54 protein-coding genes and 1 pseudogene (1 of these 55 only partly in view) are annotated in these 56,170 nt (G+C 59.8%); 27 read left to right on the forward strand and 28 right to left on the reverse strand.

Features of this window, described 5'->3' with window-relative positions:
- The 3 genes in view from ODQ19_RS18750 to ODQ19_RS18760 are tightly spaced (at most 54 nt apart) and all read right to left on the reverse strand, a layout consistent with a single transcriptional unit that may run on beyond the window.
- A protein-coding gene (locus tag ODQ19_RS18750; protein WP_330210893.1) for a Gldg family protein crosses the window boundary here: on the reverse strand, positions 1-1,174 show its 5' portion. 611 nt of this gene lie to the left of the window's left edge; only the first 1,174 of its 1,785 coding nucleotides appear in the window; its start codon is at positions 1,172-1,174; its stop codon lies off the left edge, out of view.
- Between the two features lie 54 nt (positions 1,175-1,228).
- Positions 1,229-1,963: an ABC transporter permease subunit gene (locus ODQ19_RS18755; protein ID WP_330210894.1), complete on the reverse strand. Its 735-nt coding sequence runs from the start codon at positions 1,961-1,963 to the stop codon at positions 1,229-1,231.
- Positions 1,960-2,883 carry an ABC transporter ATP-binding protein gene (locus ODQ19_RS18760; protein ID WP_330210895.1) on the reverse strand — a complete coding sequence of 308 codons (924 nt, stop codon included), beginning with the start codon at positions 2,881-2,883 and terminating at the stop codon, positions 1,960-1,962. The genes ODQ19_RS18755 and ODQ19_RS18760 overlap by 4 nt, the downstream gene beginning before the upstream one ends.
- Before the next feature lie 240 nt (positions 2,884-3,123).
- Here ODQ19_RS18760 and ODQ19_RS18765 point away from each other — a divergent pair, with 240 nt between their 5' ends.
- The gene (locus ODQ19_RS18765; protein ID WP_330210896.1) at positions 3,124-4,071 is read left to right on the forward strand and encodes a hypothetical protein; all 948 of its coding nucleotides are present in this window, start codon (positions 3,124-3,126) and stop codon (positions 4,069-4,071) included.
- Positions 4,072-4,320: 249 nt separating this feature from the next.
- Entirely contained in the window at positions 4,321-4,545 is a 225-nt protein-coding gene (locus ODQ19_RS18770) for a hypothetical protein (RefSeq protein ID WP_330210897.1), read from the forward strand.
- A gap of 387 nt (positions 4,546-4,932) precedes the next feature.
- On the opposite strand, the pseudogene ODQ19_RS18775 reads toward ODQ19_RS18770, so the two are convergent.
- From ODQ19_RS18775 to ODQ19_RS18795, 5 genes and pseudogenes are all read right to left on the reverse strand, one after another.
- Positions 4,933-5,256: pseudogene (locus ODQ19_RS18775) on the reverse strand (phage holin family protein); the annotation flags it as partial.
- 529 nt (positions 5,257-5,785) lie between these two features.
- On the reverse strand, positions 5,786-6,145 hold the full coding sequence (locus ODQ19_RS18780; protein ID WP_103366964.1) for a PA0613 family protein: 360 nt from the start codon (positions 6,143-6,145) through the stop codon (positions 5,786-5,788).
- Entirely contained in the window at positions 6,138-8,357 is a 2,220-nt protein-coding gene (locus tag ODQ19_RS18785; RefSeq protein WP_330210898.1) for a VapE domain-containing protein, read from the reverse strand. Before ODQ19_RS18785 ends, ODQ19_RS18780 begins: the two co-directional genes overlap by 8 nt.
- Positions 8,347-8,571 (reverse strand): TraR/DksA family transcriptional regulator, encoded by a 225-nt coding sequence (locus ODQ19_RS18790; protein WP_008080171.1) that lies wholly within the window; start codon positions 8,569-8,571, stop codon positions 8,347-8,349. The genes ODQ19_RS18785 and ODQ19_RS18790 overlap by 11 nt, the downstream gene beginning before the upstream one ends.
- Positions 8,564-9,082: a phage regulatory CII family protein gene (locus tag ODQ19_RS18795; RefSeq protein WP_009049401.1), complete on the reverse strand. Its 519-nt coding sequence runs from the start codon at positions 9,080-9,082 to the stop codon at positions 8,564-8,566. Before ODQ19_RS18795 ends, ODQ19_RS18790 begins: the two co-directional genes overlap by 8 nt.
- 662 nt (positions 9,083-9,744) lie before the next feature.
- Between ODQ19_RS18795 and ODQ19_RS18800 the strand changes: the two genes are divergently transcribed.
- The 8 genes from ODQ19_RS18800 to ODQ19_RS18835 all read left to right on the forward strand — a co-directional run bounded on the left by ODQ19_RS18800 (position 9,745) and on the right by ODQ19_RS18835 (position 17,344).
- The gene (locus ODQ19_RS18800; RefSeq protein ID WP_108224734.1) at positions 9,745-10,527 is read left to right on the forward strand and encodes a S24 family peptidase; all 783 of its coding nucleotides are present in this window, start codon (positions 9,745-9,747) and stop codon (positions 10,525-10,527) included.
- Between the two features lie 254 nt (positions 10,528-10,781).
- Complete coding sequence (locus tag ODQ19_RS18805) at positions 10,782-11,372, forward strand: hypothetical protein (RefSeq protein WP_204894537.1); 591 nt, start codon at positions 10,782-10,784, stop codon at positions 11,370-11,372.
- Between the two features lie 9 nt (positions 11,373-11,381).
- A complete protein-coding gene (locus ODQ19_RS18810; protein WP_008086765.1) occupies positions 11,382-11,663 on the forward strand; it encodes a phage antirepressor KilAC domain-containing protein in 282 nt (93 codons plus the stop codon).
- 158 nt (positions 11,664-11,821) lie between these two features.
- On the forward strand, positions 11,822-12,178 hold the full coding sequence (locus tag ODQ19_RS18815) for a pyocin activator PrtN family protein (RefSeq protein WP_330210899.1): 357 nt from the start codon (positions 11,822-11,824) through the stop codon (positions 12,176-12,178).
- A 20-nt stretch (positions 12,179-12,198) separates the two neighbouring features.
- Positions 12,199-12,666: a hypothetical protein gene (locus ODQ19_RS18820; protein ID WP_330210900.1), complete on the forward strand. Its 468-nt coding sequence runs from the start codon at positions 12,199-12,201 to the stop codon at positions 12,664-12,666.
- 284 nt (positions 12,667-12,950) lie between these two features.
- Positions 12,951-14,144, forward strand: a complete 1,194-nt coding sequence (locus ODQ19_RS18825) for a tyrosine-type recombinase/integrase (RefSeq protein ID WP_330210901.1) — start codon at positions 12,951-12,953, stop codon at positions 14,142-14,144.
- A gap of 20 nt (positions 14,145-14,164) precedes the next feature.
- Positions 14,165-15,751: an ABC-F family ATPase gene (locus ODQ19_RS18830; RefSeq protein WP_330210902.1), complete on the forward strand. Its 1,587-nt coding sequence runs from the start codon at positions 14,165-14,167 to the stop codon at positions 15,749-15,751.
- 420 nt (positions 15,752-16,171) lie between these two features.
- Positions 16,172-17,344 (forward strand): MFS transporter, encoded by a 1,173-nt coding sequence (locus tag ODQ19_RS18835; RefSeq protein ID WP_330210903.1) that lies wholly within the window; start codon positions 16,172-16,174, stop codon positions 17,342-17,344.
- Here ODQ19_RS18835 and ODQ19_RS18840 read toward each other — a convergent pair.
- Positions 17,338-18,375 (reverse strand): alpha/beta hydrolase family protein, encoded by a 1,038-nt coding sequence (locus tag ODQ19_RS18840; protein WP_330210904.1) that lies wholly within the window; start codon positions 18,373-18,375, stop codon positions 17,338-17,340. The two genes, ODQ19_RS18835 and ODQ19_RS18840, sit on opposite strands and share 7 nt — an antisense overlap.
- A gap of 191 nt (positions 18,376-18,566) precedes the next feature.
- Positions 18,567-19,178: an FMN-dependent NADH-azoreductase gene (locus ODQ19_RS18845; protein WP_116668706.1), complete on the reverse strand. Its 612-nt coding sequence runs from the start codon at positions 19,176-19,178 to the stop codon at positions 18,567-18,569.
- 125 nt (positions 19,179-19,303) lie between these two features.
- On the opposite strand from ODQ19_RS18845, the gene ODQ19_RS18850 reads away from it, so the two are divergent.
- Both ODQ19_RS18850 and ODQ19_RS18855 read left to right on the forward strand, forming a co-directional pair.
- Positions 19,304-20,212: a LysR substrate-binding domain-containing protein gene (locus tag ODQ19_RS18850; protein ID WP_105226753.1), complete on the forward strand. Its 909-nt coding sequence runs from the start codon at positions 19,304-19,306 to the stop codon at positions 20,210-20,212.
- Positions 20,209-20,565, forward strand: a complete 357-nt coding sequence (locus ODQ19_RS18855; protein WP_034127343.1) for an MmcQ/YjbR family DNA-binding protein — start codon at positions 20,209-20,211, stop codon at positions 20,563-20,565. Before ODQ19_RS18850 ends, ODQ19_RS18855 begins: the two co-directional genes overlap by 4 nt.
- Here the strand turns inward: ODQ19_RS18855 and ODQ19_RS18860 are convergent.
- Both ODQ19_RS18860 and ODQ19_RS18865 read right to left on the reverse strand, forming a co-directional pair.
- Positions 20,554-20,937, reverse strand: a complete 384-nt coding sequence (locus tag ODQ19_RS18860) for a DUF1294 domain-containing protein (RefSeq protein WP_032892008.1) — start codon at positions 20,935-20,937, stop codon at positions 20,554-20,556. The two genes, ODQ19_RS18855 and ODQ19_RS18860, sit on opposite strands and share 12 nt — an antisense overlap.
- Positions 20,934-21,764: an undecaprenyl-diphosphate phosphatase gene (locus tag ODQ19_RS18865; RefSeq protein WP_034127341.1), complete on the reverse strand. Its 831-nt coding sequence runs from the start codon at positions 21,762-21,764 to the stop codon at positions 20,934-20,936. Before ODQ19_RS18865 ends, ODQ19_RS18860 begins: the two co-directional genes overlap by 4 nt.
- A 226-nt stretch (positions 21,765-21,990) precedes the next feature.
- On the opposite strand from ODQ19_RS18865, the gene ODQ19_RS18870 reads away from it, so the two are divergent.
- The gene (locus ODQ19_RS18870; protein WP_003191044.1) at positions 21,991-23,625 is read left to right on the forward strand and encodes a methyl-accepting chemotaxis protein; all 1,635 of its coding nucleotides are present in this window, start codon (positions 21,991-21,993) and stop codon (positions 23,623-23,625) included.
- Between the two features lie 47 nt (positions 23,626-23,672).
- Here the strand turns inward: ODQ19_RS18870 and dctM are convergent, their stop codons facing one another.
- From dctM to ODQ19_RS18910, 8 genes are all read right to left on the reverse strand, one after another.
- Positions 23,673-24,953, reverse strand: a complete 1,281-nt coding sequence (gene dctM, locus ODQ19_RS18875) for a C4-dicarboxylate TRAP transporter large permease protein DctM (RefSeq protein ID WP_057012696.1) — start codon at positions 24,951-24,953, stop codon at positions 23,673-23,675.
- Positions 24,953-25,585: a TRAP transporter small permease gene (locus ODQ19_RS18880; protein WP_019820154.1), complete on the reverse strand. Its 633-nt coding sequence runs from the start codon at positions 25,583-25,585 to the stop codon at positions 24,953-24,955. The genes dctM and ODQ19_RS18880 overlap by 1 nt, the downstream gene beginning before the upstream one ends.
- Before the next feature lie 174 nt (positions 25,586-25,759).
- Positions 25,760-26,743 (reverse strand): TRAP transporter substrate-binding protein, encoded by a 984-nt coding sequence (locus tag ODQ19_RS18885; protein WP_330210905.1) that lies wholly within the window; start codon positions 26,741-26,743, stop codon positions 25,760-25,762.
- 164 nt (positions 26,744-26,907) lie between these two features.
- Complete coding sequence (locus ODQ19_RS18890; RefSeq protein WP_330210906.1) at positions 26,908-27,723, reverse strand: HpcH/HpaI aldolase/citrate lyase family protein; 816 nt, start codon at positions 27,721-27,723, stop codon at positions 26,908-26,910.
- 14 nt (positions 27,724-27,737) lie between these two features.
- A complete protein-coding gene (locus ODQ19_RS18895) occupies positions 27,738-28,931 on the reverse strand; it encodes a CaiB/BaiF CoA transferase family protein (RefSeq protein WP_330210907.1) in 1,194 nt (397 codons plus the stop codon).
- 10 nt (positions 28,932-28,941) lie between these two features.
- On the reverse strand, positions 28,942-30,291 hold the full coding sequence (locus ODQ19_RS18900; protein ID WP_330210908.1) for an MmgE/PrpD family protein: 1,350 nt from the start codon (positions 30,289-30,291) through the stop codon (positions 28,942-28,944).
- 10 nt (positions 30,292-30,301) lie between these two features.
- Positions 30,302-31,465, reverse strand: a complete 1,164-nt coding sequence (locus ODQ19_RS18905) for an acyl-CoA dehydrogenase family protein (protein WP_330210909.1) — start codon at positions 31,463-31,465, stop codon at positions 30,302-30,304.
- 28 nt (positions 31,466-31,493) lie between these two features.
- Positions 31,494-32,312 (reverse strand): FAS1-like dehydratase domain-containing protein, encoded by an 819-nt coding sequence (locus tag ODQ19_RS18910; RefSeq protein ID WP_330210910.1) that lies wholly within the window; start codon positions 32,310-32,312, stop codon positions 31,494-31,496.
- A 284-nt stretch (positions 32,313-32,596) separates the two neighbouring features.
- Here ODQ19_RS18910 and ODQ19_RS18915 point away from each other — a divergent pair, with 284 nt between their 5' ends.
- The 3 genes from ODQ19_RS18915 (at position 32,597) to ODQ19_RS18925 (ending at position 36,336) form a co-directional block, all read left to right on the forward strand.
- The gene (locus ODQ19_RS18915) at positions 32,597-33,478 is read left to right on the forward strand and encodes a LysR family transcriptional regulator (RefSeq protein WP_003191032.1); all 882 of its coding nucleotides are present in this window, start codon (positions 32,597-32,599) and stop codon (positions 33,476-33,478) included.
- A gap of 223 nt (positions 33,479-33,701) precedes the next feature.
- Positions 33,702-35,525, forward strand: coding sequence for a serine hydrolase domain-containing protein (locus ODQ19_RS18920; RefSeq protein ID WP_330210911.1), 1,824 nt, complete (start codon positions 33,702-33,704; stop codon positions 35,523-35,525).
- A 16-nt stretch (positions 35,526-35,541) separates the two neighbouring features.
- Positions 35,542-36,336: a MipA/OmpV family protein gene (locus tag ODQ19_RS18925; RefSeq protein WP_330210912.1), complete on the forward strand. Its 795-nt coding sequence runs from the start codon at positions 35,542-35,544 to the stop codon at positions 36,334-36,336.
- A gap of 140 nt (positions 36,337-36,476) precedes the next feature.
- On the opposite strand, the gene ODQ19_RS18930 is transcribed toward ODQ19_RS18925, so the two are convergent.
- Both ODQ19_RS18930 and ODQ19_RS18935 read right to left on the reverse strand, forming a co-directional pair.
- Positions 36,477-37,754: an ATP-binding protein gene (locus ODQ19_RS18930; protein ID WP_330210913.1), complete on the reverse strand. Its 1,278-nt coding sequence runs from the start codon at positions 37,752-37,754 to the stop codon at positions 36,477-36,479.
- Complete coding sequence (locus tag ODQ19_RS18935; protein WP_330210914.1) at positions 37,755-38,462, reverse strand: winged helix-turn-helix domain-containing protein; 708 nt, start codon at positions 38,460-38,462, stop codon at positions 37,755-37,757.
- Between the two features lie 157 nt (positions 38,463-38,619).
- Between ODQ19_RS18935 and ODQ19_RS18940 the strand changes: the two genes are divergently transcribed.
- A complete protein-coding gene (locus tag ODQ19_RS18940; RefSeq protein WP_330210915.1) occupies positions 38,620-39,819 on the forward strand; it encodes an MFS transporter in 1,200 nt (399 codons plus the stop codon).
- Here ODQ19_RS18940 and ODQ19_RS18945 read toward each other — a convergent pair.
- Positions 39,775-40,377 carry a tRNA-(ms[2]io[6]A)-hydroxylase gene (locus tag ODQ19_RS18945; protein ID WP_330210916.1) on the reverse strand — a complete coding sequence of 201 codons (603 nt, stop codon included), beginning with the start codon at positions 40,375-40,377 and terminating at the stop codon, positions 39,775-39,777. The two genes, ODQ19_RS18940 and ODQ19_RS18945, sit on opposite strands and share 45 nt — an antisense overlap.
- A gap of 149 nt (positions 40,378-40,526) precedes the next feature.
- Between ODQ19_RS18945 and ODQ19_RS18950 the strand changes: the two genes are divergently transcribed.
- Complete coding sequence (locus tag ODQ19_RS18950; RefSeq protein ID WP_034126007.1) at positions 40,527-41,390, forward strand: universal stress protein; 864 nt, start codon at positions 40,527-40,529, stop codon at positions 41,388-41,390.
- 131 nt (positions 41,391-41,521) lie between these two features.
- Here ODQ19_RS18950 and ODQ19_RS18955 read toward each other — a convergent pair whose 3' ends face one another.
- Entirely contained in the window at positions 41,522-41,989 is a 468-nt protein-coding gene (locus ODQ19_RS18955) for a DUF1289 domain-containing protein (RefSeq protein WP_330210917.1), read from the reverse strand.
- Between the two features lie 395 nt (positions 41,990-42,384).
- Here ODQ19_RS18955 and acnB point away from each other — a divergent pair, with 395 nt between their 5' ends.
- Positions 42,385-44,994, forward strand: coding sequence for a bifunctional aconitate hydratase 2/2-methylisocitrate dehydratase (acnB, locus tag ODQ19_RS18960; protein WP_003190828.1), 2,610 nt, complete (start codon positions 42,385-42,387; stop codon positions 44,992-44,994).
- 218 nt (positions 44,995-45,212) lie between these two features.
- On the opposite strand, the gene ODQ19_RS18965 is transcribed toward acnB, so the two are convergent.
- On the reverse strand, positions 45,213-46,490 hold the full coding sequence (locus tag ODQ19_RS18965) for a serine/threonine transporter (RefSeq protein ID WP_056784632.1): 1,278 nt from the start codon (positions 46,488-46,490) through the stop codon (positions 45,213-45,215).
- A gap of 417 nt (positions 46,491-46,907) precedes the next feature.
- Here ODQ19_RS18965 and ODQ19_RS18970 point away from each other — a divergent pair, with 417 nt between their 5' ends.
- Both ODQ19_RS18970 and ODQ19_RS18975 read left to right on the forward strand, forming a co-directional pair.
- Complete coding sequence (locus tag ODQ19_RS18970; RefSeq protein ID WP_330210918.1) at positions 46,908-47,411, forward strand: DUF4822 domain-containing protein; 504 nt, start codon at positions 46,908-46,910, stop codon at positions 47,409-47,411.
- Between the two features lie 89 nt (positions 47,412-47,500).
- Complete coding sequence (locus ODQ19_RS18975; protein ID WP_330210919.1) at positions 47,501-47,914, forward strand: hypothetical protein; 414 nt, start codon at positions 47,501-47,503, stop codon at positions 47,912-47,914.
- Between the two features lie 12 nt (positions 47,915-47,926).
- Here the strand turns inward: ODQ19_RS18975 and ODQ19_RS18980 are convergent, their stop codons facing one another.
- Together ODQ19_RS18980 and ODQ19_RS18985 are read right to left on the reverse strand one after the other, a co-directional pair.
- Positions 47,927-48,259: a hypothetical protein gene (locus tag ODQ19_RS18980; protein ID WP_116666677.1), complete on the reverse strand. Its 333-nt coding sequence runs from the start codon at positions 48,257-48,259 to the stop codon at positions 47,927-47,929.
- Entirely contained in the window at positions 48,256-48,504 is a 249-nt protein-coding gene (locus ODQ19_RS18985) for a hypothetical protein (protein ID WP_052439800.1), read from the reverse strand. Before ODQ19_RS18985 ends, ODQ19_RS18980 begins: the two co-directional genes overlap by 4 nt.
- A gap of 268 nt (positions 48,505-48,772) precedes the next feature.
- Here ODQ19_RS18985 and ODQ19_RS18990 point away from each other — a divergent pair, with 268 nt between their 5' ends.
- The 5 genes from ODQ19_RS18990 to ODQ19_RS19010 all read left to right on the forward strand — a co-directional run bounded on the left by ODQ19_RS18990 (position 48,773) and on the right by ODQ19_RS19010 (position 53,702).
- Positions 48,773-49,726, forward strand: a complete 954-nt coding sequence (locus tag ODQ19_RS18990) for a 2-hydroxyacid dehydrogenase (protein ID WP_330210920.1) — start codon at positions 48,773-48,775, stop codon at positions 49,724-49,726.
- Positions 49,727-49,855: 129 nt separating this feature from the next.
- Complete coding sequence (locus ODQ19_RS18995) at positions 49,856-50,923, forward strand: phosphotransferase family protein (RefSeq protein ID WP_330210921.1); 1,068 nt, start codon at positions 49,856-49,858, stop codon at positions 50,921-50,923.
- A 21-nt stretch (positions 50,924-50,944) separates the two neighbouring features.
- A complete protein-coding gene (locus ODQ19_RS19000) occupies positions 50,945-51,712 on the forward strand; it encodes an SDR family oxidoreductase (RefSeq protein ID WP_330210922.1) in 768 nt (255 codons plus the stop codon).
- 70 nt (positions 51,713-51,782) lie between these two features.
- Positions 51,783-53,216, forward strand: a complete 1,434-nt coding sequence (pdxR, locus tag ODQ19_RS19005; RefSeq protein WP_330210923.1) for a MocR-like pyridoxine biosynthesis transcription factor PdxR — start codon at positions 51,783-51,785, stop codon at positions 53,214-53,216.
- A gap of 84 nt (positions 53,217-53,300) precedes the next feature.
- Positions 53,301-53,702: a cupin domain-containing protein gene (locus tag ODQ19_RS19010; RefSeq protein ID WP_330210924.1), complete on the forward strand. Its 402-nt coding sequence runs from the start codon at positions 53,301-53,303 to the stop codon at positions 53,700-53,702.
- Positions 53,703-53,852: 150 nt separating this feature from the next.
- On the opposite strand, the gene ODQ19_RS19015 is transcribed toward ODQ19_RS19010, so the two are convergent.
- Positions 53,853-54,482 carry a DNA-3-methyladenine glycosylase I gene (locus tag ODQ19_RS19015; protein ID WP_330210925.1) on the reverse strand — a complete coding sequence of 210 codons (630 nt, stop codon included), beginning with the start codon at positions 54,480-54,482 and terminating at the stop codon, positions 53,853-53,855.
- A 215-nt stretch (positions 54,483-54,697) separates the two neighbouring features.
- Here ODQ19_RS19015 and ODQ19_RS19020 point away from each other — a divergent pair, with 215 nt between their 5' ends.
- A complete protein-coding gene (locus tag ODQ19_RS19020; protein ID WP_178088108.1) occupies positions 54,698-56,023 on the forward strand; it encodes a C4-dicarboxylate transporter DctA in 1,326 nt (441 codons plus the stop codon).
- Positions 56,024-56,170: the final 147 nt, after the last annotated feature.

A 56,170-nucleotide genomic window follows, 5' to 3' on the forward strand; every position in this document is an offset into this window, starting at 1 on the left:
ACCGGGCCGCGAGGGTGAAGCGCTCGCCTGACGGTTTCATTTCCCGCGCTAGTTCGCCCGAATCTTTCATTTGGTCAAAGCGCGCCGTGCTGAACGGCATCGAATACTCGGAGCCACGCAACAAAGGGCTGAATGTAGTGCGCGCACCTTCCAGTGGCTCAAGAATTCCTGCCGTGGTCATGTTGATGCTTTGCAGGCCGGCCGTCGTAACGTCTTGTTGATTCATCGCCGATGCAGGCAATGCGAGTGCCGTCGGTTGCCACACCGGATCGGTGCCGTCCTTGAGATTGACGAACTGCCCGTAGTGACCATCGCCCAGCACCTTGCCAGGCACCTGGCGCACCCCCCAAGCCCGTAACAATGGCGCCAGATCAGACGATTTGTCTTTGCTGGGAATGCCGAAGTACTGCTCACCGTGATCCTGCTCGCTATATGGGTCTACAAACAGCAGCAATCGGCCGCCCCGCAGCACGAATTGATCGATCGCCAATTGGCTGTTGTGGGTGAGTCGCTTGGGGTGCACCAACATGAGTACAGTGAGATCTGCAGGAATTTGCTCAATCTCGCCGCTCAACTCCTGCACATCGAAGGCCTTTCGGATCTCATCGAGCACGAACCAGGGCGGTAAAGTGCGTCGACTCTGCTCATCGAAGCCACCTGCCAAAGGAAGCGAGGACAACAAGCCGATGGGCGCCCTCTCCGGCTTGTCCAGTGCCTGTAACAAGCGACTGATTTCGTACTCCAGGAACGCCTGCTCATCCAGAGAAAACAATGGAATGCGTTGTGTATGCTGGTGTTCATCGACCGCCGCCAATCCGAAGAACACCTGCCCTCCGACTGCCCCCAATGGAATCGCATCCAATCCAAATTCACGTGCGCGATCTTCCTCGATGGAGAATGCCTGCGGATCTATCAGATGCAGTTTCAGCTTGCCATGGCTCTGACGCTCATATTCCCTGAGCAGCGCCTCGACGCGTCGGGCATAGCTGCGCAAAACAGGCAGCTCTTTGGCCGCCTCGCTGGAAAAAAACAGATAGAGATCCGTCGGACCGGCAAGCTGCTCGATAATCTGCCGGCTACCCTGGCTCAAGGTGAACAGTTGCTGCTCGGTCAGATCCAGCCGTGGCTCGTCCAGAGAGGTACCGACACCGGGACTGCCGGTCAGAATCGTCAAGGCTGCTCCGCTCAGGCACAGCGTGACGTAACGTACACGTCTCAAGTCCATGGCTTACGAAGCCTTCTTCAGATCGACGACCAACGCCGTCGCGGCCAGCCAAGCGACGATCTGACCGAAGAAATAAATCAGGTCTCGAGGAGCTATGACACCTTGGCTGATCGAGCCGAACCGTGCGAGGAAACTCATAGATGCGCTCACATCAAGCCACGCCATCGGCGCCCATTGTTTGAGCAGGTCCAGCACTGGAGCTGAACCGCTGGCAATGAACAACAAGCCAACCATGGCCGCCATCAAGTAAGCGACAACCTGACTCCTGCTGAGTGCAGACATACAGCCGCTGATCGCCAGGTAAACGCCGGCCAGTAACCAACTTCCCAGATAACCGCACAAAATAGCGCCATTGTCCGGCTCGCCCAGGTAATTGACTGTGAGCACTATTGGAACAGTCAGCAGCAACATCAGTGCGGCAATCAACCAGGCCGCGAGATATTTGCCGACCACCACTTCGAAACGGGTCAACGGCAAAGTCATCAAAATTTCAATGGTGCCGGACTTTCGCTCTTCAGCCCATTGGCGCATCGCCAAGGCTGGCATCAGCAGTAGATATATCCATGGGTGGTAGGCAAAAAACGGCGCCAGGTCCGCCTGGTTTCGCTCAAAAAACCCACCGGGATAAAATGTGCATACGCCACACAGCACCAGGAACGTCATCATCAACAGGTACGCGGTTGGCGTGGCGAAGTAGCTGCAGAACTCGCGCTGAATAATCGGCGGCAACATTCTCATGCGGCGCGCTCCCGTGTCAGGGTTCGAAACACTTCCTCAAGTCCTCCCCGCTCCACTTCCTGGCGCCGCACTTGCCAACCTTTGCTAAAGACCAAGGCATTGATCGCCGGAAGAATCACTGCGCCGTCCCGGGCTAGCACCTTCACGCTATGCACTTCGGGACCAGCCTCGATACCGGCGACTCCCGGCAGTACCGCCAGCGCCAGCAAGTCCAGTGGATGGTGACCGAACAGTGTCACGGCCTGATGATAACGGGAGCGGCTCTGCAGTTGCTCCAGCGTGTTGTCCGCCAATAAATGACCGCCGTCGATGACCAGAGCACGACTGCACAAGGAAGTGACCTCTTCCAGTATGTGCGTCGAAATCACTACAATTTTGTCCTTGGCGAGTTCAGAAATGAGCCCGCGCACATGGCGCTTTTGATTCGGATCAAGGCCGTCGGTGGGTTCATCGAGAATCAGCACTTTAGGGTCATGCAACATGGCTTGCGCCAGTCCAATCCGACGTTTGAAGCCCTTGGACAAAGTATCAATGCGGTCCGTGACCACGTAACCCAGCTCGAACCGATCGAGCATCTGCGCTACCCGCTGCTTCCTTTCGGCGCCACGATAACCGCGTACTTTGGCAATAAACCCAAGAAAACCCTGCACGCTCATATCGCCATAACAGGCATTACCTTCGGGCAAATAACCCACCAGACGCTGGGCCTGGCGAGTATGTCGGCTGATATCGAATCCGCACACGGTGACAGTTCCCGACGTCGGTTTTATCAGGCCTGTGAGCATGCGCAGGGTAGTAGATTTACCCGCACCGTTGGTGCCAAGTACCCCCAGCACTTCCCCCGTGGCAACTCGGAACGACAAATTGTTTACAGCAACATTCCCTGAGAAATGTTTTGTCAGCTTCGAAATATCAATCATGGCTTCCGGTTCGCTGGACGATTTTCCGCTTCGCGTTTGCAGAGACGGTCGTTGAGACCGGAACATAAACCGCTGATTGATTGATTTGAACCGGGGCAAGCGAATACCAGATCAGTCTGTGGGTCGCGATGAATTATCCGAGGCTGTTGGCGCTTTGTCCTACATAGGACAGCACCCTCACTCGCTATTCTTTGCGGTCTGTCATTCCAGATTTTCGTCCAATCCCGGAGCCGCGAAACCATGAAGTTTAGAACAATCACCGTTACGAATTCCGATGGTGAACCGCTTAACGCTGTCTTGTTGTGCGGCTTTTCGGCGACTGGGGCTGACAGGAAGTATGTGGTTTACAGCCTCAATGAAAAGCTTGGCGGCGGTCTGGCACGGATCTATGTAGCCTCATTGCGTGATGACCAGAACGACTTGCTCATGGCCTGCGTGTCCCCGATCGACTTCAAGATGGCGGCACAAACCCTCAAAAGCATTATTAGCGACGCCTTGGCTTCGGCATCCGGGATGAGAGATGGGAGCTATCAAATTCTTGATCTACTAGATGCCCGCATTATTCCGGGAGATGTACACACCCATCGTTCATTGAAGGTTAACGAAGCATGGGTGGAAAAGTTGCTGAATTTTCAACCGTCGGCAGGACCCTTTATACAAAAAACCATGGAAACTTCGACACCGGATATACATATCGAACTGGAGTGCACCGACTACTACTCGAAACTGACCCTCCTGAACCAATATGAAGACAACAATCGTCAGGCTCCCTCTCCGCCCTTGAACAAGAGCTCCCGAAATGACCTCGCTGCTTCTCCGACATCCGTTATGACCAACGTAGCGCCAACTATCTCCCTGGAAGCATCCGAGGAAACCGATCCAATGACCCAAAATACCGTATCGCGTATTGAACAAAGCTTGCAGACACTCATGACGAACCTAAGTAACCATAAAGAGGCACTGCAGAGCAAACACGAGGAGATCTATGGTGCTCGGCTTGAGCAGGAGCGTCTTGACCGCGACTTGACTATCCGCGAAGCCATGTTAGATCAACGGGAGGAAGAGTTGAGCAAAAGCGCTGCCTCACTGATTATTGCCGAGGCGCAGCTAAGTGAGTTGATCCACCTAATCAACGATGCCTCTCCCGTTACTGCCCTGTCCCCAGCATCATCAAATTCGGATTCATAGTTATTTGGGATATGCCTGCACTCGGAGAAAGCCTGACTAAAACACTCACTGTGCGGTAAGTTCGAACTGGGAATACTGTTACACCAGGCCAGGTTAATACCGGAGTAACAGTCACTAAAACACAACACCGTGAGTCGAGATTGCCTATTTCAAATTCAGAGCAATATTATTGGCCTCCCCTCGCCATGCCATGCCCCTGAGAATCGTGAGCAACCAAGTATCAAGACTCCCCCAACGAAGGCCAACTCGATGGATCCTTTACATGACATCCAAATTTTGCAGCTTAGACTAATCGAATCGGCTTCGGTGAGTGAAAGCTGTGCTACTGACCTGTTAGGCATCTTACGCAAACTGACTATCACCGAGGCCAAGGATGTCGTCGACATCATTGGCCTGCTGCAAAACGAGGCAGAAAGACTGCGTGAGCTTTCAAAAGCCTTGACTGCTCGCGGATATGCGATGCTTGACTGCTAAAGCAATGCGCATCAGTTTTGATCAGCATCACAAGATGCTACATAGGCAGCGGAGCCCAGCTTTTCGGCGGTTTTCACTAAGTCCTTTCAATATTTCAATGACTGAAATTTCAGTAAGCTGGCGGGCCTGCCACTAACGCGATCCCGCGGGTTTCCGACCCCGTACCCTTCGAAAGTCCACAGGGTCCCCGGCGGTTTTCTGCCCGGTCCGGTCAATCGACTCGGCATCCGAGTGCCATGCCCTACCCCCATCCCTTTGGAAAGACGGACATCCCTGCAAAGGTTTCAGCTAGAGAGATTCCGCGAGTTCGATAACCCGTGTAGGGGGCGGCCCTTGGGGAGGACCCGTAAAATCGGAGCGCCACCCGGCCTGCCCAGCACATGCCTTCGGTTCGGCCTCATTCAGGTCCAGCCGCTTGGCCACCCAGCGTTCGTACAACCCGATGGCGACATCCGCACCGGCCATTGCAGTTAGGCAACCCAAGGCGCCCGCCGTCCAGATCGACAGGCCTGCGCCGAACAGCAACATCATCGCTGACACGCCGCAGACGATGCAGGCACCGGACCGAAGTGCGAGACGCCGCAGTAACGCCCAGCCTCGCGCCCCGTCCTTGTCGGCGCGCCACATCTCGCCAGACACACCACCAACCAGGGATAAGGCAATCACCAACCAGATCGGCATCTCTGCCAGTGCCTGTTGCTCGTTCGTCATTGCCCTGCCCCTTAAACAAAAAGACCCGGCGCAATGGCCGGGTCAGGTGGTGGGTGGCCTGCCGCGCTTTGCGGTCGCACCCATCGAAGATGGCCCCTTTTTACAGGTCGATTCTGGTGGCAGCAAGACCGTTTTAATGCCATCCGGTGAATGTGTAGCTTACGTCCGGTGAACGGCTGGCGAATGTCGGTGAATATCTTTCCCGGCTGTCTTTTACTTTTCTGGCGTCCCATGCGTCCCACCTTCTCAAAACAAGGTGGGACGTCTGAAAGCTCCGCAGATTGGGGCTTTGCCCCACCGTCCTACTTTTATCTTTCTTTTCTCGTGTATAGAGAGAATATTTAAAAACACGCGTGCGCGTGAACACGCGCATTGATCCCCGCTACGCATACACGGGCGGGAGGCATGAAAAAGGTGGGACGGTGGGACATCCCAACAACGATGGGGCCTGCGCCCGTCCCACCACCGCAAAAAGCGGTGGGACGGAGGCAGGCCAGTGGGACGGCGTGAGCCAGAGTAATGCCCACGATCAAGCCGCTTCCCCCAGGAGGAAGTGCTCGACCACGATGTGAGCGTCATGCAAGCGCTGGTAGTAGAGGTTGCGTGTGCAGCCGCTCTCGGCCAGACGCGCAGTCAAAGGCGCATCAGGCTGGAAGTAATGCACCTGGACCACCGACATCAACTCAGGATCGAGGCGTTTCTTGACGATGCGCTCGATGTCCAGGGAGGCCTCCAGCGGCACCCTGCTCCCGCGCCTTCCGCGCACAAGCTGACCACCGCTCTCCATCATCATCGCGACCATGTTGCCGCCCGAGTAACCGGCAGCCACTTCATCGCTGTGCAGCTCCTGCGCCCATTGCTTGAGGGCCATATCGATTGCCTTAATCATCGAAGCACGGCTCCTCGAACTCAGATTGTTCCAGCGCAGGCGCCCTGCCCCAACCCTCCGGCTTTTTGTACGCCCACGGCCGCTGGCCGCTCTTGCTCAGGGCGCCCAAACGAAACCGTCGCCACCCCAGTCGATGCAGAATCGCACCCACACGCATCTGCTCGGGTTTGCCCCAATGACCGGGATCGAGCTTGAGCGCCTGACTCATCACCTCACTACCGGTGGTGGTCTCGCCGATCTGCGACTCTTCAAGCCAGGTCAGGATTGGCGTTTCCCATTCGTCCACCACAAAGCGTTCGTCCTGTTCCTCGCTGAACATCGGCGCTTCCTCTCGCGTTCCCCACCAGAGGTCGCCAGCCTCGAAGCAGAACATCGCTTCGGCCCACAACTGGTCGCGGATCTCGCGCAGCAACGCCACATCGACCTTGGTACAGGCCACCGGCCAATAACGACGGTTGCCGGTGGCGTCCTTGAGGTACTCGTTCTGGTTGGTGGTACCGACGAAGACACACTGGCGTGGCACGTCCAACGTTCTGCGGCCATAGCTTTCGCGGTACGTGTCGGTGGACGCCGAGAAGAACTGCTTGGCCTTGGTGCTCTCGGCCTTGTTGAAGCTGTCCAGCTCGCCCAGCTCGACGATCCACTTGCCGCGAATCGCCTGGAAGCCGTCCTTGTCGCCAAGGGCAAACGGCGTGTCCATGAACCACTCACCGCCAAGCACGCTCATCGCGGTCGACTTACCGGCGCCTTGTACGCCTTCGAGGATCATGACCGAGTCAGCCTTGCAGCCGGGCTTCATCACTCGCGCCACAGCCGAAATCATCCAGCGTTTGCCGACCTTGGACGTGTAGTCGGTTGCCTTCACGCCCATGACGTCCGTCAGCCACCGCTCGAGGCGCGGCACGCGATCCCATTCGAGTTTTTTCAGGTACTCACGCACCGGGTGAAACGCGTGGTCGTGGGCCACGACGCTGACCGCTTCGATCACGTGCGAGGACTTCACACGCAGGTTGTACTGCTGTGCGAGCCACTTCATGACGCGCACGTCGTCGATGTCGGCCCACTCCCCGGTGCCACCGCCATAAGGCGCCGCACGCAGCTTGACGATCTTCGAGCTGAAAGCGCAGTAGCTGATCACCCCGGCCCAGCGCTCGTCGTGAGCGAGGATCAGTTCGACGTTCTGCATGTGCGCGATCAAGGCGCCGCTTTCACTGCGGGCCAGTTGATCTTTCCAGCCACCGGCAGCGGGTGGGCGGACCACAGCGAGCACTTGTCGGCGAACCGCGTCGAGGCCTTCGGCGACGTGCAGATCGTTGAAGTCGGTCCACTTCTCGTGACGCTCGACAGAGAAGATCGGCGCAACGACCTGGGCACCGACGATCAACGCGGCGTTGCTCGCCTTCTCCTCACCTGGATTCCAGGCATCGCCGTTGGGCTTGGTGGTCTTCCAGTCATCGTCGCGGCAGATGATCAGCGGGCAGCCGGCGAAGCGTTCGCGCATGACCTTGCACACGGCCAGCAAGTTACCGGCATCGAAGGCTACGGCCACGGCCAGCGATGTCGCCATGTGCAGGCTGGCGCCGGTGGCGTAACCCTCACACACCAGCACCGGTTCACCCGGTACCGGGTGCGGACCGAGCAGGTGAAAGGTGCCCTCCTTCGCCATCCCGTATGGCCAGTAGGATTTGTCACGGCCGGTATCTTCCTGCTTGTCCGGGAAGATCACCTGCAGGCCCATGATCTGATCACGGGCATTGTTCATCGGGACCAGCACCGCACCGGTACGCGGCGCGTAACGCACCTTGATACCAACGATCTGCTTGCGGTCTAGGTAGTCGCTACGGCCTGTGGTCGGCATGCGCTCGAATAAACCCTGCGCCCTTTTCGCGGCCCGCCGCGCAGCGTTACTTGCGATTTCGGCGGCGCGGCGCTTGGCTTCTTCCTGGCGAGCGCGCATCACTTCGCGCTCTTCCGGCGACATGCGCCCGGCCTTGACCTTGATCTTCTGCGTCTCGCCCGAACGCCAGTCACCGAAAGCGCCGAAGATCAGCGTGTCGCCCTTCTCCGTGCGCTGCTCGTGGACCACGTACCAGCCGTTCTTTTCCTTGCCCTTGTCCTGCGAAGTCTTGCAGCGGGTCAGCTTGCCGAACACCAGCGGTTGCGCCGGCTCCAGACCGTAATCGGCGAATTGCCCCAACACTTCATCGAGCATGCTGAATCCCCCGCTCAGAGAGGGACTGGCAGCTGATGCATTGCGAGCAACCCGGTTGAGCCAGGCGGCGTGCTTCCGGGATCGGATCGTCACAGGCTTCACAGAACAGCAAGGAATGGGCAGCGCTTTCGGCTTTGGCAGCGCTGCGCGCCGCCATGGCCTGATCGATGCGTTCCTGCACCAGGTCGTTAGCGAAATCGGCGATGTCAGCCACGGTCAGCACCTCGCGTCGTCTGGTTGACGTAGGTGGCGCGGTTGAACAAACCCAGCAGACCTTGAATACCCCGGAACACCTGCAGGCGAATCGCCGCCAGTTCCTGATCAGTCACCACACCGTCGCCGATGCTCTTGGCCCAGGTCTCGGCCAAGTCGGCGACCTGACGGAAGTATTCGGCGATCCCCGTGGTCAGGGTCTCGGGCATGTCGTTGGTGTAGGTGTCGGCCAGCTCCTGCCAGATCGTGTCACCGACCAGCGCATGCACCGCATCGAGAATGCGGCGATCCTTGGTCAGTTCGAGGATCTCGCCGAACTCCTGAATATTGATGGAGTGGCTCGGATGGGTCGGCGACAATTTGTGCTGCAGCGTGGTCGGGTTACGGCCAGTGGTGGCTGCAATGGCAGCAGCGCCGCCCGGGTAATCGCGAGCGGCGTGGTACAGCGCTAAATCGAGCGGCAGGATTTCCCGCTGCGCCCGTTCCAGAGAACTCAGAGCGATACGGCTCATGGCATTAATCCTAAAAGTTGCCAGTGCCGCGCGACAGAAGTTGGTGATACATTTGCCGCGTGGTCTGGAGAGGCCCAAACGCCGGCTAGGTTCGTAAGACCAACACCGGCACCGTGCCGGGGCGAACAATCCGTTGTTCACCCCTGGCGCAACAGCTGCCAGCTCTGTGGTAAGAACGGCAGCAACACCAAGGCTTCCGAGCCTTGGAAACGCGATGAAGGTCGGCGGCATGTGGTGTGCTCGCCTTCTGACATCGCGACCCGATAGCATTGTGGTGATGCTATCGGGAGAAACTGGGCGACCCTTGGGTCGCCTTTTTTCTATGCAGCTTATATTTCAACGTCGGATTCGGCTGGGAATATCTCGGGTAAATCCGGCCTAAGCTGATGAGGTAGCAGCGCTCCAGAAAGTGCTTTCGATAGATGTCGAACCTGTGCGACTGGAATACCTCGCCGACGCCAATTAAAGAATCTCTGAGGGCTGATTTTGCACTCTCGCGAAAGCTGGGAAGGGCTTTTGCCGGAGGCCTCAGCAACCTGCAGTACTAAATCGAATATCTGAGCAGGTGTACTCATGACGTTATCCATACCAAACAAATTGAACGGCAAGACCAGGCATTACGTTTGTTATCATCTGAATGCAAGCGCTGTAACATTCTGTTTATGAGTAAACAAACGCAAAACCTCAAAGGCCAACGCTTCCGTGAAGCGCTCGAAGACTCCGGATTGACGGGGGCCCAGCTCGCTCGAATTCTCGATCTCGAGAACGACCAGAACATCACGAACTGGAAAGCTAGGGGCGTCCCCGCGTACATGGTCGGCGAAGTTGCGCTGACACTTGTCGTGGAGCGCGAGTGGCTAGAAGGGAAAGATGTACCAATGCGGACCAAGAGCACTGAGCGAAACCCATTACGCCCGGCTGCTAACGATTCGCCGCTTTACGTGCTGGAGCCAATGGCTCCTTGGGACTCAGAAACACCAATAGACAATGACGAGGTGGAGCTAAGGTTGTACAAGGAAGTGGAGTTATCCTCTGGACCTGGAAAGGTTGCGCGTACAGAGGTTCAGGAGATCGCTGGACCCAAGCTTCGTTTTTCACGAGCTACGATGAGGACTTGCGGAGTAGATCCCTCAAACGCTGTATTTGCCACCAACAGCGGGAACAGTAATCACCCACTGATTCTTTCGGGAGCGACAGTCGGCATTGATACGGGAATGACGCGAATCGTCGATGGCGAAATGTACGCAATCGACCACGACGGGCATTTTCGGATTAAGTTTCTTCAACGTACTGCCAACGGCATCAAGATGAGGAGCTTCAATTCACAGGAATACGCTGACGAAGACTATGACTTCGATCAGATCATGGCTCAACGGGTGGTAATTCTTGGCCGCATATTTTGGTGGTCATCAATACGTCCATTGAAAGGCCCCTCTCTGATCTGACACCAAACAAAATGTGTTGACCAAAAACCAAACAGATTGTTTACCTGCCTCACTCTCCAACCACAGTGAGGCATCACCATGCGCGCCACCGCATCCCTACATGTCCATCCTGCATGCGTCAGCAATCGCAAACTGATCGAACAGCTGCAGCTCGCCACGGGCTGTCTGGTCGTCATTCATAACAGCAAACCAAAGCTTGTCGCCAAGTCTTGCCAGCCCTCTCCTATCGATCCGAACGGTGGAGGGCACGCAGCATGATCAAGTACAAGATCGACAACCGCACGCTGCAGTTGCTTAACGCCCAGGTCAACCTAACCGAGACCTTCAACCACGTCCTGCGCACAGCACCGAAGCGTGAATGCCTGGCATTCCGTCTCAAGGCTGAGCGCGGCGCAGTGGTAAGCACTTTTGTCGTGGAGCTGGGCAGCGAACGCCACACGCTGACCCTGCCAAACGACAAGAAGATGCACCTCAAACTGGCAGACTTTATTGAAGAGATTGCCAACGGTCCGTTCGACGCGAGCAACTCCAGCGATCTGGTGCATCTCCCACATGCCGATCGTCAATACGGTCGCTTTGAAGCCCAGGACAAGCAGCGCTTGTTCGAACTGGTGCACACCGGCGGCGTGCTGAGCCTCGACATGGGTTTTGAACTTCCGCTGCATGTGGCGCTGCATCGTACTCATACACGCCGCGGCGTCACCGCGATCTTGAGCATCGGCAACAAGAGTCCGCATACGCGCTGCTTCACCTTGTATGACTCCGATGCCGAGATCTACGCAAAGGTCATTGAGTCCATTAATCACCTTGCTGCAGCGGCCACTCCAGCTGCGCACGCAGCATAGGAGAGAGATATGGAACGCACCCTCGCCCAAGCAGCCACACAACTCGGCCTCACTCGTCCCAAACTGATCGCTCTCATGCGGGAAAAAGGTTTGCTCAAGGGAAACCTGCCAGCGAACCCGAAGCGCGACAAAGCGTACCTGCGTGTCAAGGACAGCCCCTGGTATGACGAAAAATGCGGAATGCAGTACAGCCAGTCGACCCGCGTCATGCAAGCCGGCATCCGCTGGCTGGCCGAGCAGTTGGACATCGATCTTCCTGCCATCCCGGCAGATCGCCGTGACGTGGCCTAGGGAGTACGCCCGCCAGATCGTTGCCATGCGCACACGCGAGGAGCGCAACGCCGCGCTCCTCGAAGTGCCCGAACATCTGCGCGAGCTGACCAGACGCCACTGCCTGAACGCCTGGAACCACCCGGCACGACAACAACGCAAGGAGGCTCGACAAGTCCATGAGTAACGCTGCACAGAACCCGCTTCGCCTTCATCCGGCGCCTGAATCGGCCACCGTCGAACTGCTCTATCGAATCTTCGGTGACGTCCTGATCCCGCTAGAAAAAGTCCGCGAGCAGTACTTTCGCAATCTCAACGAGCAGTCGTTCGTGACGGAGATCAACAGCGGCCGGATCCAGCTTCCCATAACCACGCTGGATACCAGCCGCAAGGCGCTGAAGTACGCGCACATCCGCCATGTTGCCTCGCTGATCGACATCCGCGCCTACAAGGCTGATGAAGACATGCAACGCCAGCAGGACGGCCAACGCCAAACGGCCCCCACACCACTGACGGCTGTCACCACCAGCCGATGACAATCCTAGGAGCACACCACATGATGACCACAATACAAATCGGTGCACTGATCATCCTGATAGCTCTGGCCGCCGTGCTGCTCTGGGGCGGTTACATCATAGGCCGCAGCGATGGCCTGGAGACCGGCCTGCGCGAGGGTGAAGACATCCAACGCGCCGCAAGCGCCAAAACCATCCGCGAGCTTCGGGCCTCCCTGCAGTTCATCCGGGCCGATCACACTCGCTTGGCACAAACCTGCAAACGACTTGAAGCACCCCCCCTCTTTGGCCCGGCCGAGCACCAGACGCTGGTTGCCATCGGCGAGTTGCTGCGGATCGCCGCCGAAACTTTTAGCGCCTTTCGTACCGGCAAGAAGCTCGAGCGTGATGCCCGATCACTGCGCGAACAGGCACTTGCAATGGCTGCGCAGCTGCAAACAGGAATCCAGGGCAGCTTAGTAAGACAACCACTCGGCACCGCCAACCAATTTACTGTGGAGGCTACGTGATGTGGTTACTTTTCCCTCAGACGCAACGGACGGAACGTCCGGCCCCGAGCTCATTGGAAGAAGCATCTAACTCACACCGAAGGGAGGGTTAAGGAAATGACTAATAGCAGTTTGGAATCCGTACCTCACCCTGACGTAGATAAGGTGTCGGAGGAAGTTATGGCCCATTTCCTAGGCATTTCGTCTAGGGCTCTTGCGACGCGCCGCGCACGCAAACAGATACCTGAAGGGGTCTGGAACAAGCAGGGACATCGCATTATGTATAGCAAAAGAAGGTACGAGGAATGGCAAGAAGCACAATGGATTTGCCCAGTGGAGTGGAACTCTTCCGCAAATCCCTCAGGATTCGTTTTACTTGGAACGGGGTCCGCAGATGCGAAACGCTCCCCTACCCCGCGACGCAGAAAGGCATTAAAGCTGCATCCCAACTACGCGATCAAGTAAAAAGCCTGATCAAGCTCGGTCTCCTGGATGATACCAAGTACGCCGAGCTGTTCCCCGGCTCGGCCGTTCTGCTGAACAGCATTCCAACCTTTCACGAATACGCGCAGCTTTGGCTTGATGGTCGAGTCATCACAACCGGCACGCGCAACAACTACAAAGGTGCACTGAATCTGTACTGGATTCCGCCACTGGCATTGATCCGCATAGATCAAATCACCACCACACTCCTTCGCCGCATCATTGCGGCCACGGAGTGGACATCGCCAGGTGTTCGGCGTAACGCCCTGGTCAAACTGTCGACGATTCTGGAAGCAGCAGTAGCTGAAGAATTGATCAAGAAGAACCCGGCCGCGACGATAGACCGACCCAAGCGATCGCGAAAGGAGATCAGCCCGTTCTCCTTGGATGAAGCGAACCGCATCATTGCCCACCTGTACCAGACAACGCACTGGCCCAGCGGGATCTATGCCGCATTCTTTGAGTTCGCATTCTTCACGGGGCTTCGGCTGTCGGAGGTCGCGGCGTTGCGCTGGGATGCTGTCGACCTGGTGAAACGCCAGGTACATGTCTGCCGCACCGTAGCGCTTGGCCTCGTCGAGGAGCGAACCAAGACCAACAAGGTCCGCTTTGTTCTGCTGAATGAACGAGCGCTGCACGCGCTCGAGTTCGCCCGTCAATACGCAGAGCGTCGTGCAAACGGCATCGGCAAGATCAAAACAACGCCCTACGTGTTCCCGCCTTCGAAGAACAGCGAGTACATCAAACAGACGTCGGACCTGCACAAACAGTGGAGGCCAGCGCTGAAGGCTTTAGCGCTGCCTCATCGGCCGCCGTACAACTGCCGTCATACTTATGCGACAATATGCTTAATGTCCAACATGAACCCCGCATTCATCGCTCAGCAGCTCGGCCACAGCGTCCAAATGTTGCTGACGACGTATGCGCGTTGGCTCAACTCAAGCTCAGACTGGGGGGAGCTGGAAAAGCTCCAGATTGGTATCAAATCGGTATCAGGCAAAAAAGACCAGCTCTAACCCATTGATAGGTAAGGTAATTGATCTCCACAGCTAACATCACCATGCAGTTCGGCGCCAAGCCGCTCTTCGAGAACGTCTCGGTCAAGTTCGGCGCCGGCAACCGCTATGGTTTGATCGGTGCCAACGGTTGCGGCAAGTCGACCTTCATGAAAATCCTCGGTGGCGACCTCGACCCGTCCGGCGGCCAGGTCATGCTCGAGCCGAATGTGCGCCTGGGTAAACTGCGCCAGGACCAGTTCGCCTATGAAGAATTCACCGTGCTCGACACCGTGATCATGGGCCACGAGGAGCTGTGGAAGGTCAAGGCCGAGCGCGACCGTATCTACTCGCTGCCGGAAATGAGTGAAGAAGACGGCATGGCCGTGGCCGAGCTGGAAACCGAGTTCGCCGAAATGGATGGCTACACCGCCGAATCCCGCGCCGGTGAGCTGCTGCTGGGCCTGGGTATTCCCCTGGAACAGCATTTCGGCCCGATGAGTGAAGTGTCCCCAGGCTGGAAGCTGCGCGTATTGCTGGCCCAGGCGCTGTTCTCGGATCCTGAAGTGCTGTTGCTCGACGAACCGACCAACCACTTGGACATCAACACCATCCGCTGGCTGGAAAACATCCTCACCCAGCGCTCCAGCCTGATGATCATCATCTCTCACGACCGTCACTTCCTGAACAGCGTGTGCACCCACATGGCTGACCTGGACTACGGCGAGCTGCGCCTGTTCCCCGGCAACTACGACGAGTACATGACCGTGGCGACCCAGTCCCGCGAGCAATTGCTGTCGGACAACGCCAAGAAGAAAGCGCAGATCTCCGAACTGCAATCCTTCGTCAGCCGCTTCTCGGCCAACGCCTCCAAAGCCAAGCAGGCCACCTCCCGTGCCAAGGCGATCGACAAGATCCAGCTGGCCGAGGTCAAGCCATCGAGCCGTGTGAGCCCGTTCATCCGTTTCGAGCAGAACAAAAAGCTGCACCGCCAGGCGGTCATGGTCGAAAAGATGGCCAAAAGTTTTGACGGCAAGCCGCTGTTCAAGGACTTCAGCTTCCAGGTTGAAGCGGGCGAGCGCGTGGCGATCATCGGCCCTAACGGTATCGGCAAAACCACCCTGCTGCGCACCCTGGTCAACGAACTGACCCCGGACGCCGGCAGCATCAAGTGGACCGACGCCGCCGAGCTGGGCTACTACGCCCAGGACCACGCTCACGACTTCGAAGACGACGTGAGCCTGTTCGACTGGATGGGCCAGTGGACCCAAGGCGAGCAAATGATTCGTGGCACCCTGGGCCGCATGTTGTTCTCCAACGACGAAATCCAGAAATCGGTCAAAGTGATCTCCGGTGGCGAACAAGGTCGCATGCTGTTCGGCAAGCTGATCCTGCAAAAGCCGAACGTATTGATCATGGACGAACCGACCAACCACTTGGATATGGAATCCATCGAGGCGCTGAACCTGGCGCTGGAGAACTACCCGGGCACGCTGATCTTCGTCAGCCACGACCGTGAGTTCGTATCGTCCCTGGCCACCCGCATTATCGAGTTGAGCCCTAGCGGCGTGATCGACTTCAGCGGCACCTATGACGACTACCTGCGCAGCCAGGGTGTGGTGTTCTAAGAGCCGCACTTAGCTGCAAGCTACAAGCTGCAAGAAAAAGCCCTGTCCCTGTGACAGGGCTTTTTGCATCCGCACTGTGCCGGGCGCTGATTTTATGGGCGATGCATGAACAGTGTGGAAACTGGCTTGCCTGCGATAGCGGTGGTTCAGTTAAAGATGCAGTGACTGACAAGCAGCCTTCGCGAGCAAGCCCGCTCCCACAGGGAATCGGTGCCAGACGCTGATTTTATAGGCAATACATAACCAGTGTGGGAGCTGGTTTGCCTGCGATAGCGGTGGTTCAGTTAAAGATGCAGTGACTGACACACCGCCTTCGCGGGCAAGCCCGCTCCCACAGGGGTCTCTGTAGGCGCCCCCTCGCTCCTACAGGCAGGCGGGATATGCCATGATGCTGTACCGCCCGCCAGCGATTGACTATTCATGCCTGCCGCCCCCTCCTCCCTGTCGATCACCCTGCAGATCGTTTCCATCGTCTTCTACACCTTCATAGCCTTTATCTGCATCGGCCTGCCGATTGCGGTGATTCCAGGCTATGTGCACGAGCAACTGGGCTTCAGCGCCGTGGTGGCCGGGGTGACCATCGGTTCTCAGTACCTGGCTACACTGCTCAGCCGTCCGATGGCTGGGCGGATGTCGGATAACGTCGGTACCAAACGTGCGATCGTGCTGGGCCTGGCCGGTATTCTGATCAGCGGTGTACTGACCTTTATCGCCACACTGCTGGAAAGTCTGCCCAGCTTGAGCCTGGGTATTCTGATCGCCGGTCGCCTATTACTGGGCGTGGCCCAGGGCCTGATTGGCGTGGGGACCATCAGTTGGTGCATGGGCGCGGTGGGCGCCGAGCACACCGCACGCTCGATTTCCTGGAATGGCATCGCCTCCTATGGCGCCATTGCCATTGGTGCGCCACTGGGTGTGGTGATGGTGGCTGATTATGGCTACACCAGCCTGGGTATTGCTCTGGCGGTGCTGGCGGCGTTGGGCCTGGTGCTGATCCGCAATAAACCGTCGGTGCCGGTGGTGCGCGGAGAACGGCTGCCGTTCTGGGCGGTGTTCGGGCGAATCGCACCATTCGGCGCCAGCCTGTGCCTGGCCTCGATTGGCTACGGCACGCTGACGACCTTCATCACCCTGTATTACCTGAATCGTGGCTGGGCCGGTGCAGCGTATTGCCTGACGGTATTTGGCGTGTGTTTTATTCTCTCGCGCCTGGTGTTTATCTCAGCCATCAGCCGGTTTGGCGGGTTCACCGCCGCCATCGCCTGCATGCTGATCGAAACCCTGGGCCTGACGCTGTTGTGGCTTGCGCCGTCTACCGGCGTGGCCTTGATCGGCGCAGGGTTGACCGGTTTTGGTTTGTCGCTGGTTTACCCGGCGCTCGGCGTGGAAGCTATTAAGCAAGTGCCGGACAGCAGCCGCGGTGCGGGGCTGAGTGCGTATGCGGTGTTTTTCGACCTGGCACTGGCGATTGCCGGGCCGTTGATGGGCGCCGTGGCATTGAACCTCGGCTATGGCTGGATCTTCTTCTGCGCGGCGTTGCTGTCGGTCAGCGCGCTCGGCCTGACCGTACTGCTCAAGCGCCGAGCCTACTGATCAGCGGTCTGCAAGCCGGCGCGCGTGGCCTCGCCCAGGGTATGGCTGAAAAAACGCCCGGCCTCAGAGACCAGATCGCGGTGGATGCCTTCGCGGTCGACGCCATCGGCATCCGTGCAAATGGCTGGCATGCTCGCCAGTTGATCGCTGTCACACGGCGCCATGAACACGAAGTGCCCGGCCCCGGCCAACAGTTTGAAATCCGGTGGCTGCGGCAGCTTGCGCGCCAGGGCGGCGGCGTTCTTGTCCACGGCCACCAACTGGTCGCCATCGCCACTGTAGAGCAGCACCGGCACATGCACGTCCGCCAGGGTGTGGCGGCCGAACATCAAGCTCAGCGGCGCCATCAGCATTAACGCATGGATGCGCGGGTCGGCCTGGGGTTGCAGGTCTTCGCGATCGACCACCAACTCGCCCTTGGTGGTGCACGCGTCGCGGTCTTCGGGGCGTTCGTGGCAGTAGCGACGCAGACGTTCGAAATCCGGCTTGGCGCCCGCCAGAATCAATGCTGTCTCGCCACCGGCGGAATAACCGATGACGCCGATCTGATCGATATCGACAAAGGGCGACAGCATCGGCTCGGCCAAGGCGGCGGTGATCGCCTGGGAGATCTGGATCGGCCGCCCATATAAATTGCTCACGGTGCCCAGGCGGCTGTGGTCCTTGTAGTTGTCACCGGGATGCAGCACCGCCACCACCACAAAGCCCTTGCGCGCCAAGGCGGTGGCCAGGTCATGCAGGGCCAGCGGGGTGCCGGTATTGCCGTGGGACAACATCAACATCGGGAAACGCCCGATCGCCACCTTGGCATCTTCGCTGGCCGCCACATGGTAGGCGCCCAAGGCGGTGGTGCGCTCCGCATCGGTGGAGGGGTAGAACGCGATGGCTTTCATCGGCTGCGCATCCAGCGGGTCGAGAAAACTCATGCGATGAAACCCCACACTCCAATGCGGGTGCGGTGCCGGCGCAGCGTGCACTGAAACCAGGCCGCCAATCAGGGAAAGAACCAAAACAGCACAAAGACGCATCATGGGGATGTCCACCTTTGCTGCACAAGAACCGGCCTGTCGAATAAAAAGTCCAGGGTATCGAATGGATGTCTGCATAACCTGGGCCACAACGAAAAAACTCCGTACTCCGCTCGCGTTCAGGCGATCAGAATACAGAGTTTAGGCGCTCGGTTTCAGAATGAAACCGAGGACAGGGCAAATTTACATAAGCCTTACGCAGCGGCGAACAGTTGCTCGTTGATGCGCACGTTGGCGTCGCTCATGGCTTTGCTGCGCACTTCATCACCGTAGGCCAGGCCTTCAGCACGAACGATCTCAATGTCGGTGATGCCCAGGAAGCCGAACAGCAGCTTCAAGTAACCTTCGTGGGCTGCGCCCGAGGCTTGGTCGGCATGCAGGCCACCGGCGGTGGAAACAATAATGACTTTCTTGTTGCCGCACAGGCCTTCAGGGCCTGCTTCGGAATAACGGAAGGTCTGGCCGGCAACTGCAATGCGGTCGATCCAGGCTTTCAATTGGGTTGGGATGGTGAAGTTGTACATCGGCGCACCCACCACCACAGCGTCGGCGGCGAGAAACTCAGCCAGCGACGATGCACTCAGTTCAGCCTCGTGCTTTTGCGCCGCATCGCGCAGTTCAGCGGCAGTGCCCAATGCACCCAGAGTAGCGCCGGAGAAATGGTTGATGCTTTCGCTGGCGAGGTCGCGGTAGGTCACTTCCACACCCGGCTGGGCGGCTTGCCACGCCTTGACCACACCGGCGCTGAGCTGACGGGAGGCCGAGTTGTCGCCGAGGATGCTGGAATCGATGTGCAAGAGTTTCATGATGGATCTCCGAGGTGGGATCGACAGTGGCGATCAGATGGTGGTGATGCTACGCATGAAACCAATGGTCGATAAGCCACCTGAAATGCGATAGTTTGTCCCACTGACAGGACAATAGGCCCACCATGCAAGACCTCAACGACCTCTACTATTTCGCCAAAGTCGTCGAAGCCGGCGGTTTTGCTGCGGCTGGCCGGTTGCTCGGGATTCCCAAATCCAGGCTGTCTCGGCGCATTGCCGAGCTGGAAGACCGCCTGGGTGCACGCCTGCTGCAACGCACCACCCGACAACTGACGCTCACCGCGGTGGGCGAGCGCTACTTGCGCCACTGCCAGGCCATGCTGCTGGAAGCGGAAATGGCCGACGAGGCCGTGGCCAGCATGTCCAGCGAGCCGCGTGGGCGGCTGCGGGTCAGTTGCCCGGTGGGCCTGGCCCAGCAGATCCTGCCGGAGCTGGTAGCCGGTTTTTTGGCCGCGCACCCGTTGGTGCAGTTGGACATGACCCTGGTGAATCGCCGCGTCGACCTGGTGGCCGAAGGCATTGACGTGGCGCTGCGCGTACGCGAACTGGGCGACGAAGACCCGTTGCTGGTCACCAAACGCCTGCGCCAGGCGCATACCGTGCTGGTGGCCAGCCCCGTTTTCATGCGTGAGCGGCGGGTCGAAACCCTGGAAGACCTCAAGCAGTTGCCAATCCTTGGCGCACTCGAGGCGGACCGAATGGTGCACCAACGCATCATCGACCCGCAGGGCAACATGCACGAGCTAGTGATGGAGGCGCGCCTGGGCATCGAAGACTTTATCGTGCGCAAGGCCAGCGCAATGATGGGCGTGGGCTTTACGGTGCTGCCAATGATGTACTGCGAAGAAGAACTGGCTAATGGCCGCCTGGTGCAATTGCTACCGGAGTGGTCGTTGCCGGGCGGCTGGTTGCAGGCCGTATACCCGCACCGGCGCGGGGTGCTGCCGGCCATCCGGGCCTGGATCGACTATCTGGAAGAAGGCTTCAAAGGCTGTGGAGATCGGCTGTTATGAGCATGACAGAAGAACAAGTCGCACGTTTTTGCCTGAGCCTGCCAGGCGCACGGGAAGACTATAAATGGGGTGGCGTGCGGGTGTTTTCGATTGCCGGCAACAAGATGTTCGCCTTGCAGAACCTGCGCGGGGAGTCGCTGGCCTTCAAGGTCGACAAAGAATTGTTCCTGGGCCACGTCGACCGGCCGGGCATTCACCCGGCGCCTTACCTGGCGAGGGCGCAGTGGGTCATCATGAACACGCCCTACCCTTTGGGCGCAGAGGAACTGCGTGGCTTGTTGCAGCGCTCCCACCAGTTGGTGGTCAGCAAACTGCCCAAGCGCACGCAGATTGGCTTGCGGCTAGAGGATTGACAGCAAGGTGCCGCCGAGGAACAGCTGGTCCAGCCAGAACACCTGGTGCAACAGCACAATCACCCAGAACAACACCTGGTAAGACACCTTGCGCGTCTTGTGCCGGAACACCTGCTGGGCAATCAACGCCCCCGGCCAACCGCCGGCCAGCTCCACCGCATGCAGGATGTTTTCCGGGGTACGCCAGCCTTCGGTCTGCGCCTTGCGCTTGTCGCTCCAGTACAGGAAGAACGCCACCACGCTGACCACGCCATAGGCCATCAACGGGATCACTGTTTCACCGCGATACCACAGCAACGCCGAGCCCAGCAGCGGCGCGGCACACAGCAGTACGAAGATCAGCGCCTTCAGGCGTGGGTGCTGGATACTCATGGCTTGACCGCAGTCCAGTCGATCCAGCCGAACTGCCAGGTCGCGAGGATCACCAGGCCGAAGGCGATCCGGTACCAGGCAAACGCCGCGTAGCTGTGGCTGGCGATGAACTTGAGCAGGGCCTTGACCGCAATCATCGCGAAGATGAACGAGGTGACAAAGCCAATGGCGAACACCGGCAGGTCCGCGGGCTGGAACAGGTCACGGTATTTATAGCCCGAGTACACCGCCGCACCGACCATGGTTGGCATCGCCAGGAAGAACGAGAACTCGGTGGCCGTCTTGCGCGACAGGCCAAACAACAGGCCGCCGATGATCGTCGCACCAGAACGCGAAGTGCCGGGGATCATGGCCAGGCACTGGGCCAGGCCGACTTTCAGGGCGTCTTTCCAGGTGATGTCATCGACTGTCTCAGCCCGCACCGCATGCTGGCGGCGTTCAGCCCACAACATGATCACGCCCCCCACCACCAGCGCCGTGGCCACGGTGATCGGGTTGAACAGGTAGTGCTTGATCAGATCGGCGAAGATCACCCCGAGTACCACCGCGGGCAATACGGCAATGATCAGGTTGACCGTGAAACGCCTGGCTTGGGGCTGGGTCGGCAGGCCGATGACCACGTCAAAGATCTTGCGCCGAAACTCCCAGACTACCGCCAGTATCGCGCCGAGCTGGATGATGATGTTGAAGGCTTCGAAACGCTCGCCGCCAAAATTGATCAGGTCGGCGACGATGATCTGGTGGCCAGTGCTGGAGATCGGCAAGAACTCCGTAAGCCCCTCGACGATGCCGAGAATCAATGCCTGTATGGCGGTCCAAAAATCCATGCTGTCTCCAAAGGTCATGCGCGTGGCATGCCTCTTAGTCTTTTTTAAGTTCACTGACGACGAGCGCACACAAGCGCCCGCGGTTGATTCTCAACGCCGGTCTGCAAAAATTCCGTGAAAAATCAGGCAGTACTCAGGTTTTTCGATTCCGGGCCGAAAGCCTATCAGACACGCCGGAAATCTCGAAGCAGCACCACAATTATAAAGAGCAGGGAGTGACAGGACGATGAACAGTTTGCGCAGCATGTCGATCAGCCGCCGCCTTTGGCTGATCCTGATAGTCGCCGTGTTGATGCTGCTGGCCTTGGGGCTGTTGATGCTCAACCAGATCCACGGCGACCTCTACCAGGCCAAGCGCCAGCAGACCCAGCACGTAGTGCAGACCGCCAGTGGCGTACTCAGCTATTACCAGAACCTGGAAAAAACCGGCGTACTGACCCGCGACGCCGCGCAACAACAGGCCCTGAGCGCGGTGCGCGGGCTGCGTTATGACCACGATGATTACTTCTGGATCAACGACCTCACCCCCGTGATGATCATGCACGCGGCCAACCCCAAGCTCGACGGCCAGAACCTCTCGGCGATTCGCGACCCAGACGGTTTCGCGGTGTTCAACGAATTCGTGAGCCTGGCCAAGGCCAAGGGCGCCGGCATCGTCAACTACCGCTGGCCCAAGCCTGGCGCCGAAGCGCCGGTAGAGAAAACCTCGTACATTCAACTGTTCGAACCCTGGGGCTGGATTATCGGCTCCGGCGTCTACGTGGACGATGTACAGGCCGAATTCAGGGGCCAGGTGTGGAAAGCCTCGGCCATTGGCCTGGGCATTGCGCTGATGATGGCCGTGCTGGTGGTGCTGATTGCCCGCAGCATCGTGCAGCCGTTGCAGGCGGCGGTGAATGCCATGGGCAACATTGCCAGTGGCGAAAGTGACCTGACCCACAGCCTCGACACCCACGGCCGTGATGAATTGACGCAACTGGCCCAGCACTTCAATAGTTTCACCGCCAAGCTGCGCCAGGTGGTCGGCCAGTTGCAGGTGTGCGCGAACGCCCTGGGCCAGTCGTCTACCGAGCTGGGCCACAACGCCAGCCAGGCCCATGACCGCAGCCAGCAGCAGTCGCAGCAGATGGAACTGGTGGCCACCGCCATCAACGAAGTCACCTACGGCGTGCAGGACGTGGCCAAGAATGCCGAGCACGCCGCCAGCGAAATGCGCGATGCCCAGGCACAGGCACAGCAGGGCCAGGTCAATATCGACGGCAGCTTGCAGCAGATCGACCAACTCTCCACCACCATCAGCCAGGCCGTGGAGGTGATCCGTACGCTCTCCAGCGAAAGCACGCAGATCGGCGGGGTATTGGAGGTGATCCGCTCTATCGCCGACCAGACCAATCTGCTCGCCCTCAACGCCGCCATCGAAGCCGCCCGTGCGGGCGAGCAAGGCCGTGGGTTTGCAGTGGTCGCCGATGAGGTGCGCCTGCTGGCCCAGCGCACGCAGAAATCCACCGCCGAGATCCAAGTGATGATCGAGCGCCTGCAAGGCCACTCCGAAGCGGCGGTCAAGGTCATCAGCGACAGCCACAGCGCCTCGCAACTGACCATTGAACAAGCCGGCCAGGCGGGCGCAAGCCTCACCGCCATCGGCCAGGCGCTGCACAACCTCAACGGCCTGAACGCCTCGATAGCCAGCGCCACCCTACAACAGGCCCACGTGGTGGAAGACATCAACCAGAACGTCACCCAAGCGGCCGGGCTGTCCCACAGCACCGCGCTGGCGGCGGAGCAATCCAGCGTGGCGAGTGCACAGTTGCGTGGGTTGAGTGAACAGCTTGATGGGCTTTTGCGTCAGTTCAAGGTCTGATGTCCCTCAGCGGTGGGAGGGCTGCCCTCTCCCACCGTCCAGCGGCGTCACATCCCCAGCCACTGCGGCAGCGCGAGGGAAATGAACGGCAGGTAGGTGACCATGATCAGGAACACCAACAGAATCATCAGCCACGGCATCGCCGCGCGAATAGTCTGCCCCAGGGTCAGCCCCGTCACCGCCGAGGTCACGAACAGGTTCAGCCCCACCGGTGGATGCACCAGACCAATTTCCATGTTCACCACCATCACGATGCCCAGGTGAATCGGATCAATGCCCAGCTTCATTGCAATCGGAAAAAAGATCGGCGCCAGGATCAGCACAATGGCCGAAGGCTCCATAAAGCTGCCGGCAATCAGCAACACCACGTTGACCATGATCAAAAAGCCAATCGGCGTCAGCCCTTCGGAGATCACCCAGGCCGTGATTTCCTGCGGGATCTGCTCGGTGGTCAGCACGTGGGCAAACAGCATGGCGTTGGCGATGATGAACATCAGCATGATCGACAAGCGCCCCGACTCCAGCAGCACCTTGGGGCAGTCGCGCAGCTTCATGTCCTTGTAGACGAACAGCGCGACAAACGCCGAATACACCGCCGCCACCGCCGCCGCTTCGGTCGGGGTGAACATGCCGCTGTAAATACCGCCGAGGATAATCACCAGCAGCAACAGGCCCCAGAACGCCCGGCGTGCGCAACTCAGCCACTCACGGAACGTCGCCCGGGGTTGCGCCGGCAGTTTCTTGATGCGGGCGACGATGTAGATCGCAATCATCAACATCAGGCCCAGCAGCAAGCCCGGAATCACCCCGGCCATAAACAACTTGCCCACCGAGGTTTCGGTCGCCGCCGAATACACCACCATCACGATCGACGGCGGGATCAGGATGCCCAAGGTGCCGGCGTTGCAGATGATGCCCGCACCAAACTCCTTGGGGTAACCGGAACGCACCATGCCCGCTACGGCAATCGAACCCACTGCTGCCACCGTGGCCGGTGACGAGCCGGACAGCGCCGCAAACAGCATGCACGCCAGTACCGCCGCAATCGCCAGGCCACCACGGATATGCCCGACACAGGCGTTGGCAAAGTCGATCAGCCGCTGGGCCACGCCGCCGGTGGTCATGAAGGCACCGGACAACAGGAAAAACGGAATCGCCAGGAAGGTATAGGCGTCGCTGGTTTCAAACAGCTTGATCGCCAGGGAACTCACTGAGTCCTGGCTGAACATCAGGATCGACACCGCACCGGACAGCCCCAGGGCAATCGCAATCGGCACGCCCAGGAACATGAACACGAACAACAGCAGAAACAGACAGAGCACGGCCATCAGTGACGCTCCTCATGGCTGCCGGCCAACTTGCTGGCCTCACCGGCCTCGTCGGCCAACCCCAACCCGACCTGGCGGTGGGTAAAGATGCGGTAGAAAATTTCCAGGTAGCGGATCAAGACCAAGGCAAAGCCAATGGGCACGATCACCACGATGTCGCCGACATCGATGCCGAACTGGTCGAGGTCTTCGGCGCCGATATGCGCGGTCATCACCGCACTCACCCACTTGTAGCTGGCCACCATGAACAGCCCGGCATAGGCCAGGCAGCACAGGCAGGCGAGCATGCCGAGCAAGCGCTGCACCGGGCGCCGGGTGAGCCGCACCAGCGCGTCCACGCCGAGGTGTCCAGCGGTGCGCACGCCGTAGGAAATGCCGAAGAAAATCAACCAGCCGAACATGGCCTTGGTCAGCGCCACGCTCCAGGTCATCTCTTGGGCCCAGGCCATGGTGCCGTCGCCCAGGGCATTGAAGAAGGCGCTGCTCCAGGCCCATTTGTCGGCCAGGGCAAAGAACAGGGTGTAGACGTTGTTGAGCATGACGTAGACGAATGTCACCAGGGTCATGGCGGCCAGCAGGAAAGCGATAAAGCCTTCCTCCAGGTGCTCCCAGACGCGCCTTAGCGTTTGCATGGCAAAACCTCGCGAAAAAGAGATGGGTTATGCAAGGCTCAGGGTGAAAACCGGTTCGAAATGTGGGAGCGGGCTTGCTCGCGAATACAGTCTGTCAGTTGATAACACTGGTGACTGACCCACCGCTTTCGCGAGCAAGCCCGCTCCCACATTGGATCTCGGTATGCCCTGGGATTACTGGTTGGACTGGTCCGCCGCCTTGATCAGGTCAGCCCCAATCTCGCCTTCGAACTTCTGCCACACCGGGCGCATGGCTTCGCGCCACAATGCACGTTGCTCGGGGGTCAGTTCGATGATTTCGCTGGTCTTGGCGTCGACGATCTTCTGCTTGGCCGACTGGTTCAGCGCTTCGGCCTGCTTGTTCACCTCCACGGTGACCTCGGCCATGATCTGTTCCAGGGTGCTGCGCACATCCGGCGCCAAGCCATTCCAGAACTTCGCGTTGGTGATCACCATGTAGTCGATCAGGCCATGGTTGGACTCGGTGAAGTACTTTTGCACTTCGTTGACCTTCTGGCTTTCATAGTTCGACCAGGTGTTCTCGGTGCCATTCACGGTGCCGGTCTGCAGGCCCTGGTAAACCTCGGCAAAGCTCATCTTGCGCGGGTTGGCGCGGATCGCCTTGAACTGTTCTTCGAGCACACTGGAGGCCTGCACGCGGAACTTCAGGCCACGGGCGTCCTTGGGTTCATGCAGGGCCTTGTTGGCAGAGAGTTGTTTGAGGCCGTTGTGCCAATAGGCCAGGCCAAGGATGTTTTTATCCTGCATCGAGGTCAGCAGTTGCTTGCCCTGAGCGGCCTGGAAACGGTCGACGGCGGCCAGGTCGTTGAACAGGAACGGCAAGTCGTAGATCTGCACTTGCTTGGTGTAATGCTCGAACTTGGCCAGGGACGGCGCGAGCATTTGCACGTCGCCCAGCAATAACGCTTCCATTTCCTTGCCATCGCCAAACAGCGACGAGTTCGGGTACACCTCAACCTTGACCTTGCCGGGCAGGCGCTCTTCAGCAAGTTTTTTGAACAGCAGCGCGCCCTGGCCTTTAGGGGTGTTTTCGGCCACCACGTGGGCGAACTTGATCACAATCGGGTCTGCCGCCTGGGCCAGGCCTGCGGTAAACAAGGTGGCGGCGCACAGCAGCGCCCGGGAAAGCTTGAGCATGGGAATCACCTTCTTATTGTTGTGTTTAAGGCAAGGTGCCTGATGTAACGCGTGTCGTGAATTTCGAATTTTAGATACCTGCGTTCGGCCTGGCCGAACGCAGGCCTGACTTCAGGGTGGGAGCAGGCAAGCCAGCTCCCACACTTTGTTCCCGGTTTTGTCAGTTACAGTTGCGTGGCCAGCAGCCGTTGCGCGCGCAGCAACACCGGCGCATCCACCATCTGCCCATCTATCTGATAAGCCCCTGCCCCATGAGCGCCCGCCTCCACCACCCGTCTGGCCCACGCCAGCTCTTCGGCGCTCGGCGCCAGTGCGGCATGGATCACCGCCACTTGCTTGGGGTGAATGCACAACGCCCCGGCAAAGCCCATTTCATAAGCGTGCCGGATCGAGCGGTGCAGGCCTTCGGGGTCGTCGATGGCCGGGTGCACGCCGTCCAGCGGCGCCGCCAGGCCAGCGGCGCGCGAGTGCACGATCAGCGCCAGGCGCGCCTGGTCGAGGGCCAATTCGGCGGCACGGGAGTGACTGCACAGGTTCAGGTCCAGCGCCAGGTCCAAGCCACCGAATGACAGGCGCTCCACCTGGGGCGCCTGGGCAATCTGCGCCAGTGCCAGCAAACCCCGTGCGCTTTCGATAATCGGCCAGATAGCCTTGCCGGTCGCCGCCACCACCGCCACCTGGGCCGCGCTTTCGACCTTGGGCAGCAACACCCCGGCCACATTTGCATGGGCCTTGCAGAAGGCCACGTCCTCAAAATGCTCGGCATGTTGCGGCGCGTTGATGCGCACCCACACCTGAGCCTCGGGATGGGCGCACAGGAATGCCCTCAGATTATCCCGGGCCTGAGGTTTGAGCGGTTCTTCCACCGCGTCTTCAAAATCCACAATCACTGCGTCGGCGCCGCTGGCCAGGGCCTTGGCAAACCGCTCCGGGCGGCTGCCCGGCACAAACAGCGCAGAACGTACTAAAGGCTTTGGCATCACTTGATTCCTGATTAGATAACGCCGCGCTCGCGCAGGTGGTTAATGGCCTCAATGGAGTACCCCAACTGATCGAGGATGCCTTGGCTGTGTTGCCCCAGCGCTGGAACGCCGTCCATGCGCGGGGTAAACGCGGCGTTACGGGCCGGTGGCAGCAGCGACGGCAACGGCCCCGCCGGGCTGTCGACGTCGCGCCAGCTGTCGCGGGCCTTGAGTTGCGGGTGGTCCCACACGCCTTGCATGTCGTTGACCCGCGCGCTGGCAATTTGCGCGTCTTCCAGGCGCTGGATCACCGCCTCGACGTTCAGTTGGGCAAAGCGCTCCACGATGATCTGGCGCAGCACCTCGCGGTTGGCCGAGCGCTTGAAATTGGCGCTGAAGCGCTCGTCCGTCGCCAATGCCGGGGTGAGCAGTACTTTGTCGCAGAACGCCGCCCATTCGCGCTCGTTCTGCAAGCCGAGCATCACCGTGCCGCCGCCCCCGGTGGGAAACGGCCCGTAGGGGTAAATCGTCGAATGCGCGGCACCCGCACGCGGTGGCGGCGCCGCGCCGTCGAAGGCGTAGTACATCGGGTAGCCCATCCACTCCACCAGGCTTTCGAGCATGCTCACATCGATGCGGCTGCCCTGGCCGGTTTTGCCGCGTAGCAGCAGTGCCGACAGAATGCCGCTGTAGGCGTACATCCCGGCGGAGATATCCGCGATGGAGCAACCAGCCTTGGCCATCTGTTCTTCTTCTGGGCCTCCGGTCACCGAGAGAAAGCCGCCCTCGCTCTGGATCAGCAGGTCGTAGGCTTTCTTTTTCTCGTAGGGCCCGCCTTCGCCGTAGCCGGAAATATCGCAGACGATCAGCCGTGGAAAGCGCGCGTGCAGCGCCTCGAACGATAAGCCCATGCGCGCCGCAGCGCCGGGGGCAAGGTTCTGCACCAGCACATCAGCATCGGCCAGCAGCGCATCCAGAATGGCGCCCGCCTCGTCCTGCTTGAGGTCCAGGGTCAGGCTTTCCTTGGAGCGGTTGGTCCAGACGAAATGCGACGCCAGGCCGCGCACCCGCTCGTCATAACCACGGGCGAAATCGCCAGTGCCGGGGCGTTCGACCTTGATGACCCGGGCACCGAGATCGGCCAGTTGGCGCGTACAGAATGGCGCGGCAATCGCGTGTTCCAGGCTGACGACGGTGATGCCGTCCAGCGGTCGTTGTTCAGTCATGACAAATCCCTCAAAGCCAATGGGCCATGGACGCGGTAGTGCGCAGGTTCCACACCTGCTCGATCAGGTGGTTGGCCTGGGCCGGGGTGCGGGCGCCGCTGAAGCGGGCCAGGCGCTGGAACTTGTCCGCCAGCTCGGCACGGTTCAAGGTGTTGCCCGGGTCGCCCTTGGGTTCATCAATGGCACCGTGCAACGTGCGGCCATCGGTGGTGGTGACGGTGACGCGGCCCAGCCAGCGTTGCGGGTAGGCGCTGTCGACCTGGGGGTCCAGGGTCATGCAAACCTTGTCGCGAAACGCCGCGACCGCAGGATCGGTCAACGCCAGCTCATGGAATTCAGGCAACCCGGCTTTGCCATGCATAGCGATCAGCCCAAGCACGGTGCCCATGGAGAATTTTGCCTGATGCACGGTGGCCGGCACCGTCACTCGGCCGAGTACGTCAATGGCGCCTTGGTGCACATGGGTTTGCACCTGGGAAATCTGCGCAGCACTCAGGCCTTCACGCTGCATCACGTCCAGCAGCGCATCGGCAGCAGGATGGGTGTGGCGACAGGAGGCGTGGAACTTGAACGAGGTTTCCACCAGCGCCCAACGGCTGCCCAAGCCAGCGCACAGTTTGCCTGGTTCGGCGTCACTGGACATACCTGCCGCCAAACCTTGGTCACCTTCAAGGATATTGCGCGCGCCGGTCAGCCCATCGGCCGTAAGGTAAGCCGCGAGCAAGCCGTCCGCCGCCGCCTTGGCCGTGTGCAGTTGCTTGGAGTCGGCGGCATCGCGCAGAAACTCCCACAGCCCGGCAGCCTGGGTGCCGGCGCTGCCGAGCAGGTTGATGAATTGTTCTTCGTTGAAATCGAGCAACTTGCCCACCGCGACCGCCGCCGCCAGGGTGCCGACCGTGGCCGTGGTGTGGAAGATGCGGTAGTGGGAACGGCCCATGAACTCACCGATGCGAATCCCCGCCTCATAGCCGGCCACCGAGGCCAGCAACAGTTCACGGCCAGACTTGCCGAGGTCCTGGGCAGCCGCCAACGCGGCGGGAAACACCACGGTGGCCGGGTGCAGCACGGAACTGTTGTGCAGGTCATCCTGCTCCACCAGGTGTGAGGAGGCAGCGTTGACCAGTGCGGCGAAATACGCGCTGGTGCCGGTGCCGTTGACGATCACCTGGGCCGGGCCGCTGCTCGGGCCCATCTTCTGCGCGTAGCGTTCAAACAGGGGAATCGGATGCGCGCCTTGGCTGGCCAAGGCGGACGCGAGCCAATCCAGGTACAGCTCTTCGGTACGCGCCAGCACGTGTTCGGGCAACTGAGGGTAAGTCAGCTCGGCCAGGAACCGGCACAGGGCTTGGGTAGGGCTCATGCTCAGGCCCTCAAAAGCTACGTGGCAGTTCGAGCAAATGCTCGGCCACGTAGGACAGGATCAGGTTGGTGGAGATCGGCGCTACCTGATACAGGCGGGTCTCGCGGAATTTGCGCTCCACGTCGTACTCGCAGGCAAAGCCGAAGCCGCCGTGGGTTTGCAGGCAGGCGTTGGCCGCTTCCCAGGACGCCTTGGCCGCCAGATACTTGGCCATGTTGGCACTGGCCCCGGCGTTCTTGCCGCTGTCGTACTCTTCACAAGCGCGCCAGCGCATCAGGTCGGCCGCTTCGATCTCGATATGCGCCTCGGCAATCGGGAACTGCACGCCCTGGTTCTGCCCGATGGGCCGGCCAAACACCACACGGTCGCGGGCATAGGCGCTGGCCTTTTCGATAAACCAGCGGCCGTCACCGATGCACTCGGCGGCGATCAAGGTGCGCTCGGCATTCAGGCCATCGAGGATGTATTTGAAACCCTTGCCCTCCTCGCCAATCAGGCTGTCCAGGGGCAGCTCCAGGTTGTCGAAGAACAGCTCGTTGGTCTCATGGTTGACCATATTGGCGATGGGCTGCACGGTGAGGCCGTTGCCGATGGCCTGGCGCAGGTCCACCAGGAAGATCGACATGCCTTCGGACTTTTTCTTTACTTCGGCCAAAGGCGTGGTGCGAGCCAACAGAATCATCAGGTCGGAATGCTGTACCCGTGAGATCCAGACTTTCTGGCCGTTGATCACGTACTTGTCGTCGCGCTTGATCGCCGTGGTCTTGATCTTGGTGGTGTCGGTGCCGGTAGTGGGTTCGGTGACGGCCATCGACTGCAAGCGCGATTCACCGCTGGCCAGCTTGGGCAGGTAGTAGCGCTTTTGCGCCTCGCTGCCATGACGCAGCAGGGTGAACATGTTGTACATCTGGCCGTGCACGGTGCCCGAATTTCCGCCGCAGCGGTTGACCTCCTCAAGGATCACCGAGGCTTCGGCCAGGCCCAGGCCGGAACCGCCGTATTCCTCGGGGATCATTGCCGACAGCCAGCCGGCGTCGGTCAGGGCCTTGACGAAGGCTTCGGGGAAGCCTTTTTCTTCATCGATCTTGCGCCAGTAAGCGGCATCGAACTCGGCGCACAAGGCGCGCACGCCGTCGCGGATGGCATTGAGTTCTTCGTTGTCATGGGCATTCATTAACGGCTCTCCGCCTGTTGTTATCGGGTTATTCGAAATGCACCTGGGCGGTCTGCGCCAAGCCTTCAGGGTTGCCAGCCCAGAGTTCTGCGACGCCGGTTGCGGTGATGCGCCCGCCGACCTCAAAAGGCTGTGGCGCTATCAGTGGGCGCACACCGCGATAGGCAAAACGGCGCAGGGTCGCCTCAGGGTGCGCCCGGCAGAACGCACGCAGGTTCAAGGTGGCGATCAGCGGGCCATGTACCACCAGGCCGGCATAGCCTTCGGTGCAGGTGACATAGGGGTAGTCGTAATGGATGCGGTGGCCGTTGAACGTGACGGCGCTGTAGCGGAACAACAGGGTCGGCGTCGGCTCGACGGCCTCTGTCCATTCGCCCCGGGCCAGCGCGTCGCCGCTGCCAGGCTTGGGTGGCGTGGGCTCGCGGTAGACGATGTCCTGCTCCTCGCGGATGGCCAGGCGTCCTTCCTGGGAGTAGTCATGGCGCACGGTGACAAATAACAGTGAACCAGTGCGTCCGGTCTTTTCTTCGACCTGGGTGATGGTCGATACGCGCGTAGCCGCCTCGCCAGCCCGCAGCGGGTGCAGAAATTCAACACGCCCACCGGCCCACATGCGATTGCGGTTATCGGCCGGCGGCAGGAACCCGCCGCGTGCGGGGTGGCCATCGCTGCCCAAGGCCGATTCCGGCAACGGGTCCTGGAAAAAACACCATTGCCACAACGCAGGCATAGCGTCGCCGTCGGCAGGCACCTCTTCACCTAATGTCGCGGCGATGCGCTTGAGCAGGTTATGGCTCAAATGGTCGTAGGCGGTCTCACATCGGCCGATCCAATCAGTAGCGCTCATCGGGTGCAGGTCCTCAGGCAGTGGGTGTCTGCCGTGGATCATGCAAGGGCCAGCCCGTTCTGAGAATTTGCATTTCAATAAACCAGCGTTCGGTTATGCTGAACGCTTACAGCCACACCGCGATCCAATGTGGGAGCTGGCTTGCTGTGGCGAGCAAGCTTGCTTGCGCTGGGGTGCGTAGCGCCCCCAAAAAAGCCGGCTCCAGCTGCGCTGTCGAGCGGGAGCAAGCTCCCTCGCCACAGCAAGCCAGCTCCCACAGGAAACCTGTTGTCCGGGAGTTTTGCATGCACTTCGATCTCGCCGACCTGCGCCTGTTTATCCATATCGCCGAATCGCCCAGCCTCACCCAGGGTGCCAAGCGCGCCTTCCTGTCGCCGGCCGCCGCCAGTGCGCGGATCAAGGCCCTGGAAGGCCAGCTCGACACGCGCCTGTTGTACCGCGACAGCCGGGGCGTGGAAATCACTCCGGCAGGTGAGCGGCTGTTGCACCATGCGCGGTTGATCATGCGCCAGGTGGATTACCTCAAAAGCGAGTTCACCCAATACGGCGTGGATTCGGCCGGGCATATCCGTATCTTCGCCAACACCACGGCGGTCACCGAGTTTTTGCCGGAGGTCCTGGCAGGCTTTCTGTCGCAGCGACCGGGCGTCACCGTCGACCTGCAGGAACGCCTGTCACGGGACATCGTGCGCGGGGTGCTCGATGGCACCAGTGACATGGGTATCATCGCCGGCCCCGTGGAAGCCTCCGGCCTGCAGGTGTTGCATTTCAGCACCGATGAACTGGTGCTGATGGTGCCCGTCGGGCATCCCTTGGCCGACCTGCCTTCGGTGACCCTTGAACAGACCCTGGCGTATCAGCATATCGGCCTGCATGAAGGCAGCACGCTGTTGAGCTTCCTGCGTGAACACGTCGAGCGCCTGGGCAAGCAATTGTCGCTGCGTATCCAGGTCTCGAGCTTCGAGGCGATCTGCCGGATGGTCGAGGCCGGCGTGGGCATTGGCATCATTCCAGAGTCCGCCGCCCTGCGTCACAGCCGCACCATGCAGCTGGTGACGGTGAAACTGGACGAGCCCTGGGCGATTCGCGAGCGCAGCATCCTGGTACGCGAGCTGGAAGCGCTGCCGGGGACCATTCGCGCGCTGATCGCCACGTTGATGCCGTGATCGTGTAGGAGCGAGCTTGCTCGCGAAAAACGTCAACGATAACGCGTGTTTTCTGGATAAACGCGGCGCCTGCGAGTTTTTCGCGAGCAAGAACTAGGCGTCCCCCTCGCTCCTACAGTTTGCCGTTAACAGTCTTTGACAGTTTCCCGACAAAGCACTCAAAGATTCTCAGCCCCCGCCGCCCTAGCATTCCAGCATCCAAATCATCACTCGGGTGCTCTTGATGTTTCGCAGACTGCGCGGTATTCCGCTATTGGGTTGCCTGTTGAGCAGTATCGGTTGCCACTCGCAACCGCCTGCCCCGCCGCCGATTCAAAAAGGCGATTACGGTGCAATCATCCGCTACCTGCAAACCCGCATTCCCCGGGAGATGGCTCGGGACAATGTGGCGGGATTGTCGATTGCCCTGGTCAATGGCCAGGAGCTGATCTGGGCCCGCGGCTTTGGCCTGGCTGACAAAGACCTGGGGGTGCCGGTCACGCCCAATACCGCGTTTCGCGCCGGTGGCATCTCCAAGCTGCTGACCGCCACGGCGGCGCTGCAACTGGTGGAGCAGCAACACCTGGCGCTGGATGCGCCGATCCAGCAGACCCTGCGTGAGTTCTACGTACGCTCCCGCTTTCACAGCGACCAGGCCGAGGCGGATCGAGCGATCACCTTGCGGCGCTTGCTCAGCCATCAATCCGGCTTGCCCAGCGAGCACCTGCGCGACCTGCGCAGCACCTATGCCATGGGGCAAATGCCGATGCGTGTGTCGGGTGTGTGGCTGAGCAGCCTGCCGGGCTCCCAGGTGGCGTATTCCAACCTTGGCTATGCCTTGGTCGGTGCCGCCATCGAACGCAGCAGCGGCAAAAGCTTCGAAGCCCAGTTGCAAAGCAGCCTGCTCACACCCTTGCGAATGAACCAGTCCAGTTTCTTGGGCACCGGTGCGCAAATGAGCTATCGCGCCCACGGCTACGAGGACGGCAAGGCCAGCACCGACGCCCAGGTGCGTGACCTCGCCGCCGGTGGCCTGTGGACCAGCCCCAAAGACCTCAGCCGCTACGTGCGCATGCTGTTTGCCAACGGCACCTACAAGGGCAGCCAGATCCTCGGCAGCGCTTCTATCGACGCCATGTTTACCCAGCAAAACACCGGCAACGCCCTGGATTTCGACTGCCAGATGGGCTTGGGCTGGTTCTTGGCGCCCTGTGGTGACGAGCCCATCGGCCCCGGCGTGCGCACCTACCAGCACAGCGGTGGCGGCGACGACTTCGTGGCCCAGTTGACCCTGCTGCCGGATCAGCAACTGGCCGTGATCATCATGGCCAACGACAGCAACGCCGAAGACATGGTGGTGTCGCTGACCACCGACAGCCTGCGCCTGATGCTCCAGGCTCAGACAGGCCATCCCGTGTGCGCCGATGACTGCCAGGCACCGAGCCATGGCCTCAAACTGCGCCATGTACCGGCGGCGGTGGATCGCAAGCGCCTGGCCGGCTTCTACGCGACCGCCTGGGGCGTGTTCCGCATCAGAGATGAGCATGTGCGCTTGACCGGTGAACTGGCCGGCTACGACTTTGAGCTGTTGCGTGATGAGCAAGGCTGGCTGCGGGCGCAGAAAAAGATACTGGGGTTCTGGCGCCAGGACCTGGGCGAGTTGGGCCGCGTACAGCTGGATGTGGTCACGGTACAAGGCCGCCAAATGCTCACAGCCCGCAGCCACGGCCAACGCATTGCCATCGGCGAACGCATCGAGCCGCCGCCCTTGTCCGCCGCCTGGGCCAACACGGTCGGCACCTACCAGGTGCTCAGCAGCCATGAACCCGACGCGCCATTGAGTGGCATCAGCGTGCGCCAGGAGGACGGTTTCCTGGTGATTCGCGGCCAATTGCACGGCGAGCCGCTGACCGACTACATCCTGCTGCCCATCGACAACGCCCATGCGGTGCTGGCCGGCAACGGCTACGGCCTGGGCGATACCGTCAGCCGCCAGGTCAACGGCCTGAGTGCTTCGGGCTATTCGTTCAAACGCACCCATTCATCCCACACCCCCTTGAATCTTTAACCAGGAAAACACCCTGATGCACTCAAAAAGCCTGTGCCTGTCATTGACCTCACTGTGCCTGCTCGCCACCGCCAACACCGCGCTGGCCGAAGACTGGCAGTACAGCCTCAAGGCCGGCGCAACAAACGTGCCCCGCTACAGCGGCAGCGACGAACGCACCACCGCCCCTATACTGGGTGGCCAAATCATCAGCCCTTGGGGGATCTTCCTCGACACCGACCGGGGCCTGGGCTGGGGCTACGACGGGGGCGCCTTTAAGTTCAGTACCTATGTCGGCGCCAGCGGCTCACGCAAGGATAAAAATCAAAGCCTGCATGCCGGCTCCGACCGCCTCAAAGGCATGGGCGAGATCAAGTCCCGCCCGCAACTGGGGGTAAGTGCTGCCTACACCCTGGGCGCGGTGATCATCGGCGCCACCCTGGAACATGCACTCAAGGAAGACGACCGCAAAAAAGACACGGGCCAGGCCTACACCCACCTGGCGTTGAGCCTGGGCACCCAGCTGTATGAAGGCCGCTACGGCTCGGTCGATGCCAGCCTCAACAGCCACTTCGGTGACCGTAACTACCTGCAGACCTGGTACGGCGTGACCACCGACCAGGCCGCCCGTAGCCGCTTCAAGGCCTACAAGGCTGGCGCAGGCAATATCAGCAATGGCATGAGCCTGACGTGGAGCCTGCCAATCAGCGAACACACCAAATTCTCGACCTTGCTGGATGTGCAATACCTGGCAGATGAAGCAGGCAAGAGCCCGATTGTGGAGCAGCGGCTGCAGGCGTCGGTGTCGGGGGAGCTGCAGTACACCTTCTGATCTAATTAGCTGCCCTCTGTAGGAGCGAGCTTGCTCGCGAAAAACTCGCAGGCGCCGCGTTTATCCAGAAAACACGCGTTATCGTTGAGGTTTTTCGCGAGCAAGCTCGCTCCTACAGGATGGCATTGGGGCAAGCCCCCTTACTCGGCATATGCCCACGTCATTCGAAACGACGCCCCACCCCACTCCGAATCCTGCACTTCCACCTGCCCGCCATGCCACTGGCTGACACGCTTGACCAGCGCCAGGCCCAGGCCAAATCCGCCTGTGCGGCGGTCGCGGCTGGCGTCAAGGCGCAGGAAGGGCTCGAATATCTTGGTGCGGCCCTCCAGCGGCACTCCCGGCCCATCGTCGTTGACCCGCACTTCGTAACCGCTGCCAAACTTGACCAGCGACACTTCCACACGGCGGTCGGCATAACGAATCGCGTTGCGCAGCAGGTTGATCACGGCACGCGCCATAAAGCGGGGCTCGATCTGGATAACGTCGACGTCACAGGTACGCAACGACAACTGCACCCCTTCCGCCTCGGCCTCCAGGGCCACACTGCCGATCACGCTGTCGAGCCAACTGTGGGCCTCGATACGCTCGCGGGTGACCTGGGTAGCGCCCGGTTCAAGGCTGGCATAGGTCAACAGTTCGGAGACCATTTCTTCCAGTTCACCAAGGTCGGCGTACATGTCGTTGATCAACGCTCGGCTTTGCCGTGGGTCGCTTTGTTGCCTGAGCTGGTCCAGCTCGAATGACAGCCGCGCAATCGGCGTGCGCAATTCGTGGGAGACCGCGTTGGTGAGTTCGCGCTGGTTGGCGATCAAACCTTCGATGCGCTCGGCCATCTGGTTGAAGTGCCCGGCCAGTGAACGCACGGTGGAGCGGCTCGGCAGCAAGATGCGCGAGCCCAGGTCGTTGTCACCGAAACGTTGCGCCGCCAGGCGGATGTGCTCCAAGTCGCGCCAGTGTGGACGTACCCAGAAATACAGGACGATGGCCAGGCTCACGCCCAGAAAGCCGTAGGCCCACAGGTATAACCACTTGGGTTCTTCCGGCAATTTGATTTCGAGTAATTGGGGGCCGCTGTCGATAGGCGCGAGAAACTTCATGAAGTCTTCGCGCACCACCACCTGGCCAGCCGCCAGGAGTTTCTGCTCGCGCTCGCTCAACTGCTGGTTGTCGCGTTGCACCAGTTTGAGCCGCAAGCCGTAATGCGGTTGCAGTTCATCCAGGCGGGCCTGGCGCGCCTCTGCCTGCACGGGGCGCAGCTGTTCCACCAGGGCCCACGCTGGGCCACGCAGGGCTTCACGGTTATAGGTCTCGTTGGACTCGGGCATGTAAGCGTCCAGGCCGAAGTTGACCAGCCAGATCGACCCGGCCAGGCCGAGCGCGAGAATCAAATAGAGGCGCAGATACAAGCGCAGCATCTACACCTCCCACGCGAACGGATTGAACAGGTAGCCCTTGCCCCAGATGGTCTTGATGCACACCGGCTCGCGGGGGTTGTCATTGAGCTTGCCGCGCAGTTTGCTGATGTACACGTCTACGCTGCGGTTCAGCCCATCAAAAGCAATGCCGCGCATGCGGTTGAGGATGTCGTCGCGAGAGAGAATCTTGCCCGCGCTGCTGGCCAGCAACCACAGCAACTCGAATTCCATCGTGGTGAGGTCAATGGTCTCGCCGCCCAGGCGGACCACCCGGCAACTGCGATCAATCGACAAGCGGCCAAATTCCAGGGCGCCGCGCACGGTGGGCTCGGGCACCTGGCGGCGCTGCAGCGCACGCAGGCGCGCCAGCAACACCGGCGGTTTGATCGGCTTGATCACATAATCGTCAGCACCGGACTCTAGGCCAAGGATATGGTCCAGGTCATCTTCCTTGGCGGTGAGGATCACGATGGGCGTGTCCGACACGTTGCGAATCTCGCGGCAGACATGCAGCCCGCTCTGACCCGGCAGCATCAGATCGAGCACGACGATCTTCGGCTTGAAATCCAGGAACGCCGCCAGGGCCTCATCACCCCGGTACACCACCCGTACATCGAAACCATGCTGCGACAGAAAATGCGAGACCAGCCCTGCCAGCTTTTCATCGTCCTCAACGAGCAGGACCTTGCCCAGACCCAGGTTTTCCATAAGTTCTCAGTGTGGATGCGCGGATTGAAATAGGGCCATTATAGGTGGCAAGCTGGCCGACAGAAGCAGCTGGCCAGTACCCAGCGAAGAAGCTTCATGCTTTTAAGAGTTTTTAACAAATAGCCTGCACTTTTTAACGCCATTGACAGGGAGTTCTATGCGCAAGGATTACCTGGCGTTCTTCATTTCGCTGTTCCTTTCACGGCTGGCCGACCAGGTTTTGCTGTTTATCGTGCCACTGATCGTGTTCCAGACCACTCAAAGCGTGTCGTGGGCGGGGTTGGCGTTTTTTGTCGAGTCACTGCCGCGCTACCTGGCGTTTCCGGTGTGCGGCGCGCTGTGCGACAGGTTTTCCCCGGTGCGTATCCTGCATATCAGCCAGGTGTATCGGGCCGTGGCCTGCGTGGTGGCGATGGCGTTGTATGGGCTGTTCGACGGCATCCATTGGCTGGTGATGCTGTCCGCGTTGTGCGGCGTGTTGACCACCCAGGGCATCATGGCGCGGGAAGTGGTGATGCCGCATATCTTCCAGCAGTACACCTACGCCAAGACCTTGTCCTATTCGCAGATCGCCGACCAGAGCGGGCTGGTGCTCGGGCCGTTGGTGGCGGCGCTGGTGCTGGAAGTCTGGGCGTGGCCATGGGTGGTACTAGGCGTCGCAGCGCTGTTTGTGCTGGCAGACCTGGCGATGCTGACCTGGCAGCGCAACACCACGGTGGACCTGCACATCCATGAACAACAGCCGGGTAACTGGCTGCAACCCCTGCGCACCGCCTTCGCCCACATCCTCAGCCGGGTAGAGTTGAAGCGCATCATCGTCCTGGCGGTCGGTGTGAACCTGATGGTCGGCGTGACGCTGGCCACCTCGGCCGCCATGGTCACCGGCCACTATGCAGCGGGCAAAGACGCCTATGCCCTGCTGCAAGCCGCCGGGGCGCTGGTGACAATCGCGATTCTGTTCTACCTGGCGCATTCATCACTGAAGCTGAAGGTACTGGGCGGGTTGTCGTATTCGATGATCACCGTCGGCGCGCTGATCACAGCGCTCAGCCCCGGCGTGTGGGCCTACGCAGTGGGGTTCCTGCTGCTGACCGGCTTCGACAAGATGTTCAACGTGTACCTGCGCAGCACCCGACAACGGGTGATTCCGGTGCAGGACTTCGGCAAAACCGTTGGCGTGATGACCTTGCTCAACAACCTGGCCCAGCCCTTGGCGGGCTTGATGATTGCCGTGCTGGCAGCGCCTTTGGGCACGCCAACGGTGATCCTGCTGCTGGCGGGGATCACTGCCTTGATCGGTGTGGCCGTGGCCTCAGGCTGGCACGCCACTGTGAAAGCGGAACTCGACGTCGGGTGATTCGATCAGGTCCCGCTCGGTAGCCCGCACCCGCTCGATCACCTGGGCGATGTCCTTGGCGTCGCCGTACTGGTAAGCCAGCTTCAAGTAACCCTGGAAGTGCCGCGCCTCGCTTTTGAGCAAGCCGAAGTAGAACTTGCCGAGTTCTTCGTCCAAATGCGGCACCAGCGCTTCGAAACGCTCGCAACTGCGCGCTTCGATAAAGGCGCCCACCACCAGTGTATCTACCAGCTTGACCGGCTCATGGCTGCGCACCACCTTGCGTAAACCCGAGGCATAACGCCCGGCGTGCAGTTGACGCAGCTCGACCTTGCGCTTTTTCATCAGGCGCATGACCTGCTCGTGGTGCACCAACTCTTCGCGGGCCAGGCGCGACATCATGTTGATCAGGTCAACGTGGCCGTAGTACTTGGCCATCAGGCTCAAGGCGGTGCTGGCGGCTTTGAATTCGCAGTTCTTGTGGTCGATCAGCAGGGTTTCCTGATCGGCCAACGCGGCCTGGACCCAGGCATCGGGGGTGCGGCAGCCGAGGAATTCATGGATTTCGGGCAGGTTCATCGGGCTCACGGGCAAAGGATCACAAAAGGGCGCCGATTATACCGACCCCGCGGCAGACCACCACCCACCGGCCTTGATGTGTATCAACATGACGGCTGCGTCGCAGCAACTATAGTTATCCAACGCCCGCCCTTTTGGAGATCCCGACCATGCAAGCCATCCGCAGCATCCTGGTGGTCATCGAGCCCGAGCATTCGGAAAGCCTGGCCCTCAAACGTGCCAAGCTGATTGCCAAAGTGACCGACGCACACCTGCACTTGCTGGTCTGTGACAAGAAGCACGAGCATTCGGCGCTGCTGAGCCTGCTCAAGGAAGGCTTGAAAGAAGACGGCTACAGCGTCACCACCGAGCAGGCCTGGAACGACAGCCTGCATGAAACCATCATCGATGTGCAGCAAGCCGAAGGCTGTGGCCTGGTGATCAAACAGCACTTCCCCGACAACCCTCTGAAAAAAGCCCTGCTGACCCCGGCGGACTGGAAGTTGCTGCGCTATTGCCCAACGCCGGTGTTGCTGGTCAAGACCGCCACCCCCTGGGCGGGCGGCGTGATCCTGGCGGCCATCGACGTGGGCAACGCCGACGGCGAACACCGCTCGCTGCACAATTCGATCATCGACCATGGCTTTGATATCGCCAGCCTCGCCAAAGCGCAGTTGCATGTGATCAGCGCTCACCCCTCGCCCATGCTGTCGGCGGCAGACCCGACCTTTCAGCTCAAGGAAACCATCGAGGCGCGCTACCGCGAGCAATGCAAGGCCTTCCAGGCCGAGTTCGACGTGGACGACAGGCACCTGCATATCGAGGAAGGCCCGGCCGATGTGCTGATCCCACATATTGCCCATCGATTGCAGGCGGCGGTGACCATTATCGGCACGGTGGCACGCACGGGGATTTCCGGGGCGTTGATCGGCAATACCGCAGAAGTGGTGCTGGATGCGGTGCAAAGCGATGTACTGGTGCTCAAGCCGCAGACGCTCATGGACCATCTGGAAGAGCTGGCGACCAAGCCCTGACACTGAAGATCAAATGTAGGAGCGAGCTTGCTCGCGAAAAACGTCAACGATAACGCGCGCTTCCTGAATAAACCCGGCGCCTTCAAGTTTTTCGCGAGCAAGCTCGCTCCTACATTGACCTCGTCAGTCAGTTAACCCAGCGCATCTTTCAAGAACCCCGGCGCGATATAGCGCTGGTAATGCACCTCGGACAAGATAAAGAACTCGCGATCAATGGCATCGCGCAGTTCAGGCAGCGCCCAGTCGCGAAACTCCGGCAACAGCACCATGCCATAGGCCTCCAGGTTATTGATCACCCGGGCCCCACGGGCGATCAACTGGTAGGCCCAGCAATACTCGGACTGGTGTGGCACAAAGCGAATCTTGCGTTGCTCCAACTGCCCGCGCAGGGTCTTGGGGTCGAAAACCTCCACTTTGCCGGCCATGACCTGCACCAACAGCTGCTCAAGCCTGAGCCAGACCGCGCGTTTTTCTTCTTCGTTATAGCCATTCCACTGGATCACTTCATGGTGGAAGCGCTTGCATCCACGGCACACGAGATCGCCGTAGACCGTGGAACACAGGCCGACGCAGGGGGTCTTGATGGTTTGGTTGGGCATGGGCAGCAACACGCAAATCAGCGAAACAGTGCGCCATGTTAGCCCTTTGTCTAAGGTTGATCACCCAGCAAACTTGGCCAGGCAACTTACCTTTAGATTTTTTTTGCCGTAGAATCACCCGGCCTTGTAAGGCGCCAATAATCCGCTGGAAGCTGTTTTCAAAGCGTCACGAGCACAGTCGTTCCTTCAGAACGGTGTTGGCGCAGGTTCGACCCGGTAGGTCAGAGCCCGCGCCAACCCTCATCAGCTCCGTTCTGCAGGCGTAAAACTTTGAAAGCAGCTTCTGTAAGGAATGCCGGCAGCGCTGGCTTTGCGGCCCAAAAAGCCCCCGAGCGCATGCGTGCCGTTCATTTCTGGATGAGCGTCCCGTGGGACCACTGATGAGGGTAATAACTGTGCTTGAAGCCTACCGCAAACATATCGAAGAGCGTGCAGCACTGGGTATCGTTCCCCAGCCGCTTAACGCCGAACAAACCGCAGGCCTGGTCGAGCTGCTGAAAAATCCTCCGGCTGGCGAAGAAGAATTCCTCGTTGACCTGATCACCAACCGCATTCCACCAGGCGTTGACGAAGCCGCTTACGTCAAGGCCGGTTTCCTGTCTGCCCTGGCCAAGGGCGAAGCCACTTCCCCCCTGATCGACAAGAAACGCGCTGTTGAACTGCTCGGCACCATGCAGGGCGGCTACAACATCGTGACGTTGGTCGAGCTGCTGGACGACGCCGAACTGGCGCCCGTCGCGGCCGCCCAACTCAAGCACACCCTGCTGATGTTCGATGCGTTCCACGACGTCGCCGAAAAAGCCCGCAACGGCAACGAGCACGCCAAAGGCGTTATCCAGTCCTGGGCTGACGGCGAGTGGTTCCGCAACCGCCCTACCCTGGCCGACAAGATCAGCCTGCGCGTGTTCAAGGTGACCGGCGAAACCAACACCGACGACCTGTCGCCTGCGCCTGACGCCTGGTCCCGCCCTGACATCCCGCTGCACGCCCTGGCCATGCTGAAAATGGCGCGTGAAGGCATCGTGCCGGACGAGCAAGGCAAGACCGGCCCGATGAAGCAGATCGAAGAAATGCGCGGCCAAGGCTTCCCGATCGCCTACGTCGGTGACGTGGTCGGTACCGGTTCGTCGCGTAAGTCGGCCACCAACTCGGTACTGTGGTTCTTCGGTGACGACGTGCCTTACGTGCCGAACAAGCGTGCCGGCGGTTTCTGCTTCGGCAGCAAGATCGCTCCGATCTTCTACAACACCATGGAAGATGCTGGCGCACTGCCAATCGAATTCGACGTCACCAACATGAACATGGGCGACGTGATCGACCTGTACCCGCATGCTGGCAAAGTCTGCAAGCACGGCACCGACGAAGTCCTGACCACCTTCGAAATGAAGACCCCGGTGCTGTTGGACGAAGTCCGTGCTGGCGGCCGTATCCCGCTGATCATCGGCCGTGGCCTGACCGACAAGGCACGCGCTGAGCTGGGCCTGGGCCCGACCGACCTGTTCAAGCTGCCTGAAGCGCCTGTCGACACTGGCAAAGGCTTCACCCTGGCACAGAAAATGGTCGGCAAGGCTTGCGGCCTGCCAGAAGGCAAAGGCGTTCGTCCTGGCACTTACTGCGAGCCGAAGATGACCACCGTGGGGTCACAGGACACCACCGGCCCGATGACCCGTGACGAACTCAAAGACCTGGCGTGCCTGGGCTTCTCGACCGATCTGGTGATGCAGTCCTTCTGCCACACCGCGGCTTACCCAAAGCCGATCGACGTGACCACCCACCACACGCTGCCTGACTTCATCATGACCCGTGGCGGTGTGTCGCTGCGTCCAGGCGACGGCATCATCCACAGCTGGCTGAACCGCATGCTGCTGCCGGACACCGTCGGTACCGGTGGTGACTCCCACACCCGTTTCCCGATGGGCATCTCGTTCCCGGCCGGTTCTGGCCTGGTCGCGTTTGCCGCCGCCACCGGCGTCATGCCGCTGGACATGCCGGAATCGATCCTGGTGCGCTTCAAAGGCAAGATGAAACCTGGCATCACCCTGCGTGACCTGGTTCATGCCATTCCTTACTACGCGATCCAGGCTGGCCTGCTGACCGTAGAGAAGAAAGGCAAGAAGAACGCCTTCTCTGGCCGCATCCTGGAAATCGAAGGCCTGAACGACCTGACGCTGGAACAGGCTTTCGAGCTGTCCGACGCCTCGGCTGAACGTTCGGCTGCCGGTTGCACCATCAAGCTGTCCAAAGAGTCCGTTACCGAGTACCTGAACTCCAACATCACCCTGCTGCGCTGGATGATCGGCGAAGGCTACGGCGATGCACGCACCCTGGAACGTCGCGCCCAAGCGATGGAAGCCTGGGTTGCCAACCCGGAGCTGATGGAAGCCGATGCCGACGCCGAATACGCCGAAATCATCGAAATCGATCTGTCGGAAATCAACGAGCCGATCCTCTGCGCGCCAAACGACCCGGACGACGCCCGTCTGCTGTCCAGCGTCGCTGGCGAGAAGATCGACGAAGTGTTCATCGGTTCGTGCATGACCAACATCGGTCACTTCCGCGCTGCCGGTAAGCTGCTGGAGCAGGTCAAGGGCCAGTTGCCGACTCGTCTGTGGCTGTCGCCGCCGACCAAGATGGACGCTCACCAACTGACCGAAGAAGGCTACTACGGCATCTACGGCAAGGCTGGCGCACGTATGGAAATGCCAGGTTGCTCGCTGTGCATGGGTAACCAGGCACGCGTTGAGCCGAACTCCACCGTGGTGTCGACCTCGACCCGTAACTTCCCGAACCGCCTGGGTGATGGTGCCAACGTCTACCTGGCGTCGGCTGAGCTGGCGGCCGTGGCCTCTACCCTGGGTCGCCTGCCGACCGTCGAAGAGTACATGGGCTACGCCGCGAAACTGGACACCATGGCCAGTGACGTCTACCGCTACCTGAACTTCGACCAGATCGCTGAGTTCCGCAAGATCGCAGCAAGCGCCAACATCCCGGTGATTCAAGCTTAACGGTGTGTTGATGTGAAGAACGCCGCGTATCGCAAGGTACGCGGCGTTTTTTTACGCCTGGAATTAACCTTTACTGCCAACACAAAACAAAAGTGGGAGCTGGCTTGCCTGCGATAGCGGTGTATCAATCAACTCTTTAGTGACTGATACACCGCTATCGCAGGCAAGCCAGCTCCCACCTATTTATATCTGGACAGTCAGATAGACCGCATCAGGGCTCAAGCAAGCAGCGAATACACCAATGCCGTAATGGCAACCAAGCCAACTGCAGTCACAAACACATTCGACGCCTGACCACGGTACTTGGCCATGGCCGGCACCTTGCGGATCGCGTACATCGGCATCAGGAACAGGATCGACGCAATCACCGGCCCGCCCAGGGTCTCGATCATGCCGAGGATGCTCGGGTTGAGCGTGGCGACGATCCAGCACACCACCAGCATGAAGGCGGCGGTCATGCGGTCCAGGGTCTTGGGCGCCGGACGGCGGCCCGTCTTGACCACCAGGCCCTTGAGGCCCTCGCTGGCGCCGATGTAGTGGCCCAGGAACGACTTGGCAATCGCCACGAACGCAATCAACGGCGCGGCAAAGGCAATCGTCGGGTTATCGAAGTGGTTGGCTAGGTACGACAGGATCGACAGGTTCTGCGCTTTGGCCTCGGCCAACTGCGCGGGCGACAGGGTCAGCACGCAACTGAACACGAAGAACAGTACCATCGCCACCATCAGCAGGTGCGCACGGGACAGGATCTGCGAACTGCGCTCCTCGGCGTGGGCGCCGTACTGGCGCTTCTGGTCCACCGCAAAGGCCGAGATGATCGGCGAGTGGTTGAACGAGAACACCATCACCGGAATCGCCAGCCACAGCGTGTTGAGCAACGCCGACGGTGCCGGCACTTCACTGGCGGTGCTGAGAATGCCGCCATTCCAGTGCGGTACCAGGTACACGGCGAGGAACAGCAAGGCCACGATAAACGGATACACCATCAGGCTCATGGCCTTGACGATCACCTGTTCACCGCAGCGCACCACGGCAAGCAGGCCGAGAATCAATACAAACGCCAGGATCGCCCGAGGCGGCGGCAGGATGTGCAGTTGGTGCTCCATGAAGCTGCTGACGGTATTGGTCAGCGCCACGCTGTAGATCAGCAGGATCGGGAAGATCGCAAAGAAGTACAGCAAGGTGATCAGTGCACCGGCCTTGATACCGAAATGCTCTTCAACCACGTCGGTGATGTCGGAACCTTCGCGGCCGGACAGCACGAAACGGGTCAGCCCGCGGTGGGCAAAGAACGTCATCGGGAAGGCCAGCAATGCCAGGATCACTAGCGGCCAGAAGCCCCCCAGGCCCGCGTTGATCGGCAAGAACAAAGTACCGGCGCCAATGGCGGTACCGAACAGCCCAAGCATCCAGGTGGTGTCCTGGCGGCTCCAGCTTGTGAGCGTTGCAGGTGTCGTTGCATAGCGTTCGTCGACGCTATTGGCCTGATCATTCATCCGGTCGGATCTCCGCATTCACACGGCCAGGACGAGTCAGAAAAACCTGACAGGCAGCGCCCTGGCCATAACAAGGGCCGGATTGTCCGGGATTCTCGTGGAGAAGCAAAGACTTAGCTGAGGAATGGTTAGGCGGTGCAGCCGTTCAGAGGCCGCCATGACGGGGTGGGATTTGGATGACTGAGGCGTCTTACAAACAAGCTCCTTTTCTTTCAATACGCTAAATATACGAGAGGTGTCTGACAACAAGTTCAGAACTTATCCGATTCAAAAATCACATTCCCACCCATACAGCACCTCATATATTACAGAACCATACATAGCTATTGAGCCCCACAAGCTCCCAAACTACTATCCTCGCGCACTGACTAAAAAGGCGAAACGAACAGCATGTAATCAACTTTCAAGGAGTTTGAGATGCGACGACTCACTGGTGTACTTACCGGCCTGTTTATAACGGGATTATTAGCCGCCCCCTCATTCAGTTACGCAAAATCAACCCAGCCCGAGGCGGATATACGCGCCCTGGCCTCGTCGCCTCAATGGCTGACCACCAAGGTGTATATAGAGGGCGAGCCAGAAAACGACGTCAAGGCCAAGTACCCCGGCGTGGTGGGTATATCGATGTGGGACCCGCAACGCAATCGTTACGAATTCTTCTACGCCGATACAGGGCGTTCGAAACACCCTGATGGCGGAGGCGGTTATTTCATGGTCACTGGCGACAAACAGACCCACATCCTAGTGCCAGACCTTGGCCCGCATCGCACTATCGTCAGAAGGCTGGAAAAATTGGACAACACCGAATTCACCTATTCTCGTGAAGTTCCTCGCGACATGGTAGCGACCAAACCTCCCGTTAGAATCTATGTGGTACATGCGCCTTACACGGGACCCATAAAGACTCAGATGTCAAACTAGTTAAACACCCTATTTATATCCAGCCATAAAAACCAATAACAAACGAGGCACTTGTGATGAATCCATACACTTCATTCAGATCTCTATTCATGCCTGCACTGCTGGTAGCCGTACTGTTGCCCAGCGCAACCACGGTACAGGCCAACACGACACTGCCCACCAAAAGCATCGCCGCCACGCCCGATAACACCGTCATGTTGACCGTGTTTCTTAAACACGATCAATCACGCCCGCTGGGCGAATTAAAAGCCCAACTGACCAAGCAGGAGTTTCACAAGGTCTTCCCGCCGGAGGGTGTCGAAGTCGTCAGCTGGAATATCACCATGGGCATCGGGCAAGTCATCGTGCTGCGTTTACCGGCGTCTCGCCTGGCTCAAGTCAACCTGGCTATTGAGAACACAGCGTGGGGTGTCTACAAGACAGAATTCTTCCCGACCTACGATTTCATGCCGATTGCACAAAGAGAGCGGGCCCAGGCACGGCAACCGGGGACTGCCCAGTAGCTGGCGCACTCGCTAAGTGGCCGAGGTGCCCAGGTTTGGATTGCGCAGCTCGCCTTGTATGGCGTTCTGCGCAATAGCCAGTTTTTCTAACAATTCAGAGGTCTCGTGGGCCGTCAGCGCCATAAGTGGGAGGTCCCAGTCATAGTTCTTGATGACGTTTATCCGAAAACCACCCGCCGCATCAAATTCTGGGTACCAACCCACATCCAGTAATAATCCCCCAGCGAACTCCACCTGGAGCATATCTTCCTTTAACAGATCGACCTGCTTGGCCACTGCAATATCCTGCAGTTGCGACAGATCGTCATGGGTGACTGTGCCACCGGTAAAGTTAAGCGAGATCAATTTGTTAACCTCCTGAATTCCTGTTCAGAAATCGGGTGACCATGAATAGCACCAGCGCTGAGCTCTATCCGCACCCAGCGGCTGAGTTTGCCATGGCTGGCCCCAATGCAATGGGAGAACTCCATCACTTTCCAAGGTTTTCCATTGGTAGTGGGTGTTCCGTTTTTATAAGCCTCCCTTTCAAGCTTTTCAATAGCGATACCTGGCCTGTACTTGGCGGGGCCAATCAGCGTACTGGCGATCACTGTTCTCCAGGGAATCTGGGCTGAGGGGCAGTGTTTGTAACCATACGGTGTCCATTGGATCTCTTGGGGTGGGGCAGGAACAGGCATCCATGTCGTCTCTGCTGGCGGGAAAGTCATTGAAGTTTTGCGCAAAAAAACGGGCGCGGATGGACGGCCTGTAAAATCAGACTGGCCTTACGAGCGAAGAAATTTTTCCACCTCAATAAAACGCTCTGTCTTACAAATCCCGCATACTCATGCTCTCAAACCCTTCAGGAAGAGCCTTGCGATGCCCACCACTGTTCTGGTCCTGGTTGAAACCATCAACGAATACCTGCAAATCATCGAAAGCAGCGACTTCCATGTGATCCTGGCGCCGACGCCCGCTGAACGTGCCCAGGCGATCAAGACCCATGGTGGGCAGATCCAGGCCGTGCTGACCCGTGGCCCATTGGGGCTTTACGCCGAGGAAATCGCCGCGCTGCCCTTGCTGGAGATCATCTGCGTGATCGGCGCCGGCTACGAGCATGTAGACCTGCAGGCGGCGAGCAACCGTGGGATTGTGGTCACCAACGGCGCCGGCGTGAACGCCCCTTCGGTGGCCGATCACGCCATGGCACTGTTGCTGGCGCTGGTGCGTGGCATTCCGCAGACAGATGCGGCAGTGCGGCGCGGCGAATGGCCGAAAGTGATGCGCCCTTCCCTGAGCGGTAAACACCTGGGGATTGTCGGGCTGGGCGCGGTGGGTATGGAGATTGCCCGGCGCGCCGCCCTGGGGTTCGGCATGGAGGTGAGTTATCACAACCGCCAACCCCGCGATGACGTGGATTACACCTACTGTGCGACGGCTGTTGAGCTGGCGCGTACCTCGGATTTCCTGGTGCTGGCCACGCCCGGCGGTGCCAGCACCCGTCACCTGATCGACCGCCACGCCTTGGACGCCCTGGGGCCGCACGGCTTTCTGGTCAACATCGGCCGCGGCAGCGTGGTGGTGACCGCCGACCTGATCGCCGCGTTGGAACAGCGCCGCATCGGCGGTGCCGCGCTGGACGTGTTTGACGATGAGCCTGCAGTGCCCGATGCCCTCAAGCGCCTGAGCAATACCGTGCTGACGTCCCACGTGGCCGGTCTGTCCCCGGAAGCGGCCCATGATACGGTGCAGCGCGTCGCTGATAACCTGGTGGAATACTTTGCCGGCCGCCCCGTGCTTACACCGGTGGCCTTGCCAGCGCCCGCAAAATGACCAATCAGGCACGCTGATCACCCTTCAACACGCTAACCTATTAAACCGCCCCGACCTTGTCGCTGGGCGGCTATGCGCATTAGATTAGGAAATAGTCCAAGGCCTTTAGAATAAGCAGAAGGGATAAGCATGGCGCTGAATGACCAATCGACCCAGATTCGCCCAGGCGAAGAACTTGATGCCAGCCTGATCGATCCCTACCTCAAGGCCCATATCCCGGGCTTGGATGGCACGCCCACCATCAGCCAATTTCCTGGCGGTGCGTCAAACCTGACCTACCTGCTGGAATACCCAGGCCAGGAATTTGTGCTGCGTCGCCCGCCGTTTGGCCACAAGGCCAAGTCTGCCCACGACATGGGCCGCGAATACCGCATTCTCAACCAGCTCAAAGATGGCTTTCCGTACTGCCCCAAGGCTTATGTGCACTGCACCGATGAATCGGTGATCGGCGCCGAGTTCTATGTGATGGAGCGCGTCAACGGCATCATCCTGCGTTCCGACCTGCCGGCTGAACTGGGCCTGGACGCCACCCGCACCGAAGCCTTCTGCAAGAGCTTTATCGACAAGTTCGTCGAACTGCACCACGTCGACTACCACGCCTGCGGACTGGCCGACCTGGGCAAGCCCGAAGGCTACGTGGCGCGGCAGATTCGCGGCTGGGGCGAGCGCTATGAAAAAGCCCTGACGCCCGATGCGCCAAAATGGGAGGCGGTACGCGCCTGGCTCAACGACAAAATGCCAGCCGATCACCCCACCTCCAGCATCGTGCACAACGACTACCGCTTTGACAACGTGATCCTCGACCCGCACAACCCGATGCAGATCATCGGTGTGCTGGACTGGGAGCTGACCACCCTGGGCGACCCGCTGATGGACCTGGGCAACACCCTCGCCTACTGGATCGAGGCCGCGGACCCGGCGCCGGTGCAACTGATGCGCCGCCAGCCGAGCAATGCCCCCGGCATGCTCACCCGCCGCCAGTTTGTCGACTACTACGCCGAGCGCTCCGGCATCCAGATCGACAATTTCGATTTCTATTACACCTACGGCCTGTTCCGCCTGGCCGGCATTGTGCAGCAGATCTACTACCGCTTCTTCCATGGCCAGACCCAGGACAAACGCTTCGCGCAGTTCATCCACATGAACAAACTGCTGGAGCAGATGAGCCTGAATGTCATCGGCAAATCAGCGCTCTGAGTGCAACCACAAGGAACCCTCATGTCCAAGACCAACCTGTTCGACCTCGACGACAAGATTGCTTTCGTTTCCGGCGCCAGCCGTGGCATCGGTGAAGCCATCGCCAAGTTGCTGGCCCAGCAAGGCGCCCATGTGATTGTCTCCAGCCGCAAGCTGGAGGGCTGTCAGCACGTGGCCGATGCGATCATCGCCGAGGGCGGCAAAGCCACGGCCATTGCCTGCCACATTGGTGAAATGGAGCAGATCACCCAAGTGTTCGCCGGCATCCGCGAACAGTTCGGCCGCCTGGATATTCTGGTCAATAACGCCGCCACCAACCCGCAGTTCTGCAACGTACTGGACACCGACCTGGGCGCATTCCAGAAGACCGTTGACGTGAATATCCGTGGTTACTTCTTCATGTCGGTGGAAGCCGGCAAGCTGATGCGCGAAAACGGCGGCGGCAGCATCATCAACGTGGCCTCGATCAACGGCATCTCGCCGGGCGTGTTCCAGGGCATCTACTCGGTGACCAAGGCCGCCGTGATCAACATGACCAAGGTGTTCGCCAAGGAGTGCGCGGCGTTCGGCATCCGTTGCAACGCCCTGTTGCCAGGCCTGACCGATACCAAGTTCGCCTCGGCGCTGGTCAAGAACGATTCCATCCTGAAAATGGCCCTGGCCCAGATCCCGCTCAAGCGCGTGGCCGACCCGAGCGAAATGGCCGGCGCGGTGCTGTACCTGGCCAGCGATGCATCGAGCTATACCACCGGGGTTTCGCTGAATGTGGACGGCGGCTTCTTGTCCTGATTTCGCCTGGGTTTCTTCAGATCGATTTGCGCGTAACCTTGGCGCAGATCGATCTGTCCCAGGATGAAACATGGAACTGCACCTCGTCATCACCGGCCGCAAGGACCTGGCTGCCCAGCTTTATCAGCAACTGCGCGAAGCCATCGCCACCGGGCGGCTGTCGGCAGGCGCGCAACTGCCCCCCAGCCGACTGCTCGCCGAGCAACTGGGCATCTCGCGCAAGACGGTGTCGGACACCTACGCCACCTTGACCTATGAGGGCCTGCTGGTTGGCAAGATCGGCCGCGGCACCTTCGTCAATGCGTGGGCGCCACAGCCCGACCGCGTGCAAACCGCCACCGACCTGGCGTGTGCCGCCAACCTGGGTAAATGGGCGGCACTGCCCTCACCCATGGGCCACCCCGCCCGCGAGGAGATCCTGCGCTACGAATTTATCGGCGGCGCAACCACACGCCACCAATTCCCCCAGGATGAATGGCGGCGTTGCACCCAGGATGCGTTGCGTCGCATCGCCCAGAACAGTGGTTTTTACAGCCAGCCAGAAGGCGTGCCCGCCCTGCGCGAAGCCATCGCCGGGCATATCGCGTTTTCCCGGGGGGTCAAATGCGGGGCCCGCGATATCGTGGTCACCAACGGGGCACAGCAGGCGCTGGACTTGCTTGCCCGCGTGGTGCTTGAGCCCGGCAGCCTAGTCGCGATGGAAGACCCCGGCTACAGCCCCGCACGCCAATTGTTCGTCGCGATGGGCGCCCGCGTCGCCAGTGTTGCCGTCGACGAACAGGGCCTGCAGGTCGACCAGATCCCGGATGGCACCCGCCTGATCTATGTGACGCCGTCCCACCAATTCCCCCTCGGCATGCCCATGAGCCAGGCGCGGCGCGAGGCCCTGCTGGACCGCGCCATTGCGCTCGGCGCGATCATCATCGAAGACGATTACGACAGCGAATTCCGCTACGAGGGCCGCCCCACCGACTCGCTGCAAAGCATGGATACCCGAGGCGTGGTCACCTACGTCGGCACCTTTTCCAAAACCCTGTCGCCGGAGTTACGCCTGGGCTATGCGGTGCTACCGCCGGCCATTTATGGTGCGGTGCTCAAGGCCAAGCAATTGACCGACCAGCACAGCGCTACCTTGCCGCAGTGGGCACTGGCCAAGTTCATCAGCGAAGGCTACCTGCTCAAGCATATTCGCCGCTGTCACAGCGTCTACGCGGGGCGTCGCGAACGCATCCTGCAGCGTCTGTCGGGCGATCTGTCGCCGTGGTTCGAGGCAGTACCGACGGTGGCGGGCTTTCACCTGGCGGCCCTGTGCAAGGTGCCGGTGAATATTCCATTGCTGATGGAACGGGCGCGCCAGGTCGAGGTGGGGTTATACCCTCTGGACGTGTTCTTCCACGACCGACCGGTGCGCTCGGGGCTGATTCTGGGGTTCGGCGCCATCGAGACTCTGGATATCGACCCGGCGCTGGACAAGGTACGGGATATTCTCCTGCAGATTGGCTAGGCGGTTTTCCGGCGCATTGGTCATTGGTGGCAAGCCCTCGGCGGCGTAGGGTGAAGCGGTCTTTCACCCGATGGAACCCTCATCATGAAACGCTTTCTCGCTGCCACACTGATGCTCGCCTCCGTCAGTGCATTTGCCCACGACCCGGTCTACAACAAGGAAACGCTCAAGGTGCTGCAAGAGCACGCATTGACCAACGTGCCGGGCAAGAAAACCCTCATGCTCACCGTAGACTACGCCCCCGGCCAGGCCACCGTGCCCCACAGCCACACCGGCACCGCCGTGGCTTATGTGCTCGAAGGCGAGATCACCTCGCGGGTCAATGATGAAAAGGCGATCACCTACAAAGCCGGTCAATCGTTCTACGAACCGGCCGGCTCGCGGCATTTTGAGTCAAGCAATGCCAGCCAGACCCAACCGGCCAAACTGCTGGTGGTGATGGTGCTGGATGACGAGGCTGAGGTACTCACCCCGCTTCCCAAATAATCAGCAACACCACAAAACCCATGTGGGAGCTGGCGTGTGTGGGAGCGGGCTTGCTCGCGAATGCGGTATATCCGTCACAGATGTGCTGCCTGAGCCACCGCTTTCGCGAGCAAGCCCGCTCCCACAGTTTTAACCTTCTCTGCCAGTGGTTCAGGGACGTTTGAATAGGTCGCGCTGGTGTTCAATGCGCGACCGGCACTCGCAACCCTCCAGATGATCATTGACCATCCCCAGCGCCTGCATCAACGCATACATCGTGGTCGGGCCGACAAAGGTCCAGCCGCGTTTCTTCAAGGCTTTGGACAAGCGCACCGAAGCCGCTGAGGTCGGATTGGCTGTCCAGTAAGCCATGTCCACCACTGCCGGCCGCTCTTGCGCGCCGGGTTCGAACGCCCACAGCCAGCGCGCCAGCGAGCCGGCCTCCTCCACCAGTTCACAGGCCCGACGCGCGTTGTTGATGGCCGAGACGATCTTCGCGCGATTGCGCACGATGCCCGGGTCGCTCATCAACCGCTCGATGTCCGCCTCGCCGTACTGCGCCACCCGGCGAAAATCAAAACCCTCGAACGCCTGCCGAAAGTTTTCGCGTTTGCGCAGGATGGTGATCCACGCCATCCCCGCCTGAAACCCCTCCAGGCAGATCTTCTCGTACAGCGCGATGTCATCCGCTACCGGCACACCCCACTCGTGGTCGTGGTAATGCAGGTAAGCAGGCGCTGCAGTGCGCCAGGCGCAATGCATGCGTCCTGCTTCATCGGTTGTCAGCCCTGATTGGTCCATCCATCACCTCGTATGCCGAAGGCGATGATACGCAAAAAAAATTAATCCCCGTCAACCGCTCAAGCACCGCACTTACCGACCAACTGGTCAGACCGGGACCTGCCAACCGCCAAATATTTACTTGTGATTTGAAAAAAACCGAGCGTAGACTGGCCCCGCACTGGACTTACCGGTAAGACCACAACAATTAAGCCCTGGAACCACCAGGGCACCGAATAGAGATCCCTCCCATGCTCAGATGGTGCTCGCGTTCGATTTTCCTGCAAGTCGTGATTGGCCTGATACTCGGCATCGCCTGCGGCTTGGCCCTTCCCGAATTCTCCTCGCAACTCAAACCCTTGGGTGACGGCTTCATCAAGCTGATCAAAATGCTGATCGGCCTGATCGTGTTCTGCGTGGTGGTCAGCGGTATTTCCGGCGCGGGCGACTTGAAGAAGGTCGGACGCATCGGCCTCAAGTCGGTGATCTACTTTGAGATGCTGACCACCGTCGCCCTGGTGCTCGGCCTGATCATGGCCTTCAGCACCGGTATTGGCAGCGGCGCCAATATTCACCTGGAGCAACTCTCTTCCGCTGGCTTGAATGAGCTGGCCGACAAGGGCCAGCACATCCGCGGCACCAGTCAGTTCCTGATGGAGTTGATCCCCAACTCGGTAGTCGGCGCCTTTGCCGACAACAACGTGCTGCAAGTGCTGTTGTTCTCAGTGCTGTTCGGCAGCGCGCTGAACCTGGTGGGCGAAGCGGCCAGCGGTATTTCGCGGCTGATCAACGAATTGAGCCATGTGATCTTCCGCATCATGGGCATGATCGTGCGCCTGGCGCCGATTGGCGTATTCGGTGCCATCGCGTTCACCACCAGCACCTATGGCCTCGATTCACTGCAACACCTGGGCAGCCTGGTGGGGCTTTTCTACCTGACCTGTTTTGCCTTCGTGGCGGTGATCCTCGGGCTGGTGATGCGCCTGTCGGGCCTGCGCATGTTGCCGTTGCTCAAGTACCTGCGCGAAGAACTGCTGATCGTGATGGGCACCGCTTCGTCGGATGCGGTGTTGCCACAGATCATGCGCAAACTGGAACACCTGGGCATCGGCAGCTCCACCGTGGGCCTGGTGATTCCCACCGGCTATTCGTTCAACCTCGACGGTTTTTCCATCTACCTGACCCTGGCTATCGTGTTTATCGCCAACGCCACCGGCACACCGCTGTCGATGACCGACTTGCTGACCATCCTCCTGGTATCGTTGATCACCTCCAAGGGCGCCCATGGCATTCCAGGCTCGGCATTGGTGATTCTGGCGGCAACGCTCACAGCGATTCCGGCGATTCCGGTGGTCGGCCTGGTGTTGGTGCTGGCCGTGGACTGGTTCATGGGCATCGGCCGTGCGCTGACCAACCTGATCGGCAACTGCGTGGCCACCGTGGCGATTGCGCGCTGGGAAAAAGACATTGATATCCAGCGCGCCAACAAGGTGCTCGACGGCCAGCAAGGCTATGCCTTCCAGGCCAAGAAGCCGGTACTGCCGGCGCATCAGGAGTTCTAGGACAACACCCATCCAATGTGGGAGCTGGCTTGCCTGCGATAGCGGTGGGTCAGCGTCAAATGTAGTGCCTGACACTCAGTCATCGCAGGCAAGCCAGCTCCCACATTGGACCTTCGCCAGACTGAATACTGTATGAGCAACATCAAG

Origin of the sequence: Pseudomonas sp. AM4(2022) (assembly GCF_036346515.1) — a bacterium.
In the GTDB taxonomy this organism is placed as follows: domain Bacteria; phylum Pseudomonadota; class Gammaproteobacteria; order Pseudomonadales; family Pseudomonadaceae; genus Aquipseudomonas; species Aquipseudomonas paracarnis.

Bases quoted from the DNA above. Each gene is read 5' to 3' on its own strand.
- ODQ19_RS18755 (WP_330210894.1), bottom strand. From the start codon at position 1,963: ATGAGAATGTTGCCGCCGATTATTCAGCGCGAGTTCTGCAGCTACTTC.
- ODQ19_RS18760 (WP_330210895.1), bottom strand. From the start codon at position 2,883: ATGATTGATATTTCGAAGCTGACAAAACATTTCTCAGGGAATGTTGCT.
- ODQ19_RS18765 (WP_330210896.1), top strand. From the start codon at position 3,124: ATGAAGTTTAGAACAATCACCGTTACGAATTCCGATGGTGAACCGCTT.
- ODQ19_RS18770 (WP_330210897.1), top strand. From the start codon at position 4,321: ATGGATCCTTTACATGACATCCAAATTTTGCAGCTTAGACTAATCGAA.
- ODQ19_RS18780 (WP_103366964.1), bottom strand. From the start codon at position 6,145: ATGATTAAGGCAATCGATATGGCCCTCAAGCAATGGGCGCAGGAGCTG.
- ODQ19_RS18785 (WP_330210898.1), bottom strand. From the start codon at position 8,357: ATGCTCGATGAAGTGTTGGGGCAATTCGCCGATTACGGTCTGGAGCCG.
- ODQ19_RS18795 (WP_009049401.1), bottom strand. From the start codon at position 9,082: ATGAGCCGTATCGCTCTGAGTTCTCTGGAACGGGCGCAGCGGGAAATC.
- ODQ19_RS18800 (WP_108224734.1), top strand. From the start codon at position 9,745: ATGAGTAAACAAACGCAAAACCTCAAAGGCCAACGCTTCCGTGAAGCG.
- ODQ19_RS18805 (WP_204894537.1), top strand. From the start codon at position 10,782: ATGATCAAGTACAAGATCGACAACCGCACGCTGCAGTTGCTTAACGCC.
- ODQ19_RS18810 (WP_008086765.1), top strand. From the start codon at position 11,382: ATGGAACGCACCCTCGCCCAAGCAGCCACACAACTCGGCCTCACTCGT.
- ODQ19_RS18815 (WP_330210899.1), top strand. From the start codon at position 11,822: ATGAGTAACGCTGCACAGAACCCGCTTCGCCTTCATCCGGCGCCTGAA.
- ODQ19_RS18820 (WP_330210900.1), top strand. From the start codon at position 12,199: ATGATGACCACAATACAAATCGGTGCACTGATCATCCTGATAGCTCTG.
- ODQ19_RS18825 (WP_330210901.1), top strand. From the start codon at position 12,951: ATGGCAAGAAGCACAATGGATTTGCCCAGTGGAGTGGAACTCTTCCGC.
- ODQ19_RS18835 (WP_330210903.1), top strand. From the start codon at position 16,172: ATGCCTGCCGCCCCCTCCTCCCTGTCGATCACCCTGCAGATCGTTTCC.
- ODQ19_RS18840 (WP_330210904.1), bottom strand. From the start codon at position 18,375: ATGATGCGTCTTTGTGCTGTTTTGGTTCTTTCCCTGATTGGCGGCCTG.
- ODQ19_RS18845 (WP_116668706.1), bottom strand. From the start codon at position 19,178: ATGAAACTCTTGCACATCGATTCCAGCATCCTCGGCGACAACTCGGCC.
- ODQ19_RS18850 (WP_105226753.1), top strand. From the start codon at position 19,304: ATGCAAGACCTCAACGACCTCTACTATTTCGCCAAAGTCGTCGAAGCC.
- ODQ19_RS18855 (WP_034127343.1), top strand. From the start codon at position 20,209: ATGAGCATGACAGAAGAACAAGTCGCACGTTTTTGCCTGAGCCTGCCA.
- ODQ19_RS18860 (WP_032892008.1), bottom strand. From the start codon at position 20,937: ATGAGTATCCAGCACCCACGCCTGAAGGCGCTGATCTTCGTACTGCTG.
- ODQ19_RS18865 (WP_034127341.1), bottom strand. From the start codon at position 21,764: ATGGATTTTTGGACCGCCATACAGGCATTGATTCTCGGCATCGTCGAG.
- ODQ19_RS18870 (WP_003191044.1), top strand. From the start codon at position 21,991: ATGAACAGTTTGCGCAGCATGTCGATCAGCCGCCGCCTTTGGCTGATC.
- dctM (WP_057012696.1), bottom strand. From the start codon at position 24,953: ATGGCCGTGCTCTGTCTGTTTCTGCTGTTGTTCGTGTTCATGTTCCTG.
- ODQ19_RS18880 (WP_019820154.1), bottom strand. From the start codon at position 25,585: ATGCAAACGCTAAGGCGCGTCTGGGAGCACCTGGAGGAAGGCTTTATC.
- ODQ19_RS18885 (WP_330210905.1), bottom strand. From the start codon at position 26,743: ATGCTCAAGCTTTCCCGGGCGCTGCTGTGCGCCGCCACCTTGTTTACC.
- ODQ19_RS18890 (WP_330210906.1), bottom strand. From the start codon at position 27,723: ATGCCAAAGCCTTTAGTACGTTCTGCGCTGTTTGTGCCGGGCAGCCGC.
- ODQ19_RS18895 (WP_330210907.1), bottom strand. From the start codon at position 28,931: ATGACTGAACAACGACCGCTGGACGGCATCACCGTCGTCAGCCTGGAA.
- ODQ19_RS18900 (WP_330210908.1), bottom strand. From the start codon at position 30,291: ATGAGCCCTACCCAAGCCCTGTGCCGGTTCCTGGCCGAGCTGACTTAC.
- ODQ19_RS18905 (WP_330210909.1), bottom strand. From the start codon at position 31,465: ATGAATGCCCATGACAACGAAGAACTCAATGCCATCCGCGACGGCGTG.
- ODQ19_RS18910 (WP_330210910.1), bottom strand. From the start codon at position 32,312: ATGAGCGCTACTGATTGGATCGGCCGATGTGAGACCGCCTACGACCAT.
- ODQ19_RS18915 (WP_003191032.1), top strand. From the start codon at position 32,597: ATGCACTTCGATCTCGCCGACCTGCGCCTGTTTATCCATATCGCCGAA.
- ODQ19_RS18920 (WP_330210911.1), top strand. From the start codon at position 33,702: ATGTTTCGCAGACTGCGCGGTATTCCGCTATTGGGTTGCCTGTTGAGC.
- ODQ19_RS18925 (WP_330210912.1), top strand. From the start codon at position 35,542: ATGCACTCAAAAAGCCTGTGCCTGTCATTGACCTCACTGTGCCTGCTC.
- ODQ19_RS18930 (WP_330210913.1), bottom strand. From the start codon at position 37,754: ATGCTGCGCTTGTATCTGCGCCTCTATTTGATTCTCGCGCTCGGCCTG.
- ODQ19_RS18935 (WP_330210914.1), bottom strand. From the start codon at position 38,462: ATGGAAAACCTGGGTCTGGGCAAGGTCCTGCTCGTTGAGGACGATGAA.
- ODQ19_RS18940 (WP_330210915.1), top strand. From the start codon at position 38,620: ATGCGCAAGGATTACCTGGCGTTCTTCATTTCGCTGTTCCTTTCACGG.
- ODQ19_RS18945 (WP_330210916.1), bottom strand. From the start codon at position 40,377: ATGAACCTGCCCGAAATCCATGAATTCCTCGGCTGCCGCACCCCCGAT.
- ODQ19_RS18950 (WP_034126007.1), top strand. From the start codon at position 40,527: ATGCAAGCCATCCGCAGCATCCTGGTGGTCATCGAGCCCGAGCATTCG.
- ODQ19_RS18955 (WP_330210917.1), bottom strand. From the start codon at position 41,989: ATGCCCAACCAAACCATCAAGACCCCCTGCGTCGGCCTGTGTTCCACG.
- ODQ19_RS18965 (WP_056784632.1), bottom strand. From the start codon at position 46,490: ATGAATGATCAGGCCAATAGCGTCGACGAACGCTATGCAACGACACCT.
- ODQ19_RS18970 (WP_330210918.1), top strand. From the start codon at position 46,908: ATGCGACGACTCACTGGTGTACTTACCGGCCTGTTTATAACGGGATTA.
- ODQ19_RS18975 (WP_330210919.1), top strand. From the start codon at position 47,501: ATGCCTGCACTGCTGGTAGCCGTACTGTTGCCCAGCGCAACCACGGTA.
- ODQ19_RS18990 (WP_330210920.1), top strand. From the start codon at position 48,773: ATGCCCACCACTGTTCTGGTCCTGGTTGAAACCATCAACGAATACCTG.
- ODQ19_RS18995 (WP_330210921.1), top strand. From the start codon at position 49,856: ATGGCGCTGAATGACCAATCGACCCAGATTCGCCCAGGCGAAGAACTT.
- ODQ19_RS19000 (WP_330210922.1), top strand. From the start codon at position 50,945: ATGTCCAAGACCAACCTGTTCGACCTCGACGACAAGATTGCTTTCGTT.
- pdxR (WP_330210923.1), top strand. From the start codon at position 51,783: ATGGAACTGCACCTCGTCATCACCGGCCGCAAGGACCTGGCTGCCCAG.
- ODQ19_RS19010 (WP_330210924.1), top strand. From the start codon at position 53,301: ATGAAACGCTTTCTCGCTGCCACACTGATGCTCGCCTCCGTCAGTGCA.
- ODQ19_RS19015 (WP_330210925.1), bottom strand. From the start codon at position 54,482: ATGGACCAATCAGGGCTGACAACCGATGAAGCAGGACGCATGCATTGC.